This is a genomic window from Serratia sp. Ser99, from assembly GCF_024519545.1.
Classification (GTDB): domain Bacteria; phylum Pseudomonadota; class Gammaproteobacteria; order Enterobacterales; family Enterobacteriaceae; genus Serratia; species Serratia liquefaciens.
Genome location: NZ_JALJRT010000018.1, coordinates 1 through 54246, shown reverse-complemented (window position 1 = coordinate 54246; position 54246 = coordinate 1). Strand labels below are relative to the sequence as shown.

The window sequence follows — 54246 nt, the reverse complement described above, 5'->3', positions numbered from 1 at the left end:
GAGGAGCCATATTAAAGACGCCCGCTTAAGGAAACTTAAGCGGGCGTTTTGCTTTTGTTTTTCTATTTAATTTAAAGCTTCAGCTCAGAATAGCTTCCAGCCTGCCCAGCACCTCGTTCATGATACTGTCACCTATACGTTCCAGTCGTTTTCCGCTGCGAGCCCCCAGGTCAATAGTTCTGGGCTGTGCGCGATTTTCAGTCAGACTCCTATGGCATTTTCCTTAACGTGACGAGGCGTACGATAGAAAATTATTCTCATGATTCAAATGATTATGACAAATCAGATAAACAAAATGCGGCGCAGATTCCAGATCAGGCTGCGCCGGAAATATCTCAGCGATAACGCGAAGGCCTGATTTGCTCTGGTGCGATACCGAGCGCTTCGGCAATCAGCCCCCCACCTCGTCTTTATCCCCTTCCCATTGGCCTGTTCTGTTGCCCGTTTCTGCCCGCAGGATGCCGCTGCGGATCGTTAAGCCCAAGGGGTTGGCAACTCTGCCGATACCCGCCGCTGTCAGATCATGAAGATAGCTCATGTGGTAATGAAATTTAGTCGCTTTCACTCATCCGATGGCTCTGGCATAAAATATGCAACATTAACTTATTGACAACATGAAGACTGATGAGTGAACAAACCAGTAACTTCTACGAAATCAAGAAGCCAATTCAGTTTTCATCTCAGAACTTAGGGTGCAACATCGCGATGAGCAGAGACTTTACATTTACGATTAAGCGCAGCCTTTTCGATGAGGATTATAACCCCTCTGAGAATACGCGTATTACTACCAATTTTGCCAATTTGGCCAGAGGGAAAAATCGCCGGGAGAATCTGCGCAACACATTGGTAATGATTGATAATCGTTTCAATACGTTAGCGCATTGGGACAACCCAAAAGGCGATCGTTACTCTGTCGAGCTTGAAATTATTTCTGTCGAGATGAGTGTTGAAGGCAATGGCAATACCTTCCCAGTGATTGAAATATTAAAAACCAACATTATTGATAAAAAAACTCACCAGCGGATTGAAGGCATTGTCGGGAATAATTTCTCTTCTTATGTGCGAGATTATGACTTCAGTGTATTGCTGCTGGAACACAACAAAAACCAACCTGGGTTTAGCATACCAGATGATTTTGGCGACCTGCACGGCAACATATTTAAGTATTTCGTCAACTCAACGGAGTACAAACAGAATTTTAAAAAGTCACCGGTAATCTGCTTAAGCGTCTCAAGTAAAGACTCTTATCAGCGGACGGGTAACCAACACCCTGTATTGGGCATAGAATATCAGCAAAACGACTCCTCTTTGACTGAGAAGTATTTCGAAAAAATGGGATTACAGGTTCGCTACTTTATGCCGAAAAATAGCGTTGCGCCTTTGGCCTTTTATTTCTCCGGTGATTTGCTGAGTGATTACACTGATATTGAGCTTATCAGTACCATCAGCACGATGGAGACTTTCCAAAAAATTTATCGGCCTGAGATTTACAATGCGAACTCTGCCGCAGGGCAATATTATCAGCCAAGCCTGAATCAGCAGGATCATTCATTGACGAAAATTGTTTATGACCGAGAAGAACGCAGCCAGTTGGCTATTGAGCAGGGGAAATTTACTGAAGAGCATTTCATCAAACCCTACAAGAATATTCTTGAGCAATGGTCTGCTCACTACGCTCTTTGATTAATCGAAAATAAAAGGTCATTTATTATGAAAATTTTGCTCCCAACTTCTACTGCCGGCAGTTTGCCGAAACCTTCCTGGCTTGCACAACCTGAGACACTTTGGTCACCGTGGAAACTGCAAGATGAGGAATTAATTGAGGGAAAACAAGATGCCCTGCGCTTGTCCCTGGATGATCAACTGCGTGCAGGCATTGATATTGTCAGCGATGGCGAGCAAACGCGCCAACACTTTGTCACTACGTTTATCGAACACCTGAGCGGCGTTGATTTCGAGAAGCGTGAGGTGGTTAAAATCCGTAATCGCTACGATGCGAGCGTACCGACCGTGGTTGGCGCTGTGGCGCGTCAAAAACCCGTTTTTGTGGAAGATGCCAAGTTTTTACGTCAGCTGACCAAGCAACCTATCAAATGGGCCCTGCCAGGCCCGATGACCATGATCGATACGCTCTATGATAACCACTATAAGAGCCGCGAAAAACTGGCCTGGGAATTTGCCAAGATCCTCAATCAGGAAGCCAAAGAATTAGAAGCTGCGGGCGTCGATATTATCCAGTTTGATGAACCCGCCTTTAACGTTTTTTTTGATGAGGTGAACGATTGGGGGATCGCCGCCCTGGAAAGAGCCATTGAAGGGCTTAAATGTGAAACGGCGGTACATATCTGCTACGGCTATGGCATCAAGGCCAATACGGATTGGAAGAAGACGCTGGGATCAGAGTGGAGACAATACGAAGAAGCGTTCCCCAAACTGCAAACGTCGAATATCGATATCATCTCGCTGGAATGTCATAACTCGCATGTTCCTATGGATCTGCTTGAACTGATCCGCGGTAAAAAAGTGATGGTCGGGGCCATTGACGTGGCGACCAACAGCATAGAAACCCCGGAGGAAGTGGCCAATACATTGCGCAAAGCCCTTCAGTTTGTCGATGCCGACAAACTCTACCCTTCGACCAACTGCGGCATGGCGCCTTTATCGCGTCGGGTAGCCACAGGCAAACTCAATGCCTTAAGCGCAGGTGCAGAGATCATCCGTAGAGAGCTATCAGTAAAGTAACTTCGCCCAATATCCTGCTTTCGGCGGATAAATGTGCGAAGTGGTAAACCCTATTTGAGCCCGCTCAGGGAAACTTGAGCGGGCTTCTCGCATTTTTATCCGCCAACGTTGCTACGCGTTGCATCAGTTTGCGCAGTGCTGCGCCTTTTAGTCTTTTCTCCACGCGACTCACATTCATCACTTAACTTCACCCTCACTATCGCCAGTAGAGTAAGCGCTATGAAATTTTTCAGACACCTTGTGCGTACGCCAAATTTCGTACAATATACGGGGATAAGATGGGATTCAGGGACGTAAAAAAGCTCGCTATACGCTGTCTTCAGCAAGGCGCGTATGACCATGAGGTACGTGGCAACATCGATGTCAAGAATCTGTTCGCCACTGGTCAGGTTGATAAAAACGAGGTAATCGAACTTATCAGGAAAACTTACGGAGACGCATATCAGTGCCGTCCACATCATCAGGATGCCGCTACTGACGTTCACATTCTTCAACCCTGGAAGTCCGGTTGCTGCTGGTACGTAAAATTTTATTTTATGGAACCCGACGTCATCTTTATCAGCGTGCACCAATAAATCGACAAGGAGTTCAAAGTGAAAATTGTTAAAGAAGGCGATACGCGTGCCGTTCTGTGTCACCACTGCGGGAAATCTATCGCGACTTATCGTTTACGCGATGTGGACTTCAGCGATCGGCGTGGCACGGTGAAGAATATTCTGGCCGCGGTCTGTAACCAGTGCGACGCCGTGGTCAGTGTCCCTGCTCAATCCACACCGCAAATTAAAAGCGAGTTTGAGCAAAGCAAGTCGGCGCTGGAAGTCCGGGTTCCGGCGCACTATCTCGATATTCTTAACGTCGCCACGCAGAAAATAGATGCTTCACTGGGCGAAGATTTTCATAAGACGCTGATCCTGTATTACCTTCATGCGCTGACCACCGGCTACTATCATCAGGAAGGACTGAAAGCGCTGTTAGGCAGCGAGCTGGCAAATGCCAAGGCATCCAAACGGCTGTCAATGAAAGTCACTAAAAAACAGCTGGCTGAAGTCAATAGTCTAATGGAACAACAGAACCTGATGCGAAGCTCCGACGTGGTCAAAGCGGTGATCCTGAAAGTTTGTCAGGATATCGTGCAGGAGAAAAACCTGGGCGTGTTGCCTGAATTGCGCAACCTCGCCGCCGCCATTTCCTGAGAATTTTTCTGTCGCTGAAGTGCCTAACGAACCTCAGGTGCGCTCTGTCATGCTGCCATCGGGCCCCAGATTGTCAGTCAGGATCTTCAATAACGCGCGAACTTTCGGCAGCGCCTGCCGGCTCTTGAGCCAGGCCAGATTAATCGGTAATCCATCGGTTGCCAGATGAGGCAATACCTCCACCAGCGAACCCTCTGCAAGTTGCCGTTTCACCAACCAGGTAGGCAACTGCGCTATGCCGTGCCCGGCCAAAACGGCGGTAAGCTGCCCTTCTGCATCGCCGATAGCCACCCGCGCCGGTAACACCCTTTTCTCGCTGTTATTCGCCTGCCCGCCGGCAAAATGCCAGGGAGTGAGCATACCGTTGCCTTCGCCGTAAACCACGCAGCTGTGATTATCCAAATCCTGTTCGTTGTTCGGCACGCCGCGCTTTTTCACATAGGCCGGTGAAGCGCAAAAAATATGCCGCTGCGCCCCCAGATAACAGTGTCCTAAAGTATTCGGCCAAATATCCGCGCCACCGATACGCACAATAATATCGATCCCCTCTATCACAGGATCGACAAAGCGGTCGGAAAACGAAATATGCGGCATTAACAGCGGATGATCCTCAATTAGCTTAAGGATCACCGGTAAAGCATGCAGACGACCATAGGCGGCAGGAAGATCGATACGCACCCTTCCCTGCGGCTCGGCATTTTCGGCCTGCATGGCAAGCTCCGCCTCTTCCAGCTCGCCCAATACGCTGGTGCAGGTGCGGTAAAAGGTTTCCCCCGCGTCGGTCAGTGAGAGACGCCGCGTGGTCCGGTTAAACAAGCGAACCTGCAGCCGGCTTTCAAGACGGGCAATGCCTTTGCTGATGGCGGAACCGGTCAAATTCAGGCGTTCTGCGGCGGCCGTAAAGCTGCCCAGATCGGCTACGCAGACAAACAGATCGATACCTTTGAGTCGTTCGGAAGAAAACATAGTCCGTCACCATTAATGAATTTAATTCCATAAACTCGGTAATTTATAGCCTAAATAGGAAATTTATTCCCCGTAAACTCGATCTGGTAATACATCCTCAGGGCCAGGCCCGATTCAACCACAGACCATGACAAGAGTTTATTGATGAGCATAAACAAACCAAGGGTGCTGATTACCGGCGCCACCGGCCAGATAGGCGGCGATACTTTGCGTAACCTGCAGGCAGACACCACCATTGCCCTGGTGGCGGCGGTACGCTCCCCGAAAAAAGCCGAGCCTTTTATCGCTCAGGGCATCAGCACCGTCATTATGGATTTTGATCAAGAAGAAACGCTGGCGCCGGCGCTGCAGGGTATTGACCGCGCCTTTCTGGCGACCGGCTATACCGTCGACATGCTGCGCCAGAGCAAGGTGTTTCTCGATAAGGCGAAACAGGCCGGGGTACAGCATATTGTGCACCTCGGTGCTTGTGGCCGCGACGACACCACCATTGCTCACTGGGCCTGGCATCAATTGATCGAACGTTATATTGAGGCATCAGGTTTCAGCTTTACGCATTTGCGGCCGGAGTGCTTTATGCAAAATCTGATCGGCTACGGTGGCATTCCCGCGGTGGTCAACGGCGTCATTCAGCAATACACCGGTGATGCTCCCTTCAGTTGGGTTGACGGCGAAGACGTCGCGCTGGCGGCAGCCTGTTCACTGCTGCACCCTGAACAGCATGCGGGCAAAACCTATCGACTGGGTTATGACGCAAAATCCTATGGCGAGATTGCGGCCATGTTGACGGAAATACTGGGCCAGCCATTTCGCTATGAAGCGCTCGATTACCGGATTTTCCTGGAGAACATGCGGCAATCTGGCGCCGAAATGGCTTATATGAACTGCGTTGGCGACAACCTACGCCGCATTGCCGAACGCGATATTCCCGGCGTTGAAGAAACCTTTGACAACTTCCCGACAATTGCCGGCAAAGAGCCGGTTCGTTGGCCAGAGTTTATCCGCAAACACCGGGCCGCTTTCGCCTATTAATTCCTTTTTTATCTGGCCCGTTTGGGCAAAACCAGGCGGGCTTTAGCTTTACATCTGCCCTGCGCCACTTAGGCTCATCATCAAAAAAATTTTTTAAATATAAATTTATCAATCAGATAAAAACACACTCCGCCCGAAACGACATTGTGGAGATATTGTGAATTTGCACTTTCCTTACAATAAATGAGAATAGTTATCGTTATCATAATTATTCAATAATATTTGCACATACTTTCAGGGATAAGATGCATGATTTACACACACTCTTTCAAATTGAAACCAGGCGCGATTTTGCTGGCGGGATTAATTAGCGGGAGCGGCTATGCTGCCGATGATTTGGCAGCGGAAAGTGAGGAAATGGTAGTTTTGGCGCCGGCGGAAGAACAATTAAAACAGCAGCCTGGCGTTTCCATTATTACCGCCGAGGACATCGCCAAGGATCCGCCGGTCAACGATTTATCCGACATCATCCGCAAAATGCCCGGCGTGAACCTGACCGGCAACAGCGCCAGCGGCAGCCGTGGCAATAACCGCCAGATCGATATACGCGGCATGGGGCCGGAAAATACGCTGATTTTAATCGACGGCGTCCCCACCACGTCGCGCAATTCAGTTCGCTATAGCTGGCGCGGCGAAAGGGACACCCGCGGCGATACCAACTGGGTGCCGGCGGAAATGGTTGAGCGCATCGAAGTGCTGCGTGGGCCTGCGGCGGCGCGTTACGGTTCCGGTGCCGCCGGCGGTGTGATTAATATCATCACCAAACGCCCCACCAATGACTGGCATGGCAGCCTGTCGCTGTTTACCAATCAGCCTGAAAACGACAAGGAAGGCGCAACGAAACGCACCAACTTTAGCCTCAGCGGCCCGTTGGCCGGCGACGCGCTCACCATGCGCCTGTACGGCAACTTTAACAAGACCGACGCCGATGCGGCGGATATCAACACCGCGCAAAACGGATCCTATGCTGCCGGTAGCGAAGGCGTACGCAACAAAGACGTCAACGCCCTGTTCTCGTGGAAAATGACCCCGACGCAGATCCTCGATTTTGAGCTGGGCTACAGCCGCCAAGGCAATATCTATGCCGGTGATACCCAGTACAGCAACGGTAATCTCAGCCCGAACGATCTGGTTTCGTCGCTGTACGGACAAGAAACCAACCGCCTGTATCGCCAGACTTACGGCATCACCCATAACGGCATCTGGGATTGGGGCCAGTCACGCGTCGGTGTTTACTACGAAAAAACCAACAATACCCGTCTTCAGGAAGGCTCTACCGGGCGTGTCGAAGGGATGATCAACAGCGACCAATTCAACACCAGTCGGCTAAAAAATGTCAGAACCACCGGTGAAGTGACGCTGCCGCTCAACCTGTGGTTCGAACAAACCATGACCCTGGGGGCCGAGTGGAACCGTGAGCAGCTCGACGATCCGGCCTCTATGCAGGTCACCGATGCCAGCGGCGTCACCATCGGCGATATCTCCGGCGATCCTTCCGGACGCAGCGCCAAAAACAGCGCAGAACTCAGCGCCTTGTACTTCGAAGATAATATCGAAGTCCTGCCCGGCACCCTGCTGATCCCCGGCATGCGTTTTGATTATCACAGCAAATTCGGCAGCAACTGGAGCCCAAGCCTGAATGCCTCGCAGGAACTTGGCGACCATTTCAAACTGAAAGCCGGGATCGCCCGCGTCTTCAAAGCCCCAAACCTGTATCAGTCCAGCGAAGGCTACCTGCTGGCCACCCGCGGCAACGGCTGCCCGGACAACATTGCGACGGGGAGCTGCTACCTGATGGGCAATGCCGACTTGGATCCGGAAGTCAGCATCAACAAAGAAGTCGGCCTGGAGTTCACCTATGAAGGGTTCAACGCCGGTATTACCTATTTCCGTAACGATTATAAAAACAAAATCGTTTCCGGGACCGATCTGGTGGGCTACGCCTCTAACGGCTACAACATTCTGCGTTGGGAAAATGGCGGCAAGGCGGTGGTGGAAGGGCTTGAAGGCAACCTGGTGATCCCGGTAGTGAAAGATCGGCTGAACTGGCGTACCAACGCCACCTATATGATCACATCGGAAAATAAGGATACCGGGAACCCGCTTTCCGTGATCCCGAAATACACCGTTAACACCATGCTGGATTATCAGGTAACCGACAAACTCTCGACCAACCTCACCTGGACATTCTATGGCCGTCAGAAACCCCGCGAATATGCCGAGATCCGTAATGAAGTCGGTTCGCTGGCGACCAATGAAGTGGGAGCTTACACCGTGGCCGCGGTTGGCGTGAATTACGATCTGACCAAGGATCTGCGCCTGAATGCCGGTATCAGTAACCTGTTTGATAAACAGCTGTACCGCGAGAATCAAGGGGCATCAACTTACAACGAGTCTGGGCGCGCGTATTACGCCGGTATGACCCTGTCATTCTGATCGAATAAATAAGCAGGCCCGTTCGGGGAAAACCGGGCGGGCTCTTTAGGCTTTAAAAACTTCTTCTGGCCACCAGAAAAGCACCAACTACCAGCAACACGGCCCCCAGCAGCGCGGGCAAATTTTCACGCATTGCCGCCGGCCCGGCCTTATAAATATCGGCCATCAATCCCGCCACCAACTGGCTGGCAACCAGTACGGCAATGGTGGTTGCCGCCCCCAGCTTCTGGTAACCCAAAATGCCGGAAAACACAAAAAACGATCCCAACAAGCCAGGCAACAACATCCACAACCGCAGGGAACCCGTGACTTCGGCCAGAGCCGTGACACCGTTTTTGGCAAACAGCAGGCCCATCAACAACACCAGGCCAACACTGGAGTTGATCACCAGCGTAATCAGCACCGTCGACACGCTCTCTGTAATGCGCACCATCAACAGGTTCTGAATGACCAGGCTGACCCCGGCCGCAACCAGCAGCAATAGCATGATATTCATAGAGATCTCGGTTTTCAATGTGCCATTAACGCTTCGGTGGGGCGCTAGCGTCGTCGAGCTTCAGCTGCAGGAAGGTCAAATCCAGCCATTTGCCAAACTTGGCACCCACTTCGCTCATGCGGCCGACCATCTCGAAGCCCAGATTAATGTGCAACTGCACAGACGCGTGGTTGCCGGACTCAATGCCCGCCACCATCACGTGTTTGCCGATCGCCAGCGCCTGCTCAATCAGCGCAATCAACAGCGTTTTACCTACCCCGCCGCCGCGGCTGTCTCGCCGAACATACACCGAATGCTCGACGGTGTGTCGATAGCCGTCCCACGCCCGCCAATCGCCAAATGAGGCATAGCCCATCACCTCACCCGCTGCGTCAATCGCCACCAGCACCGGGTAGCCCATCCCCTGCCGTTCTGTTATCCACGCGGCGCGGTTTGCCTCGTCGACGCTAAGTTCATTCCAGATTGCCGTGGTGTTCAGCACGGCGTCGTTATAGATAGCGGCGATGCCTGCACTATCGGTTATAGTCGCGTTACGGATAAGCATGTTGACCTCTTGGTTGACCGTCTACTATCATACTACGATATGGATAATAAATTAGACAACCTAAATCAGCGCATCGGCGCGAGGATCCGCATCGAACGTGAGGCACGCCATTGGTCGCTGTCCGATCTGGCGGAACGAGCCGGCGTTTCACGCGCGATGGTGCATAAAATTGAACGCGGCGACAGTAGCCCAACGGCGATGTTGCTGGGGCGGCTTTCCGGCGCATTCGGTCTGAGCATGTCCAAACTGATCGCCCGGGCGGAAACGCAGGAAGGTCGGCTGATGCGTAAGCAGGACCAACCGCTATGGGTCGATCCCGACAGCGGCTACGTGCGTCGCCATGTGTCGCCGCAGTCGGATATGCCGCTCGATCTGGTACGCATTGAACTGCCCGCCGGGGCCGCGATCCCCATGCCGGCTTCGGCCTATGCCTTTATGCGGCAATTGATCTGGGTTTTGTCCGGCTCGCTGGTGTTTCAGGAAGGCGAAACCCGCCATGAAATGGACCAGGGCGATTGCCTGGAACTTGGCCCACCGACCGACTGCGTGTTCAAGAATGAAAGCGCTGAACTCTGCATCTATTTGGTGGTGGTGATGAACAAGGCCTGAGTCACTCAGGCCAAAGCGTGGCGGCGCTTAAGGTTATCCTTCCCGATTGTACCCCGCGCAGAAAAACTTTTCGGCCAGGCGGTTGCTGCCGCCGGTGAAGAACTCACTCATCATCTCGCCGTTAAGATCGTAAGCCCGGCAGAGCAAGCCGGCCTCGAACGCAGCCTGATTTTCGTCACCCAGGCTTTCCGCCAGGTGGTGCGCATAGCCCAATACAAAGCCACGTTTGTAGTCACAACAGAAACGGGACAGTTGCGCAGCAGGCTTGGCGTCCCGCGCGGCTAACCCGGCCATCAGCCCCTTACCGAAGTGATTGTCCATGTACCCTCCCCTAATTTTCAACAATCGCTATATAAAATATTATATAGCGATCATCGCACTCATGGACATACTCACAAAGTTTTACCTCATCTACGCAAGGCAATAAAAAAGCCCGCAGAGGGAATCCTGCGGGCCGATCAGTCTCAGAAAAAGCGATTACAGGGTAAAGTTCAGCCCTTCCACCACCGTCTGCTCCAGCGGCAAACGCCCTGAAGGGATCTCTTTTTGCTGCAGGAATTCAGGCAGCAGGGATTTGTCGCCCGCCTTGCCGATCGCCACCATGCCATGCACCTGATAGTTATCCGGCAGGTTGAGCGCAGCCTTGATTTTATCGTGGTGAACGCCGCCCATGCAGTGGGTCAGCCAGCCTTTCAGATGCGCCTGCAGCGCCAGATTGGCCCAGGCAGCACCGGTATCAAAGGAATGGCTTGGGTTATCCACTTCCTTCTCGCCGTTCAGGCTGGTCGTTTTCGAAATGATCACTACCAACGCCGAAGCGTGCTGCGCCCAGCCGCGGTTGAATTCAATCAGGAAGTCCAGGTAGCTGTCCCAACTGGCCGAACCGTGCTTGCTATAAGCGAAGCGCCACGGCTGGATGTTATACGCCGAAGGCGACCAGCGTGCCGCTTCGAAGAAGCTCAACAGGGTCGTATCGTCGATAGGATCATTCGCCAGCGCGCGCGGCGACCAGCGTTCAATAAACTGCGCATCAATCGGGTGATCGGAAACTCTTGGCTGGCTCATGGACATCTCTCTCATGGGAATGGAATACCAAATTTATCCAATATTCCCATGCCGCACGCCAGAAAAACTTTTATTTTGTGCTGTTCATCAGCCGCCAAGTTCCTGCTGTAGCCAGTCGAGGAATGCCCGTACCGGCGGGTGCCGTTCACGCCCGGGTACACACAACGCGGTGTAGGCCGATCCCGGCACGCGAATATCCGGCCGATAGGGTACCAGCAAACCATTACGCACCTGATCGGACACCATTACCGAGCTCGCCAGCACCAACCCCTGGCCGGCTACCGCCGCTTGCAGCGCATAATGCTCTTCATCATAGGCCCGCAGCGTCGTGTGGCGCTGCCACCAATCGACCCCGGCAGCCAGGCACCAATCGCGCCAGCGGGTTTCGTAGAGGGTGGAATCCCGCCAGCGCACGGTGATCAAGGTTGGTGCAGGTTGCTCCGCCGCACAAAACCCCGGGGCGCCGTAAACGCCAAAACTCTCTTCCAGCCGCGCCGCCTGGTACAACTGCGGGTAGTTTGCACTGCTGTAACGAATAGCGATGTCTACGCTGGCGTCCTGCTGCAGATCAATCACCTCAGCGCAGGCCTCCAGGCGTACCAAATAGTGCGGATAGGCCTGATAAAAACGCCCCAGGCGCGGTACCAACCACAGCGCCGCGAAGGAATGGGTAACGGAAACGCACAGCGATCCCGAGCTCGGCGTTGGTCGCAGAGCATCCAGCACCGTTGCCACGTCGAGCAATGCGCCGTGCACTCCGGCGAACAAACGCTCGCCCTTTGGCGTCAACCGCACGCCCCGCGGTATCCGATCGAATAATGCAAAACCCAGCTGCTGCTCAAGCGCTTTTATCTGATGCGATACCGCCGTCGGCGTCACCGCCAACTCCAAAGCCGCCTGTTTAAAACTACGCAACCGGGCGGCGGATTCAAAGGTGCGCAATGCGGTAACCGGCAGCGAGGCAAACATGGTCAGGGCTCCCTACAGATGAATTGAACTCATCCTGAAAGAATAGCCGTCATTTGTCACTACAGCTTTACTCACCCTAAATTGATTCTCGTGTTCTACACCACCATCAATGGAGAACGACATGAATTCATCTCATCAGTCAAAACGACTTATCGTCCTGGTTGGCAGCCCACGTCGCGACGGCAACAGTGCAACCCTGGCGCAGGCCATCATGGCAGGTGCCGCGGAGGCCGGCACCGACGCCAGCCTGTTTTTTTTAGACGATTACATCAACGGTTTTTTGGTGGATGAGCGCCACGCAACCCCGCCTGCCGACCGTTATGGCGAACTGTTCCTTGAGCATTTTCTGCCGGCGGACGCTGCGGTGTTCTGCACCCCGCTTTACTGGTACGGCATGTCGGCGCAAACCAAAGCCTTTTTCGACCGCTCTTTCAGCTACTACTCCAGCGCCTACCCCGATGCGGAACAGGTGCATCAGCGTATGAGCGGCAAACGCATCGGGCTGGCGGTAGCCTCGGAGGAAACCTATCCCGGTGCCGCGATGGGGATTGTGCATCAAATTCAGGAGTTCAGCCGCTATTCGCATTCCGAATTCGTCGGGCTGGTTCATGGCGCGGGCAACAGCCGGGGCGAAATCAGCCGCGATCCGCGTAACCCGCTGCAAGCCGCCCGCGAGCTGGGGCGCGAGATATTCACTCGTCCCTATTCAGACTACCGGATGGATACGCCGCGCAGCCCGCAGGTTTGGCAAAACTGACGCCGCCCAGGGGTAGCCTTATGCTGAAAATAAGGCGTTTGAAAAATTGGCGAACTCACTAAAACTTAACGTAATTGTGGATGAACAAGCGAAAGCTGGGCGTATACCATGACCAGGAGTGGGAATATACGGCACACCTGCTTTAAAAACTGCCCATAGTGCTCCTGCCTTGTAAAAGGCATCATTGCCGCACAAGACTTGCCTGCTATGAAATAGATATATTGCTGGGCTGAGTCTCTACGCTTCCTCAAGCTAACAACCTGTAGGGAAAATTAATAATTACGTTGGGGCGAAAACTTTCGCCTCAACGTATCTGCGTGCATTGTGAAAAACCTAGCGATCGTCGAAAGGCTCGCCGAGCGTCAGCATCAGCCGATTGGCCCAGGCGAAGAACGCGGTCGATTGCACCAGATCCAGCAACGCCAGTTCGTCCAACCCTTGCTCGCGCAACGCCGCCAGTTGCCCGGCATTGACCTGCGGCGGCGTGGCGGACAGCGCAGCGGTGAAGTCTATCTGCGTCCGCCACGGCTCCCCTTGTCCCTCGCTCAAAATGCCGCCCGGGAGCACATCCAGCAGCCGCTGTACCTCATCCGTATGCTTGGACAACTGCGCCGCCTTGCGGGCATGCACCGAAGCGCAATAGATGCAGCCATTCACCTTACTGGCCACCGTTGCCGCCAGCTCGCGATCCTTACGTTCCAACCCACCCGGCGTGTAGAAAATGGCGCGATCCGCCAACGTTCTCTGCTCCAGCACCGGATGGTTACTCGCCAGCAGGCGGAAGTAATCCGAGTCGCTGTGCCCGAAGCGCGTCAAAAGCGCCTGACCTTGCTCATCAAACTCTGCCAGCGGCTTGGCGGCAATCCAGGGCTCCCAACCCAGTTCCTGGCGGGTAAACACCGGTGGTGCGTGGCGGCCGCCAAGAGTCACGGATTCGGTACGCCAACCGCCAGCCCTGACGGGAGCTCCACCGGAGCTTTCGAGTGGTTTTCCTTCAAGCAGCCGATAACCCGTCAGCAAGCGGCTCTGAAAACTAACAAAGGCGATCAGCTGCGACAGGGTGACGATAGCGTCCAGCGTCCAGCCGGCCTGTTGCAATGCCTGCAAATGCTGCGCGTCGGCGCTGGCGGGTTTGAACGCCAGCCTTTCGGCGTGATCGAACGCTGCCTGCAAATGCGGGCCAGGCTGAACGCCCCCCTCCTGCTGCAACAAGGTGCCGTAGTGTGCAGCAAGCAGCTTGTCCGCATGCCATTCGCTGATGCGCTGCGCGAGCTGCAACCGTTGCACTACGGGGAAATCGCCGGCATCAGCGGGTGAGAACAGCGCCAGATAGCTGGCCTGAATCGCATCTGTCGCCGCTTGTCGGGTAGCTCTGGCCTGAGCCAATGCAGAATTGGGGGCGATCTCTGCCAGCTCAGCCAGCAAATCTTTAGGGAGCAATGTTGCAGTCATACCTTTTCCTCAGCGTGATGTTCGTAGGAGACGGATGCGGGATTGCGGCGTTGCCAGCCCAGCTCCGGGGCAACGTGGCGGGCGATCAACTCAATAGAACGCAGGATGGTGGCGTGCGGCGGATCGATAGAGTGCACCTGGAATGCCAAATCGGTCACTCGCGCCAGCGCGCTGTCTTTTTGCAATGAAGCAATCACCTGCTCCGGGGTGCCAAGGTGCACGTCAAAAGCGCGGATCAGCCCATCAAGCGACTCGTCGGACGGCCGGTGGCCACTGGCGCGCAGGCGCTCAAGCCCTCGGCTCAACCCTTTGGCGGCAAAGTCCCGCGCCTGTTGGCCATGGTCGGTTACCAATGCGGTGCGCGATCCCATGATGCGCGGCGCAATGCCGGGCGGCAGCGCCGCCAGATAAGCGTCGATAATCGGGTTCTGCAATTCGTCCAGCGGCAAATCCGGCGCATCTGCCGGGCGCGGCTGAGTACGCGACAGCATCAGGCCGTCACCGGCCCGCCCGGCGCGCTCGCCGCCTTCCACCGAAAAGGTCGCCTGCCAGACCCGTTCGGCCAACTGCGGTGCCGCCGGATACAGGCGGTTATCTTCACCACCCAGGGCCTCACCGCGCCAGGCTCGCAGCAGGGTGCTGAAATTGTCGGCAAACACCGCGTGACGCTGTGTGGCGTCGAAACCGAAGGCGCTGAACGAAGAAGGCGTGCCGCCTGCAGCGATACCGACTTCCAACCTGCCGTCGGACAGCAGATCCAGCACCGCAGTGTCTTCGGCCACCCGAATCGCAGACTCCATCGGCAGCGTGATCACCCCGGTGCCGAGCCGGATATGGCGGGTTCGCGCCGCCACCTGCGCCAGAAACACCAGCGGTGAAGGCAGGCCGCCCTCGTCTTCATGAAAATGGTGCTGCGCCACCCAGGCGCTGTCAAAGCCGGCCCGTTCGGCATGCACGATCTGTTCGGTCGCCAGCCGATAACGCTGCTGCGCACTGCCCTGATCCAGCAGCCGGGTGAAAAAACCGAGTCTTTTACTGCTCATAGAATGCATCCTCAATCTGGGGCTGTTCGGCATAAAGCTGACGGCCGGGAATGGCTTCAATCAGCTGACGTGTGTAATCGCTGCCCGGCATGGCGAACAGCTCACCGGTCGCCCCGCTGTCCACCTGCACGCCGCGGTGCAACACCGAAACGCTGTGGGAAATCCGCCTGACCGTGGCCAGGTCGTGTGAGATAAACAAATAGGTCAGCCCCAATTCCTGCTGCAAATCCTGCAGCAACCGCAGGATCTGCGCCTGAACCGTGACATCCAATGCCGAAGTGGCTTCATCCAGCACCAGTACCCGCGGCTGCAGCACCAGCGCCCGGGCGATCGCCACCCGCTGTCGCTGGCCGCCGGAAAGTTCGCGTGGTTTACGGCTCAGCAATTCGTTTGGCAGCGCCACGCGTTCAAACAAATCTCGCACCCGGCGATAGCGCTCAGCCTGGGTCAGCGGCTCGAAATTCAGCAGCGGCTCTTCAATCACCTGATACAACGTCTGGGACGGATCGAGCGAACCGAATGGGTTCTGATACACCAGCTGAATGCGGCGGCGGAACTGGCGCAGCGCTTCGCCCTTCAAGCGCGTAAAGTCGACGCCGTCGATAATGATTTGCCCGGCGTCCGGCCGTTGGAAACCGAGCAGGCAGCGCGCCAATGTGGTTTTACCGGAGCCGGACTCCCCCACCAGCGCATGGGTAGTGCCGCCAGGCACGCTGAACGACACCTGGTCCAGCGCCCGATAAGTTTTGCCACCGCTACCGGCCAGGGGGAAATCTTTCACCAGTCCATTGACCTGGATCGCCAGCTCCTGCGTGCGGTGACCGGGTTGCGGCACCACTGCACGGCTCAATGAGGGCACGTCAGCAAACAGCCGGCGGGTATAGTCGCTGGCAGGGACGCGCAGCACCTCGGCAGTCACTCCCTGCTCCTGTACCCGGCCATGGCGAAATACCAGCAGCCGATCGGCGCGTTCCGCCGCCACCGCCAGATCGTGGGTCACCAGCAGCACCGCAGTGCCAAACTCCTGCCGCAGTTCGTCGATCAGATCGAGAATGCGTTTTTGCACCGTGACATCCAGCGCACTGGTCGGCTCATCGGCGATAATCAACGCCGGTTGCAGCGCAATGGCAATGGCGATCAACACCCGCTGTTTCATGCCGCCGGAAAGCTCGTGCGGATACTGACGCGCCCGCAGCTCCGGATGCGTCAAACCGACGCGGGTCAACAATGCCACCACCCGCTGCTGCAGCTGCTTGCGCGGCAGCCGACGGTGAATGTTGATGATCTCTGCCACCTGATCGCCAATGGTTTTCACCGGATTGAGTGAGCTGGAAGGATCTTGTGGGATCAAACTGATTTGCGCCCCGCGTACCGCATCCAGACGCTTTGATGACCAGTGGCTGATGTCGGTGCCGTTCAGCCGTATTGCCCCCTGCTCCAGGCGACCGTTTTCCGTCAGCAAACCAATGATTGCCTGCGCGGTGGTGGTTTTGCCGGAACCGGACTCGCCGACCAGCGCCACCACTTCCCCAGGCTGAATGGCAAACGACACCTGATGCACCACCCGCTGATTGCCAGCCGCGCCCTGATAGGCGATCGAAACCTGTTCCAGCTCCAGTACCGGTGGTGTGGCGCTCGCCCGTTGTAATGCGCTCTGAATACTCATACTGGCGTTCTCCCCAATGCGCGGCTGATGCGGTTGGCCGCCAGAACCACCGCCACGACCGCCAGCCCCGGGAAGGTGGTTAGCCACCAGGCGGTGGAAATATAGTTGCGCCCTTCGGCGATCAGCAGCCCCCACTCTGGCGTCGGCGGTGGCCTGCCGTAACCCAGGAAGCTCAAGGTGGCAATCGCCAGAATCGCGCTGCCGAACTGCAATGCCGAGAAGGCAATTACCGAGGTTAACGAGTTCGGCAAAATGTGCCGCCACAGCACCGCCCAGAAGGTACCGCCGCTGCCATAGGCCGCCTCGACGTAATCGCTGTGGCGTACCCGTACCACCTCGGCGCGCGCCAGGCGGGCAAAGTTCGCCACCGAGGTAATCCCCACGGCGATGGCGGCGTTAACCGTGCCGAAGCCCAGCAAAATAATGATGCTCAACGACAGCAGCAGACCGGGAATCGACAGCAACACGTCGACAAGGCGCATCACCGCGTCATCCGCGATGCCGCCCACCGCACCGGCAATCAGCCCCAGCGCGGTGCCCAACAGCAGGCCTAAAGCGACCGCCACCAGCGCGGCGGACAGCGTCTGCGAAGCGCCATAAACAATGCGCGCATAGAGGTCGCGCCCCAGTTGATCGGTGCCCAACCAATGTTCGCCCCCCGGTGCCAAACGCTGCGCCCCGGCAATGCCTTCGGTGCCGCTGTAGGCCGTGAACAGCTGCGGTGCCAGCGCCCACAGCACCGCGATGGCAATCACCGCCCAGGCCAGCAACAGCGTCAGCGGTACACGACGGCGGCGCGGACGGTGCGTTGGCAAAGTGCCTTCGCTTTCCACCGCGCCCAGATCGCGCTCCGGCACGCTGGATTTCTCAAAGGAGATACTGCTCATACGGCGGCTCCTGTATGGGTTTTCAATCGCGGATCCAGCAGCGGGAACAGCAGATCCACCAGCAGATTGAGGGTGACGAAAGCGGCGGCGGAAATCACCACGATCGCTTGCAGCACCGCGACGTCCTGATTCAGCACCGCCTGCAAGGTGAGTTGCCCCAGCCCGCTGCGGCCAAACACGGTTTCGGTAATCAACGCACCGGCGATCAGTTCGCCAAGTAAAATACCGGCGATGGTCAGCACCGGCAGCATGGCGTTACGCGCCACGTGCCGCCACAGCACCCGGCTGCGGCTGGCGCCTTTGGCACGGGCCACGGCGACAAAGGGTTGGGTTTGTACCTGGTCGATACTGCGGAGCAGGATCTGCGCCAGCGGAGCGGAAATCGGTATTGCCAGCGTCACAATCGGCAGGATCAACCCTTCCCACTCCCCCGGATTGATCACCGGGATCAGCTTGAGCCGAAAAGAAAACAGCTGGATCAGCACAATGCCCAACCAGAAAGTCGGCACCGAGACAAACAGCGATGGCAGCGACTGCAGCAATGACCTCAGCCAGCCAAAACGGGTCAAATTGGAGATAAAGGCCAGCGCCAACGCCAGGATCAGCGCCAGCGAAAACCCCAATAGCGCCAGTTGCAACGTAGCGGGCAGGTTGGTGGCCAACAGCTCCGTCACCGGCACGCCGGCCTGAATGGAATAGCCGAGGTCCCCGCGCAGCACGTTGCCCAGCGCATGCAGATACTGCTGCCACAGCGACACATCGGCGCCATAGGCCGCGCGCATATCGGCGATCTGCGCCGGGCTGAGGCCCATGTCCGGGTTCTGAAACTTAATCAGAATGGCATCACCCGGCAGCACCTGCAGCAAGATAAACGACAGGCTAAAGGTCGCCCACAGCACCAGCAGCGCCTGCCCGATACGCCGTGCCAGATATCGGCTCATCATGGTCTCCTCAGCGTTTTTCCAGCCATGCGCCGTAGAAACTCGGGCGGCCGACCGCTTCAAAACTTACGCCCTTGAGATAAGGCGCTCCGGCAAACACCTGCGGCTCTTCGAAGAACGGGATCACGTAGGCCTGATCGAGCAGGTAGTTTTGCGCCTCGCCGGCAATCTGCAGGCGTTTTTGGGCATCCACCTCTGAGGCGATGCCCAGCAGCAGCGCGTTCAGCTTGTCATCTTTAAATGCGCTGTTTTTGCCCGTCCCGCCTTGCTGTAACAGCGCATCGCGGTTGGTCGGGTAAAACTGACTTTTAATCACATCCGGATCGGCCCGTCCTACTTCCACCACCGCCGCCGGGGTTTTCTGCGGATCCAGGTTATCCGCCACCTTGCTGCCGGCGTCGCCCGCCAGAATGTTCAAGCGCGCGCCAACTTTGCCCCACTGCTGCGAAACCAGCTGCAGCACCGCCTTGTTCTGCGGTTGCGGCAGCGATTCATAAACGTTCAGCAACAGTTTTTTGCCGTCCTTCTCACGCAGGCCGTCGCCGCCCTTTTTCCAGCCCGCTTCATCCAGCAGGCGGTTAGCCAGCGCCGGGTCGAATTTCAGTTTGGCGGAAAGGTCGACAAAACCGGCGGCGGAAGAAGCAATCACCGATTTGGCCTGCGGATAGTTAACGGAGAACAGCGTCTCGACGATCTGCTTGCTGTCGGTGGCGTGCAGCAATGCCTGACGCACGCGCAGGTCGCTCACCAACGGGTTGTCCGGCCGGAAGGCCACGCTGTCATTGACGCCGCGCGTTGGGGCGGCGTAGATAGTGAAACCCTGATCCTGGGTTTGTTTCTCGTCATAGGCCTGGATCTGCCGAATAAAGTCCGCCTGCCCGGCCTGCAATGCGCCAATACGTACGCTGTCTTCGCCGGTCACGATCACCTTGATACCGTCCAGATTGGCGCGCCCCTGCTGCGTCAGCCTGGCCGGGCCCCAGCGGTAATCTTTGCGCACGCTGAGATCCACTTCGCGCCCCAGCGTTTCGGCACTGACCACGAACGGGCCGGAGCCGATGATATGGCGCGCGTCACCCAATTCGTCATAATTACGGTTTAAGGTGCTGAGAGAAACCAGCCCTGACCCTATGGTGGCGGTACCCTGCAGGAAACCCGGCGAAGAGCGCTTGAAGTAGAACTTCACGGTCAAGGGATCGATCACTTCACTGTGGTCATAGTTATTGATCACCTCGGAGACCGGCAGACGTTTCTCTTTGTTGCCCAGGCCATAGGTATCGAAGTTCTTCGCCACCGCGTTGGCGTCCAGCGGCGTACCGTCCGAGAAGGTCACGCCCGGCCGGAGCTTGAAGGTGTATTCGGTTTTGTCGGCGTTACTGCTCCAGGATTCGGCGATCCACGGCTCAATCTCCAGCGTTTTTGGGTTCTGGTAGGTCAGCTTGTCGGTGATCTGGTTGAGGATGCCGCCGTTGGGGTAGAAGCCGCCGGAAGGCGGATAAAGGTTCGTGTGCGCCTGCTGTTCCAGGTAGATCAGCGTGCCGCCCTGCACCGACGCCAGCGCCGGAGTAGCCGCCACCGTCAAGCCCAATGCCACTGTTATTCCGCTGGTTAATCTATTGAAAGAGAACTTAAACATAGTGTGCCACGCCTTCTTTATTTCGGAATGTTATGGATTAGATAACAAACCAAATCGGCGGGGAGTTGAACGAACTAATTTCGCTAACCTATGGCGGAAAATGCACAAGGCAGCGACGGTTGGCAGAATGGGCGTTTTGTTATAACGTATCAGAAATCACATCGGGGAGACGAAAATGAAAATTCAGCTTTCGCTGTTGTTCCTTGGCCTGTTGGCCGGTCGGGCCGCCGCGTTTCAGTCCAAGGTGCCCGAGCCACGGCCTGAACAGGCGCGCGCAGCGGAAAACAGCCTGGAGAATATGTTTTACGGTTTTCACGCGATGGACGCGCAGGCGGTCAATATCGGTACCTGCGCGGCGCTGCCGCAGGCGGGATGCCAGTGCGCGTTCTGCACCATGCTGCGGCAGGCCGGGCCGGCGAAATAGCCACCCGGACGACGTTTTAATCTAGCGCGTACTGAACAATCAACTGGCCTTTTTTCACTTTGAGCGCCGTGATGTTTACCGCGCCCAGCTCCGCCAGCGAGGGCACATGGGTGCCACCGCAGCCATAGGTCGGCAGTTCGCCAAATCCCACCTGCCGCAGGCCGTCAACCGCCACCTGTCTGCGCGGAAGGTCTGCCGCAATCAGCCTTGCCAGCTCCGCCTGAAGAAAATCCTGATCCAGCGTTTGTGGCTCAGCGCCCGGTGTGAAAGTGATCCGCCCTTCGCCCGGCCAGTGGTGCGCCTTCACCGGTTGCCAGCCGCGGGTTTCCCCCAGCCAGCCGATCAGATGCCCGGCGGAGTGCCAACGGGTATGCAACCGACGCTGTTCACCATCAACCTGCACGCTCACCGGCCCTGCGGCCAACGGCTCGGCGGTGAAATGCAGCACCTTGTCGCCCTGCTGCGCCACGCGTAGCACCGGGATGCCGCCAAGCTTACCGCCGTCGGCCGGTTGTCCGCCGCCCTGCGGGTGAAACAATGTGGCGTCCAGCTCTATCGCGTATCCACCCTCTTCCATCGGGGTACAGGCCAGCACCTGCGCTGCGCCCTGTAATTCGTCGCTGTAATAATAAAGCCGTTCGGTCATGGTTTTTCTCCTGATTAGAGAGCCCATTATATTCATGCCATAATCAAAGGATAATCCGTCAATAACACAATGGACCTTTGCGCTGTGAGCACAAATCTCTCTCATTCGCTGCTGGCCGAAATGGCCGTGTTTGTCCAGGTGGTGGAGAGCGGCAGTTTTTCCGCCGCCGCCCGTCGACTGGGCACATCCCCCTCTGCCGCCAGCCGCAGCGTGGCTAAACTGGAACAGGCATTAGCATTGCAACTGCTACACCGCACCACGCGCAAATTGCGGCTAAGCGAACAGGGCGAAGAAGTATTTCAACGCTGCCGCAGCATGCTGGACGCCGCGCACTCGGTGATGGAGTTCAGCGGGCGCGGTGCAGTAGAGCCTGAAGGCTTGGTCAGCGTCAGCGTGCCCAAGGCGGTGGGGCGTTATGTGCTGCACCCGCACATACCGGCGTTTTTACGCCGCTATCCCAAAGTCGACGTTCGCCTGCGGCTGGAAGACCGCTATATGGATTTGATTGATGATCGGGTCGATCTGGCGCTGCGCATTACCGAACGCCCTTCCCCTGGGCTGATTGGCCGCCAACTGATGACCATCGACCACCTGCTGTGCGCCACACCGGCTTATCTGGCACAGCAGGGAACGCCGCGGCATCCGCAGGATTTGGCGCAGCACAGCTGCATTTATCTGGGTGAAACGCCGAACGACGCCCGTTGGAAATTCCGCCAGGCCGGGAAAACGGTGACGGTCAACGTACGTGGGCGCTACGCCGCCAACCATACCGGCGTGCGGCTGGATGCGGTGAAACAGCACATTGGCATTGGCAGCCTGCCGTACTTTACCGCCCGTCAGGCGCTGGACGACGGCGAAGTGGTGCAGGTGCTGCCGCAATGGGATTTCCTCAGCAGTTACCACGGCGGGCTGTGGTTGCTGTATGCCCCCAATCAGTACCTGCCGCCCAAGCTGCGGGTGTTTATCGACTATCTGGTGGCCTGCCTGGCGAAAGAGCCGCAGCTAAAGCGCCTTGCGTAAGGTGATATTGATACGGTGCGGCCCCACCAGCGAATGGTAGCCTTCCTTGATCGGCATAATGCCGTGAAAACACAGCCGCGACGGGCCGCCCCACACCACCACGTCGCCGTGCGCCAAAGGAATGCGCTGGGCCCGATCGCTACGTTGCATGCCGCCGAACTGGAATACCGCCGGCAGCCCGAGGGAAACGGAAACGATCGGCGAGCCGAAATCATGCTCGTCTTTGTCCTGATGCAATGACAGCTTGCTGCCCGGATCGTAGCGGTTCATCAGGCAGGAATCCGGTACAAACGGGGCAAAGCCCGCCTGCTGTGCCGCTTCATCCGCCAGCGCCATCAGGATATCCGGGATCGGCGGCCAACGTTTGCCGCTGCGCGAATCGCGCTCCGAATAGCGATAACCGCGGCTGTCGCTGCTCCAGCCGTTGCCGCACCAGCTCATCGCCACCGACATCACATGACCGCCCGGCGTAGTCATGTGCCGCCAGGGCACCTGAGCAATCACCCCATGCACCGCCGCCAGCAGTTCTGGGCCGTGATCGCGCACAAAACCGTGCATCACCACCGCGCCTGGCGCAATCTGTTCCCGCCACGGCGGCGGCACGGAGTCTTCAAAAAGATCGAGGGTCATGACAGAAAACCTGTATTAATACACAGTATTTATTTTAACTTGCCGTTGGCGATTGTCCAGCCTGATGCGCCGCATTGTTGTTAGCGCTAAACTTCTCTAGAGTACCGACAATAAAATCAATAACTTTTCAGGATCGCATGTGATTAAAGGGATCGTTCTTTCCGTCATCGCCTCGGTATTGTTCGGCGTGATGTATTACTACACCTCTACCCTGACGCCGCTTGACGGTGAGCAAGTCTTTGGCTGGCGTACCCTGCTGACGGTGCCGTTTTTGACGCTGTTCATGGTGCTTTCCGCCGACTGGCGCAAGGTCAGCGAGACCTTGAGTTGGATAAAACAGCGGCCGCGCCGCCTGCTGTTTCTGCCGCTGAGTTCGGCGCTGCTGGGGGTTCAGCTCTGGCTGTTTCTCTGGGCACCGCTGCACGGCAAGGCCTTGGAGGTATCGCTCGGCTATTTCCTGCTGCCGCTGACCATGGTGCTGGCAGGACGCCTGATCTTCCGCGATCGCCTTTCGCTGCTGCAAAAACTGGCGGTCAGCTGCGCCATTATCGGCGTCGGCAACGAGTTGTATCAGGTCGGCGGCGTGTCCTGGACCACCTTGCTGGTGGCGCTGGGCTACCCGGTGTACTTTATCCTGCGCCGCCGTTTCGGCACCGACAACCTGGGTGGCTTGTGGTGTGAACTGACGCTGATGCTGCCGGTCGCCGCCTGGTTCGCCTTCGGGGGCAACGGGCCACTGGCGGCGCTGAGCATCAGCCCGGCACTGTATTGGCAAATCCCGCTGTTGGGGGTGATCAGCGCCGCTGCGCTGGTGTGCTATATCCTGGCCAGCCGTCTGCTGCCGTTCAGCCTGTTCGGCCTGCTGAGCTATGTGGAGCCGGTGCTGTTGGTAGTGGTAGCCTTGCTGCTTGGCGAGAGCATCGGCCGGGATGAATGGCTGACCTATATTCCTATCTGGCTGGCGGTGCTGCTGTTGGTGTCGGAAGGGGCCAGCCACCTGCTGCGTCGCAGGCGAATCCACCGGCAAATGTGACAGTGCAACGTCGAATTTTTAGCTTTATTTGATTGATTTATAAATAAATAAAAGTTGTGACATCGTCACCTTGTTGCCAGTAACGGCCGCAGAAACGGCGACCTGCATGGCACTGCGGCGTAAGGGTTTTGAGCAGTTCCAATTCGAACGTCTGTCGTTGCGTATCCAGCGTGACCAGGCGTGCGTCTAGAAAGTCAAAATAGCAGCGCACCTGCGGATATAGCGCTTTGAACAGGCTCTCTTTGGCGGAAAAGGCCAAGGTCAGCAGGTGGTTAAATGGCTGTGAATGAGTGCGCAGTTGGGCAGATTCCGCCTCGCTGACGATAGCTCGCTGCAGCTCCTCCGCACGCCCGGCGGGAATGAACGTTTCAACGTCCAGCCCCACGCCGCCCAACCCGGTTTCCGGATGCACCGCGCAAAGCGCAGTGTCCGCATTATGACTGAGCGCACCGGCGATACCCGGCGGCCACTGCGGTGCCCGGTCTTCGCCGCGCAACAGCGTGAAATCCGCAAACCCCAGCGGTGCCAACAAGGTCCGCGCCAGATAACGCCCGGCCAGATATTCCGCCCGCCGCTTTGGCACCGCACGCGCCAGATGTTCGGGGAGCGCCATGCCAATGGAAGCGAAACAGTCATCCTGGTAGTGCGCCACAGAAAAGCGGCAACGGGCAACCTGCCCCGGGTAATCGTCCAGGTTCAACCGTTCAAAGGTGGGGATAAAAGAAGAGAACACGGGTTGTCCATATTGGGTGTGCAGAACGCTAATTTTAGACGCCGAGCTCCTGAGCAACAATGATTATTCCTCTCCCCCGTTACCGAAGGAGAGGCACAACAGAATTACAGAATCCCTTTCATGGTTTTTTCGAAGTCGCTCCAGGCGCAGTAGCCCTGCTTATCGATTGGGCAGCCTTTTAACGCCATCGTCACGCGCTGTGGCGGGGGTTTCAGCGTCAGCGGAGTGGCATTGCGCAACTGGTCGGTGGATTGATACACGTACTCGATTTTCAGCAAATCGCGATCGTTTTTCTTATCGTGCCAGCGCTGGAACACCAGCTTGCCGCCAATCGGCGTTTTCTCATATTGATGCGGCAGTTGGTACGGCTTGAACTCCATCGCCGACAGCAGGGAGGCAATGTTGGAGTCGTGCCCCACCAGCACCGTTACCTTCGGTGAATCCGGGTTGCGTTCGCCAATCAGTGCGCCGTTGATATATGTCAGCAGCGGTTTGGCCACGTTTTGCGCCACCACCGGCGAGGTAAAAAGCGAATCCTGATAGCCGTCCTTCAGCTGCGCCAACTGTTTCCACTGCTGTGGCGTGGTGATTTTGCCCCAGGCCACGTCCTTCATCGGGAAGCCTTCGTAATATTGCAGCATAAAGGCGTCCACCAGCGAGTTCCCTACCCGCAGCGGCCCAGCGACACCCGGCTCTTTGCCCGGCACTGCGCTCATTTTGCTGGCTTCTTTGGTCAAATCGCAGTGCTTGTCGGTTTTACAGGCGCTGGAATCTTTGTAATCGATGATTTTTTCTAATTGCTTGTAGGAGGCGTCCAGCTTCAACGAGGCCAGTTCGGCGTTCATTGCCCCCAGAGCCTGCTGATTGAAAGCTTCGCTGTTGTCAGTGATGATCGGGTTGAAGGTGGGATCCATCTCCCCCATTTTGTCCTGATGATGCACGCTGACGTCACAACCGGGGAAAGCACCGTTGGTAAAGAACTGCGCGGTCGCCACCGTGCGTTGCAAACTGTTGGCATAGACGTAAACGCTGCCGGCGGTCGGGCAGCCTTCCTGCGGCAATACTCCGGTTTGCTTGAGCCACGCATTGAAGTAGTGGCCCATATACACTTCCAGCACCCCGCCCTTGGTGGTCAGCAGGCCACCCGGCGTGTCCCAGGCCGGCCAGGCTTTGGGGGTGGACTGCGCCAATACGCTGCCGTTGTTGGCCAGCGGCGCACGCAGGTTATGGCGGCTCATCACCAGCACCTGATCCAATTGATAGTCGTTGGTTTCCGCCAAGGCAGTCCCGGTCATAAATAACGGCAAGCACAGCAATAAAGTTTTTCTTTTCATCCGCAGAGGCTCCAGGATTGTGATTATTTTTAATGTGTTAGCTATTGCTTCGCTATCATGGAGAGGTTAACGCCGAAAGTGTGTGATGAACATCACAGGGAAAGGTCTGCTCAGCGGCCCTTCGCCGAGGGCCGCTGATAATTTAGAAAATCACATCCACAAACGCATGATCGGCCAGCCGATCAACAACAGCGCGGCGATGTACACCACGCCCAAAATACCGCCCATCCGCCAGTAGTCTTTCGACTTCACGTAGCCACAGCCGTAGATGATAACCCCAGGACCGGTAGCGTACGGCGTCAGCACGCCCATGATGCCGATCGACAGCACCAGCAGCATCGACAGCTGCTCCATAGGCACGCCCGGCAGGCCTTTACCGACGGCAAGGATCACCGGCAGCAGGGTTGCCGTGTGCGCCGACAGGCTGGCGAACAGGTAGTGAGCGAAGTAGAACACCAGGACCAGCGCCACGACCGTCATATCCGGCGAGAATCCGTCCAGATGGGTGCTCATGGTCAGCGCGAACCAGTCGATAAAACCGGAGCGCGTCAGGCCGTTGGCCATCACCACCAGCGTCGCCAGGTTCACCAAGGTGTTCCAGGCGCTGGAGTATTTGGTGATGTCCTTCCACGACACTACGTGCAAGGCCAGCATCAGCGATACCGCCAACAAACAGACCGTGGTGGCATCCAATATCTTGCCGCCAAACACCCACAGACACAGGCTGAGCAGCACCAGGCCAATCAGCGTGTACTCCTTGCGCGTCAGCTTGCCCATTTCCCCCAGCGCGCTATTGGCCCAGGAAGCGACTTCGCTGCTGTGCGTAACGCCCGGTTTGTACAGGTAATAGGAAATCAACGGCGCAATCACCAGCAGCAGCAGACCGACCGGCAGGAAGGCCAGGAACCACTGCATCCAGCTGATATGCACGCCGGCGATTTTGCTGACGAACTCGATGCCCAGCACGTTAGGTGCGGCGCCGGTGACGAACATCGAGGAGCTGATGCTGGTCCCGACCACCATCATCCACATCAGGTAACCGCCGATGCGCCGTGAGGAGGGATCGTTGGGGAAGGAATCAAACAGCGGCGGCAGGTTTTTCACCACCGGGAACACGGTGCCACCGGTACGGGCGGTGTTGGACGGGGTAAAAGGTGCCAGCAGGATATCGATGATCACCACCGCATAACCGAGCGTCAGGGTACGCTTGCCCATAAACTTCACCAAAAACAGGGCAATGCGTCGCCCCAGCCCGGTGGCTTCGTAGCCGAGCGCAAAGATAAATGCGCCGAACACCAGCCAGACGGTGGTGCTGGAAAATCCGGCCAGCCCCCATTTCAGCGCCTCTTTACCGGCCTTGAAGCCCGGCTCCGCTAATTCCTGCGCCCCGAACAACACCCAGTTGGCGCTCAGCACGCTGAGGGTCACGGCGATAAAGCTGATCGCCGTCGCCGGGATCGGCTCCAGGATCATGCCGACAATCATCGCCACAAAAATGGCGAAGTAGCGCCAGGCCTGCGGCGGCATGCCTTCGGGCGTGGGTATCCAGAGCAGGATCGCCAGCACCAACAGTGGCGCCAGCGCTTTCCAGATTTTTTCCTTGGTTTCGGACATAAGTTTCTCCTGAAGACGGGTTATTTTTTTAGCTATGCCCTAGGGATTCCAAGTTGTGGCTTGAAAGGCAGCGGGCTTAGTGGAATTCGGTAATTGCGCCAGCAGCCAGGTGACGATCAACAGATCGGCACTGCCGCCTGGGCTGAGATTGCGGTGAATGCACTCGGCGTCGAACTGCCGCAGGCGTGCTATGCCCTGCTGACCCTGGGCTCCCCCCTGCGCCAGCAGTTCGCCGGCACGCCGCTGCAACCAACGCAGGCCTTCGAGACCGCCGCGTGAGGCGACATTGGTGTCATCGTTGTTGGCCATTAGCCACAGCAGGCTGTCCATCAGCGCCGTTTGCTCATCGCACCCGGCGTTCAGCCGTTGCAGGTACAGCGGCAGCGCACCGTTAATCACCCGCTCGAAGCCGGACTCCGCCTCGCCGCGCGCGCCGCTCAGGCCGTGTTGGGCAAACAGCCTTTGGCCGGCGGTCTGCAACGCATTGCGCTGTTGCAGCTCGCGCGCCACCAGTCCACGACACATCGACGCCACTTCGGCGCACAGCGTGGCGGCGTCAATAGACTGCGGCCTCTGGGACAGGCGACCGAAAGCGGTGCACAGCAGGCCGAGGGAAAATACGCTGCCTTTATGGGTGTTGACGCCACCGGTGGCCTGAAACATGTGGTTTTCGCAGGCCAGCCCCAGCGGACGCAGCCTGACCAACTGCTCGGCAGCCGGGCAACGGGCGTCTTCCTGCCCCTGACGGACAAAGCGCGGCAGCCAGATGCCGATAGCGCGGGCGCTGCGGTAAAAATGGCCGATGTTCATGTCCCGGTGGGCACCGTTGTTGTGGCGATCCACCAGCCCCGGTTTGGGCGTCAGATTCACTTCGACCAACAGGGCGCGGTAGGCGGCATGGGCAAAGCCACTGACCGGCGCCGGTGGGCTACACCGGGCGAGTTCAACGGGTTGAGAGCGCATCATTGAGCATCCTTTCCATTTCCTGCAGCAGCTGTTCGCTGCTGTGTCGCCGCTGACGGGCGCAGATTTTGGCCGGCTGGCTGCACAGCAGGCAGCGGCGCTCCGCCAGCCCCAGATCGCGGCGCGATAAAATACGGCCCTCGGGATCCAGCACGTCGATATCCCACAGCCGACCTATCGGCTGCTGAACCTCCAACTGCATGGCGCAGTCTTTCACCCGTTGGGCATCGGCCTGCAGCGCCATAAACCCCTCGCAACCGGTGGAAAGCGCCAGCGCTTCCGCCTGCAGGCAATGCCAGTTTTGCTCACGCCCCATTTGCTGCAGCGCCTGCCAGCCGAGGTTGAAGATGTTGCGGGTCAGGGCACTGTCTTTTACCGCACCGGGCACCACCAGCGTCAGCACCAGCAGCGTGGAAGCGTGCTGAGCCTGCCACGCCTGCTGCCGTGCCTGGCGGCACTCGCGGCTGGTCAGCAGTTCCGGCAGGCTGACGGCGCGGTTGGCGGCCAGTTCAGGAGGGACGCAGGTCATCACGTTACTCCGCCACCTGATGCACCACGTCGATCACCGAACCGTCGCGATAACGCACGACCGCCACCACTTTGTCGGTGAAAGCGATCGGCTGCGGTTCGCCGGTCAGCAACAGCGCACGCTGGCGCAGCCAGTCGATGCCAACCACCGGCAGCCCTGCCTCTTGCAGCCGCTGCGCCAACTCCGGCCGCGCCGGGTTAACGGCAATACCGTGATCGGTAACCAAAATGTCGATGCTGGAGCCCGGCGTGACGCAGGTGGTAACCTGCTCGACCAGCGTTGGAATGCGCCCGCGCACCAGCGGTGCGACGATGATCGCCAACCGTGCCGCCGCGGCGGTGTCACAGTGACCGCCAGAAGCCCCGCGCAGCACGCCGTCGGAACCAGTCAGCACGTTGACGTTGAAGCCGGTATCGATTTCCAGCGCGCTTAGCACCACCACGTCAAGCCGGTCGACCGAAGCGCCCTTCGAACTGAAGTTGGCGTACTGATTGGCGCTGATTTCAATGTGGTTGGGATTGCGCGCCAACGACATCGCCGCCGCACGGTCAAAACTCTGCACGTCCAGCAGGCGAGCAATCAGCCCTTTTTCATGCAGATCCACCATGGTTGAGGTAATACCGCCGAGGGCGTAACCGGCGCGAACGCCACGCGCGCGCATTTTGTCTTCCAGAAAACGCGTCACCGCTAACGAAGCCCCACCGGTGCCGGTTTGCAGCGAGAAACCTTCGGTAAAGAAGCCGGAACCGGCAATCACTTCGGCAGCGCGGCGGGCAATCAGTAATTCACGCGGGTTAGAAGTCATGCGGGTGGCATCGGCACCGATCTTGTCGGCGTCCCCCACTCGCTCGAGTTGAACAATCAGATCGACCCGATCCTGCGCCAGGCTGGCCGGATGATGCGGATAAGGCAGGATCGCTTCGGTCAGCAACACCACGGTGCCTGCGGTATCGGCATCCACTTTGGCGTAGCCCAACGAACCGCAGCAGGCTTCGCCGCTGTAGCCGTTGGCATTGCCAAATTCGTCGCAGGCCGGAACCCCGAGGAAGGCGACGTCTATCGCCAGTTCACCGGACTCGATCAGGTTGACGCGGCCACCGTGGGAGTGAATTTGTACCGGTTCGGCCAGCAGGCCGCGTGAGATGGCATCCGCCAGCGGGCCACGCAGGCCGGAGGTGTAAATGCGGCTCACCACCCCGTTGCGGATATGGCCGACCAGCGGCGCATGGCATTCGCTCAGCGAGCTGGAGGCCAGCGTCAGGTTGCGGAACCCCATCGCCGCCAGCGTTTCCATCACCTGATTCAGCGCCAGATCGCCGCCGCGAAATGCATGGTGGAAAGAGATGGTCATTCCGTCCTGCAAACCGCTGCGGCGTACCGCCTGTTCCAGCGTGTCGCAGCGTTTGATATCGCGCGGCTTGCGCGCCTGCAGGTTGGCCTTGGAGGCATCCTGATAGCAGCGCAGGTCCGCCAGGTTGTTCAGGGTCATCAGTCGTTGTTGGCGTTTCATTATGCTTCCTCTCCGTGCTGAACCGACGTTTCGCGGATGCCGGAAAGCGCTGCGCGTTGCAATACCAGCCGCGCGCGTTCAATCACCGGGCTGTCGACCATCTTGCCGTTGAGCGACACTACCCCGCGCCCTTCCTGCTCCGCCGCCGCCGCGGCATCCACCACCCGCTGGGCGTGAGCCACTTCCTTGGCGGTTGGCGCATACAGGTTGTGCAGCAGTTCAATTTGCCGTGGGTTAATCAGGGATTTGCCGTCGAAACCGAGCTGTTTGATCAGCGCCGCTTCCTGCAGGAAGCCGGTTTCGTTATTGGCATCGGAATACACGGTGTCGAACGCCTGAATGCCCGCGGCCCGCGCCGCCTGTAATATTGAGCAACGCGCAAACAGCAGCTCAATACCCTCCGGCGAACGTTCGGTACGCAGGTTGCGCACGTAGTCTTCCGCGCCGAGCGCGATGCCAATCAACCGCGGTGAGGCATGGGCGATGGCGACCGCCTGGGTGATCCCCGCCGCCGACTCAATCGCCGCAAGCAGGCCGGTACTGCCCACCGGACGCCCGCAGTCGGCTTCGATGGCGGCAATTTCGCGATCCATATCCACCACGTCCTGCGCGCTGTCGGTTTTCGGCAGCCGCACGATGTCCGCCCCGCCGCGCACTACCGCCTGCAGATCCGCCAGCCCGTAGGCGGAATCCAGCGCGTTGACGCGCACAATGGTTTCCACTTCCTGATACAGCGGGTGTTGCAACGCGTGATACACCAGCCGCCGCGCGGCGTCTTTTTCGCGCAGGATCACCGAGTCTTCCAGATCGAACATCAGCGCATCGGCCTGATAGATAAAGGCGTTGCTCACCATGGCCGCATTGGCACCGGGCACGAACAGCATGCTGCGGCGCAGACGGTGTTTATTCAGCGTTTTCATGATGCGCCCCCCATGGCAGTAGGCCGTTGTCGCTGGCGCGCATCAGCGCGGTTTCCAGCCGGGCACGCAGCACGCAGTCGAGCGCGCCTTTGTCGTCCACCATCACCTGCACCGGCTCCACCTGATAACGTTGCAGCACCTCCAGCAACGTTTGGCGGATGGCTTCGCCGAACTGTTTCTCTACGCTGCTGGCGATCAGCAGATCGTGTTCCGGCCCCTCGGCGGGGGCGATGCGCACCATGACATCGCTGGATTCCAGCGTGCCGGCCATTGCTTCTCGGATAATTTTCATCTTTCACCTGATTGTGCGGATTCAAAGGGGTGTGCCGCCGGCTTGGCCCGGCGCTGCGTTTGCAAATCTTGCAGGTAATACAGGGTGTCTGGCGGCACCAGCGGCGCGGCGGCGTGAAAGTCCCCGGCGGCCAGCAGCTTGCGCACCCAGGAGGCGGAGATCGCCGTGCCCTGATATTGCAAACGTTCGATTTCTACCAGCGCGATCGGCGGGCTGGGTAGCGCCGGGGTTTCCAGCCAATAACGCATATCGCGGTTGTACTTGGCGGTGACCGCGCAGAAAGGCTCGTTGCCGACGAAGCGGTGGGTAATGCCCAACGCGGGCGCCAGATACTGACGGAAGATCTTCAGATCGATTTCGGTGTAGCAGTCGTCGGCAATACCTTGATCTTTAATGAAGTAACAGGGGAAGGTGGCGCGTGAAATGACGTATTGCGACCCTTCGTGCACCGTCAGGTTAGGAATGTCTGCGGTGCCCGCCAGCACCAGCCGCCGCCGATCTTCATAGCTGAAGCGCGAGGTATTTTCCTTGACCAAAAACAGGTGCAGCCAGTCGCATTGCGCAGCGGCCTGGCGCACCAGGTATTGGTGGCCGCGGGTAAAGGGGTTAGCGTTCATCACGATACTGCCGATGGTGGTGCCCGGCCGGCGCTGGCCCGCTAACTGAGCGGCATAGCGTTTCAGCCGGCACGGGCTGTTTTCCATCAACACCACGATGCCCGGCACCCGGGCGATGGGGTAGAAACCGCATTGCTGGAACAACGGCTCATTTTGGATTTTGGTGTAGATAAACAGCTGGGTGTGATGGCGTTCATAAGCCAGATTCACCAGCTCCGTTGCCAACGTCAGCCCCAAACCTTCGCCGCGCATTTGCGGGCTGATGGCGACGCATTTGATAATATTGTCGGCAATGCCGCCGCAGGCGACCAACTTATCGTTTTGCGTCACGGTAATAAATATTTCAACCGTGGTGTCAATATTCAGATCGTTACTGCGCAGGAAAGCATTAATCTGCGCGATACTTTTATGATCGGACCTTTTGACTCGATTAAATAGGGTGTCGCCCAACATAACACGCCCTCTGGGTTAACTATTAAATAACAAAATAAATACAAAAAAGAGTGTCAATTAACATTTATCACAGGAATTAAAACCTTAGAAACCATGGAGATAAATCCAACAAGGACACTTAATGAAACAATGGTAAACAGAAAAAAATAGCGAATTATTGACCTATTTCACAAACCCCTTTCGGTTAATAAGTTATTTAATGTTCTTTATTTACTTAATTATTTTTATGGTGTTTATTATTGAGATAATCTTTATTTTACGCGGCAATTAACTTACATTTTCGTAGCATATTAATCGCAATCTGCAAGACGACGGGGAGACGGGATTCACTATGGAATGGCTGAATATACTGATCGTCGAAGACGAAACGCCGCTGGCAGAAATGCACGCGGAATTTATCCGGCAAAACGGCGGCTGCCGACAAATCTGGTTGGCGGGTACCCTGGCGCAGGCCCGTACCATGGTCGAGCGCTTCAAGCCGGATCTGATCCTGCTGGATAACTTCCTGCCCGACGGCCAGGGCATTGAGCTGCTGCGCGAACTGACACTGAGCGGTTATGCCGGCGGTATCGTCTTTATCACCGCCGCCAGCGACATGGACACCGTGGCCGAAGCCCTGCGCTACGGGGTGTTCGATTACCTGATCAAACCGCTGGCCTATGATCGGCTGGCCCACACGCTATTGCGCTTCAGCCAGCGGCACCAGGCGCTGAAGGATAAGGCACACCTTAACCAGCGCCGCATTGATCAGATGTTCAATACCTACGCCCGCGGCGAGCCTATGGCGACATTGCCGGCAGGCATCGATGAGCTGACGCTGGTTAAAATACGCGGCCTGTTCGAACAGCCCTCGGTCAGCCACACCGCTGAAAGCGTTGCGCAACAGATGGGGTTAAGCCGTACCACGGCACGCCGTTATCTGGAGTTTTGTACCGCCGCCCAGCAGCTGCGCGCCGAAATCATTTACGGCAAGGTAGGCCGTCCGCAGCGGATTTACCGGCCTGCTCAGCCAGAATAAGCGGTTATTTGATCGCCCCTGCAAGCTTGAATGTAACCGCTTTACTTTTTGGGTTCTCCTCAGCATCTTATTCGGCATGATGCCCCTCTACTCTGCCGACAGGACGATCGCCGATGAGTGCTCTGCCCTCTCCTTCCCTGAAAGACCTTATTGCCCGCCGGGACTGGCAAAATCCGGCCTGCACCCATTATCAGCGGCTGGCTGCGCATCCGCCTTTTGCGAGCTGGCGCGATCTGAATGCGGCGCGTGACGACAGCCCCAGCAGCAGCCAGAAAACGTTAAACGGCGACTGGCAGTTCAGCTATTACCGCAGCCCGCAGGCGGTGCCCGAAGCCTGGCTGCGGCAGGACCTGCCCGATGCCGACCGGCTGGCGGGGCCGTCCAACTGGCAACTTGCCGGTTATGACGCGCCGATCTACACCAACGTCCGCTACCCGATCCCGGTTAACCCGCCGCTGGTCCCGGAAGAAAACCCGACCGGTTGCTATTCCCGCCAGTTTACCGTCGATCCCGCCTGGCTGGCCGAGGGGCAGACGCGCATTATCTTTGACGGCGTCAACTCGGCGTTTTACCTGTGGTGCAACGGCCATTGGGTCGGCTATTCGCAAGACAGCCGCCTGCCCGCCGAATTTGACCTCAGCCCCTGGCTGCAGGCCGGTGAAAACCGACTGGCGGTGATGGTGCTGCGCTGGTGCGATGGCAGCTATCTGGAAGATCAGGATATGTGGCGCATGAGCGGGATTTTCCGCGACGTCAGCCTGCTGCATAAACCCGCCATCCACCTGAGCGATATTCGCATCACAACCCCGCTTTACGACGGCTTCCGCCGTGGCGAACTGGTGGTGGAAGCGCACGTCAATCGACCGACACAGCACCGGGTACAACTGCAGCTGTGGCGCGATGGCCAGCTGATTGGCGAAAAAATCCAGGCGCTCGGCAGCGAAATTATCGACGAGCGCGGTGCCTATGATGACCGCACAACGCTGCGTCTGCCGGTGGAACAGCCTGCGCTTTGGAGCGCTGAAACCCCAACGCTGTACCGGGCCACGCTGGCACTGTTGGCGCCAGACGGGGAAATTATTGAGGTGGAAGCCTATGACGTTGGCTTCCGTCAGATCGACATCAGCAACGGGTTGCTGAAGCTGAACGGCCAGCCGCTGCTGATCCGCGGCACCAACCGGCATGAACATCATCCGCAGCACGGTCAGGTGATGGATGAAGCCACGATGCGCCACGACATTCTGTTGATGAAACAGCACAACTTCAATGCGGTGCGCTGCTCGCACTACCCCAATCACCCGCTGTGGTACCGGTTGTGCGACCGCTATGGGCTGTACGTGGTCGACGAAGCCAATATTGAAACCCACGGCATGCAGCCAATGAACCGGCTTTCCGACGATCCACTGTGGCTACCGGCGATGAGCGAGCGCGTGACGCGCATGGTGCAGCGGGATCGCAACCACCCCTGCATTATTATCTGGTCGCTGGGCAACGAATCCGGCCACGGCTGCAACCACGACGCGCTTTATCGCTGGGTGAAAAGCCAGGACCCTACTCGCCCGGTGCAGTATGAAGGCGGCGGCGCCAATAGCGCCGCGACCGACATTATCTGCCCGATGTACGCCCGGGTGGATCAGGATCAGCCGTTCCCTGCCGTGCCCAAGTGGTCGATCAAGAAGTGGATCGGCCTGCCGGATGAACAGCGGCCGCTGATCCTGTGCGAATACGCTCACGCGATGGGCAACAGCTTCGGCGGTTTTGACCGCTATTGGCAGGCCTTCCGCCAGTATCCGCGACTGCAAGGTGGCTTCGTCTGGGACTGGGTCGATCAGGCACTCACCCGCCGCGATGACAACGGAGATGAGTTCTGGGCGTACGGCGGCGACTTCGGCGACACGCCTAACGATCGGCAATTCTGCCTTAACGGCCTGGTGTTCCCCGATCGCACGCCACATCCGGCGCTGTTCGAGGCGCAACGCGCCCAGCAATTTTTCCAGTTTGCCTTCGATGCCACAACGCTGACGTTGACCGTCAGCAGCGAGTACCTGTTCCGCCATAGCGATAACGAACGGCTGGACTGGCGACTGGAGCTGGACGGCGTAGAACGCGCCAGCGGCAGCTTTGACCTCGCGCTACCACCGCAGGGCTGCGCCAGCTTCCACCTGCTCGACCGCTTGCCGATACTTCATCAGCCCGGCGAGCTGTGGCTGAATGTGGCGGTGGTGCAGCCCAAGGCCACCGACTGGTCCGAAGCCAACCATCGCTGCGCCTGGGATCAATGGCCGATACCGCGCACGCTGCATTTGGCGCCGCCGGCAACGAAAGGCCTTGCCCCACAGCTGAACCAGAATGAGCGGACGATTGAGATCAGCCATGGCGAGCAACGCTGGCAGTTTACCCGCGAAAATGGCCTCCTGAGCCAATGGTGGCAAGATGGCGAAGCGCTGCTGCTGACGCCGCTGCAAGATAACTTTATCCGTGCGCCGTTGGATAACGACATTGGCATCAGCGAAGTGGAACGTATCGATCCCAATGCCTGGGTCGAACGCTGGAAGCTGGCCGGCATGTACCGGCTGGAAGAGCACTGCGTGCTGCTGCAGGCCGATCTGCTGAGCGACGGCGTAAGGGTGGTGAGCGAGCACCGGTTCGGGGTAGATGGGGAAACGCTGTTATGCAGCCGCAAACAGTGGTTGTTCGACAGCCAGGGCGCGGTCAGCGTCAGCGTTGACGTCGCAATCGCCGCCAGCTTGCCGCCACCGGCGCGTATCGGCCTGACCTGCCAACTGGCGGACACCCATCCGCAGGCACAATGGCTGGGCCTGGGGCCGCATGAAAACTATCCGGACCGTCGCCTTGCCGCGCAATTCGGGCGCTGGCAACGACCGCTGGAAGAACTGCACACGCCGTACATCTTCCCCGGCGAAAACGGCCTGCGCTGCGACACCCGCCAGTTGCAGTACGGCGACTGGCACGTCGACGGGCAGTTCCACTTTTCACTCAGCCGCTACGGCCTGCGTCAGTTGATGGACTGTAGCCACCAACATCTGTTGCAGCCGGAAGCCGGTACCTGGCTCAACCTCGACGGCTTCCATATGGGGGTCGGCGGCGACGATTCCTGGAGCCCGAGCGTCAATGCGAACTCCCTGCTCAGCCGCAGCCATTACCACTATCAGCTGCGGTTAAAACGCGCGGAACTGGGCTAAATCTGCCAAAACCTCAACGGGTTGCGCATTCTGTAAGCAAACAGTCACAGAATGCGTAATCCGCCTTTGACATGCTGCCAACACCCCGTTATGATTCCGGCCGTTCACACGATTCCTCTGTAGTTCAGTCGGTAGAACGGCGGACTGTTAATCCGTATGTCACTGGTTCGAGTCCAGTCAGAGGAGCCATATTAGAGAAGCCCGCTCAGGGAAACCTGAGCGGGCTTTTTGCTTTTTGCTTTGAGCGAGGAGTGGACGTTGAGTGCTCTGTTCAACATCGCCAAACTCAGCCTCAAACATTCAGTTTTTCGCGAGTTGGACCTTCAAAGTAGATGCTACTGATATGGCAACTACGCGGTTGAGCCAGCACAAAACGAATTGTTTCCCAGATCGAGCGCCCATTCATTAGACGTTCCCCCATTCTGGGCTGGCTATCGACAAATGTATCTAATCCGGTTAGTTCAAAATCCGGGGGATACAGCCCGGTCACACGTATATTCTCTTCGGACAACTGGTTAGAAAGTTTAGTTGTAAAACCGCTAAGCCCGTGTTTGCTAGCAAAAAAAGCGGGGTGCGCAATTGAATCTGTAAAATGCGGGATCCCACATGAAGATATAATTGAGACGATATCCGCGCTTTCAGAACGTCTTAATCCGGATAGCAAAGCCTGAGTCAGTAGAATTGAACCTGTCAGGCCTGAACTGACGGTATTGATGATTTCTGTATCGGGTTGATCGTCTAACGTGCCTGACAGCCACTGAGCGGCATTGAGAATTAAAATGTCTATGGGCTTGTCGGAAAATAACAGCTGTGAAGAAAACTGAGAAATGGATTCAGGCTGGGTTAAATCACAGATATACCCTTTTGCACTCCCACCTTCAGCCGTGATGATGCTGCAAGTTTTTTGAATATCATCAGCACGCCTCGCGGAAAAATGCACCTCGACGCCTTCTTGCGTCAACCACACGCACAGCGCTTGCCCAAATCCCGCGCCTCCACCAGTAATCACAGCTCTTTTACCTCTCAGCATCTCCATCCATCCTTTCATAATGACTATGTGTGGATGTAGATATACATGAGAAGATGGACTGGCATCTTTCAGTTAGTGCCCTTTTTCATGAGAGGCAGGAATAAGCCGCACCGCAATTTGTTTAATCGCGTTCTAGGGGACATGCAACATCCGCTCCTGGCACAAAACAGACCTATCATCTTACCAACCACTACCTCATCGCCATAGTTTGGTTAGAAATTCCTCTATCAGCACACCAACAATTAATTAGCTTATTATTGGATAAGTTATTTTCCCTCATATAAATCATTTTACAAAAACCCACCAAAGAAGCATTAATCAAGAGCTCCCCTTTATTAACGCAATGAACGCAACGCTGCCCTCTTTCCCTTCCTCCTAATAACCCTATCAATAAAATAAAATTCAATAGCCAAAAACTATCACAACATTCAACTATTCCTATTTTATCTATCTGCATCTACTGACTACGCTTAATGCTGAGTATCGGTAGGCTCCCCGCTGCGAGCCTGACGAAGAGAGCTCATTTTTTATTTTTGTAAATCAGTTGATTAGATAACCCCTTAGCGCAACACCCGATGTGGGCTTTTGCCCGCGATAGCAAGCTAACGGCTCCCTCAGGCATCAGACATTTCGGGCCTGGCGAGCAACCTACGAAGCAGAGAGCGCAACATGACAACTGAAAGCAAATGCCCCTTTTCGGGCGGCGGTAAACTGAATGCACCGCGCCGCGGCCCTTCGAATCAAGACTGGTGGCCCAACCAACTTAGCCTGAAGCCGCTGCACCAACACTCCCCCCTCTCCAACCCGATGGACCCGGACTTCGACTACCCCAAAGCCTTCAACAGCCTTGATCTGGCGGCGGTGAAACAAGACCTGCATGCCCTGATGACCGACTCGCAGGAGTGGTGGCCGGCAGACTTTGGCCACTATGGCGGCCTGTTCATCCGCATGGCCTGGCACAGCGCCGGGACCTACCGCATCGGCGACGGTCGCGGCGGTGCGGGTGAAGGCCAGCAGCGTTTTGCGCCGCTCAACAGTTGGCCCGACAACGTCAGCCTCGATAAGGCCCGTCGCCTGCTGTGGCCGATTAAGCAAAAATACGGCCGTAAAATTTCCTGGGCCGATCTGATTATCCTGACCGGCAACGTGGCGCTTGAATCCATGGGCTTTAAAACCTTTGGCTACGCGGGCGGCCGCGCCGACACCTGGGAACCGGATGATGTTTACTGGGGCTCGGAAAAGATCTGGCTGGAACTGAGCGGCGGTCAGAACAGCCGCTACTCGGGCGATCGCAACCTTGAGGACCCATTGGCCGCAGTGCAAATGGGCCTGATCTACGTCAACCCGGAAGGCCCGGACGGCAACCCCGATCCGGTCGCTGCGGCGCGCGACATCCGCGAAACCTTCGCCCGCATGGCGATGAACGACGAAGAAACCGTGGCGCTGATTGCCGGCGGCCACACCTTCGGCAAGACCCACGGCGCGGGCCCGGCGTCGCACGTCGGTGACGATCCGGAAAGCGCAGGCCTTGAACTGCAGGGTCTCGGCTGGCATAGCAGCTTCGGTACCGGCAAGGGTAAAGACGCCATCACCAGCGGTTTGGAAGTCACCTGGACCACCACCCCAACCCAGTGGAACCACGACTTCTTCCGGCACCTGTTCGAATACGAGTGGGAGCTGACGCAAAGCCCGGCCGGTGCACACCAGTGGGTGGCCAAAGACGTCGGCGAAACCATTCCTGATGCCTTCGATCCCAACAAAAAGCAGCGCCCGACCATGCTGACGACTGACCTGTCGCTGCGTTTCGATCCGGCCTATGAAAAGATCTCACGCCGTTTCTATGAACATCCCGATCAGCTTGCCGACGCCTTCGCTCGTGCCTGGTACAAACTGACCCACCGCGATATGGGGCCGCGCGCTCGCTATCTCGGCCCGGAAGTGCCGGCCGAAGAGCTGATTTGGCAGGATCCGATCCCGGCGGTCGATCATGGGTTGATTAACGATCAGGATATTGCCGATCTTAAAACCCGGATCCTGGCCTCGGGCCTGCCGGTATCGGTGCTGGTTTCCACCGCCTGGGCATCCGCCTCCAGCTTCCGCGGTTCCGACAAACGCGGCGGCGCCAACGGGGCGCGTATTCGTCTGGCGCCACAAAAGGATTGGGCGGTGAACGAGCCTGCTCAGCTGGCACAAACCCTGGCCACGTTGGAAGGTATTCAGCAGGCCTTTAACCAGGCACAGTCAGGTAATAAACGCGTCTCGCTGGCGGATGTGATCGTGCTGGCCGGTGCGGCCGGCATCGAAAAGGCGGCGATCAGCGCCGGGCACCCGGTGAGCGTTCCCTTCACGCCGGGCCGCATGGACGCAACGCAGGAGCAGACCGACGTCGAATCCTTCGAAGCGATGGAACCGGTGGCCGATGGCTTCCGCAACTACCTGAAGCAGCAATTCAGCGTGCCGGCCGAGGCGCTGTTGGTCGATAAAGCGCAGCTGTTGACGCTGACCGCACCGGAAATGACGGTATTGGTGGGCGGGTTACGGGTGCTGAACGCCAACGTCGGTCAAAGCCAGCACGGCGTGTTGACCCAACGCCCACAGGCGCTGACCAACGACTTCTTCGTCAATTTGCTGGATATGGGCACCACCTGGAAAGCGGCCAACGAAGACGGCGTGTTTGAAGGGCGCGACAGCCAAACGGGTGCGCTCAAATGGACGGCGACGCGTGCCGATCTGATCTTCGGTTCGCACTCTCAGCTGCGGGCTTTGTCGGAAGTCTACGCCAGCTCAGACGCCCAGGGCAGCTTCGTACGCGACTTTGTCGCCGCCTGGACTAAGGTGATGAACCTCGATCGTTTTGATCTCGCCTAAGAGATGTAACGGGCGCAGCATGCAGCGCCCCTATGCCAAACACCAGTGAAGGCTTTGTCAGTAGCCTGAAAGCCCGCTTAGGTCAGTTTAAGCGGGCTTTTTATTTCACAGGATCTCACGCGAGTAGTACTCAAATATTTTCCAGATCGATACCGCGCGTTTTCGGGCCAAACACGCCGATCACCACCATCACAATCAGCATGCTGGCCACGATAAACGTGATAACCCCCACCGAGCCGCCGTATTGCAGAATGATGCCGATGATCAGGCTGCTGAATACCGTCGACAGTCGGCTGAACGAATAGCAGAAGCCGACAGCGCGGGCACGTATATAAGTCGGGAACACTTCCGATTGATAAGAATGGTAGCTATAGGTCAACCAGGCATTGGACCAGGTGATGAAGAAACCGCAAAGGATCAGCCAGACGGGGTTGTTTTGCAGGGCAAACAGCGAGCCGAAGATCACCGTCACCAGGCAGGAAAGTACAATCTGCCACTTGTTTTCCATCTTGTCGGCATAGCGGCTGCACAGCAGCGAACCCAACGGGTAAGCCAGAGTAATAAAGAAGGCATACAGCAAGCTGTGGGTGATGGAGGCTCCCTTTCCGGCCAGCAAAGCGGGCAGCCAGTTGCCAAAGCCAAAGAATCCGATGGCCTGGAAGAAATTCATCACCACCAGCATCAGGGTACGACTGCGGTAACGCGGCGACCAGATATCCTTAAAACTCCCCTGCGCCGGCATTTCGCTGTGTGCTTGCGCGTCATGCGCGGGGAAATCCGCCGTATGGGTGACGCCGCAGCGTCGTTCCATCGCCTGCATCACCTGCCGGACCTCCGGGTAGCGCCGCTGCTGTGCCAGCCAGCGCGGCGATTCCGGCAGGCCTTTACGCACCAGCCAGATCACCAACGAAGCCACCGCACCGGCGATCACCACGTAACGCCAGCCGCTCAGGCCCAGGATGGTTTGCGGCACCAGCCACCACGACATTAACGCCACCGTCGGCACCGAGAGAAACTGAATGAAGAAGGAAAAGGCAAACGCCCGGGTGCGCAGATGTGCGGGCACCCATTCGGTCAGGTAAGTATCGATCGTCACCAGCTCAATGCCCAAGCCGACGCCGACCAAAAAGCGAAGGAAGATCACCCATTCGGCCTGATGCTGAAAAGCCAGACACAGCGAAAAGATGCCATACCAGGCCAGGGCAAACATAAAGGTGGTGCGGCGGCCAAAGCGGTCGGCATAGGGGCTGAGCAGGCTGGCGCCGATAAACAGGCCAAGGAATGTGGCGGAGGCGAATGCCGCCTGGTCGGAGACACCGAACACGCCCTGCGCTCCGGTATGGAAGATGCCTTCGGCGATTAAGCCGGTGCTGATGTATCCGGTCTGGAACAGGTCGTAGAGTTCAAAAAAGCCGCCTAACGCCAGCAAAGCAATAAACCGCCACAGCCCGGCGGAGGTGGGCAATGCATCTATTCTTGCCGACAGATCCCGTTCATGGATCGGCGACTGGGCCGCCCCCACGCTTCCCGCAACCAAAGACTCACTCACCATTAACCTCGCCATAACATAATCGATAGTTTTCTATGCTATCGGCTCGGCGTCGGAGTTAAATATTTAATTAGCAGACTATGAAAAAATTTTAAGCATAAAAAACTGCAGCAATCTGTTTTGCTGAGAGAAAATTCAACCGGAGTAGCAATGCACGACAGCGAACTGATGGCCCGCTGTCGTGCGGTGGGGCTTAGCGGATGTGGTGGTGTTGCAGGCGTTCGCCGCGGTAAAAGTTCAGCACACACCAGCCGAGGGCAATCAGCGCCAGCGGTGCAGCGACAAAACCGATGTTGCCCATGCCCAGATGCTGGCTGACCTGGTTACCCAGCAGCGCGCCGCCGCCGATACCAAAGTTGTACAGCCCGGAGTAGATCGACATCGCCACGTCGGTGGCGTCCGGCGCCAGGTTTAACACCTTGGCCTGCATCGACAGGCCAATCGCCATAATGGCCATGCCCCACACCGCAAACAGCAGCGTCAGGTGATTTTCATTGCCGGAGGCCGGCAGCAGCAGCAGCAGGCTCAGCATCAACAGCGCGATGGCGCCGATGAAAAAGCCCGACGGAAAACGTTCGCTGAAGCGGCTAAACAGCAGGCTGCCAATGATACCGGCGGCGCCGAACAGCAACAGCATCAGGGTGGTGAAGTTTTCCGACAGCCCGGCCACGGTCTGAATAAAGGGTTCGATATAGCTGTAGGCGGTGAAATTCGCCGTCACCACGATGATGGTCAGCATATACAGGCTGACCAGCGCCGGACGCTTAAACAGCATCGGTACGCTGGACAGTGAACCGGAATGCTCGCTTTTCAGCACCGGCAGCAGACGCCACAGCAGCACCAGCGCCAGGGTGGCGCAAACCGCGATGCCGATAAAGGTCATGCGCCAACCGAGGATCTGACCAATCACGCGGCCCAGCGGCAGGCCGAGCACCATGGCCAGCGCGGTACCGCCGGCCAGCAGGCTCAGCGCCTGCGCCTTTTTGCCCGCCGGGGCGACCCGGATCGCCAGCGAGGCGGTGATCGACCAGAATACCGCGTGAGCCAGCGCCACACCGGCACGGGAAATCACCAGCGTGGTGAAGTTCCAGGCCACGGCGGTCAGCACATGGCTGGCGATAAACAGTATGAACACCCCGATCAGCAGCTTGCGCCGTTCAATTTTGCTGGTGAGCAGCATGCACACCAGAGAGGCGGAGGCGACAATCCAGGCGTAAATGGTGATGATCAAACCCACTTGCTCGGTTTGCATTGAAAAACTTTTGGCGATGTCGCTCAGCAACCCCACCGGAATAAATTCGGTGGTATTGAAGATAAAGGCCGAGACGGCAAGGATAACCACGCGCAACCAGGCGGTTGAGCGAGATACCTGGGTTTGTTCCATGTTAAACGGGATCCGGACAGGTGCGGGAAGTAGCGATATTTTAACCAACTGGCGGGGTAAATGCGATATAGATCACACTTTTATTGGCCTGTTTTTTTCGACAGTCTTTTGCCGCGCACAGGCCTGCAAACCTGCAGGCCTTTGGCAGAAATAAACAGGCGTTATTGGCTGATGCAGCGTTGTAACGCCTCAACCGAGGTATTAATACCGGCATCGACCGACATGGTCAGATCCTCCATCTCCAGCGAGACCCAGTCGTTGTAACCCATCATGCGTACCACCGAGAAGAATTCCTTCCACCACTGCAAATCCTGCCCACACCCGACGGCCACATAGTTCCAGGCACGTTGTGCAACCTGTTCCACCGGCCGGGTTTCCAGCAGCCCGTTGACCGCCACTATCCCCCTTTCCAGCCGCACATCTTTGCCGTGCACGTGGTGGATTGCGTCCCCCAGGCGCCGTGCGACGGCAATCGGATCGGCCCCCATCCAGATCAGATGGCTGGGATCGAGGTTCAAGCCCACCATCGGCCCCACCGCGTCGCGCAGCCTGAACAACGTGTCCGGGTTCCACACCAGCATCGAGCTGAAATTTTCCAGCGCGAACTTCTCTATGCCGAACGCCTGCGCCTTATCCACCAGCTTCTGCCAATACGGGATCGCCACCTCGTTCCACTGGTAGTCCAGGCAGTTTTTCAGCGTCGGCGGCCAACTGACGGTATAGGTGATCCAGTTAGGGATGCTGTCGCCGGGCGCCGCAGGTGGCAATCCGCTCATCATAACAATTTTTTTCACCCCCAGGCCGGCGGCCAGCGCCAGCGTGTTGTCGGTCTCATGGCGGTGTTTTTCGCCCAGCACGCCGGGCTCCAGCGGATTACCGGAAACGTTCAGCGCCGCAATTTTCATGCCGCGGCTTTCCAGCGCCGCCATCAGCCGCCGCCGCTTGCCCGCGTCCTGTAACAGCGCCACGGTGTCCAGATGCGGTGCCGAAGACCAGCCGCCGGTGGTCATTTCCACGCCAAACACCCCCAGTTCGCCCAGGCGATCCAGCATGGCTTCAAACGGCAGGTGGCCCAGGCTATCGGTACAAAAAGAAAGTTTCATGCTCTTGCTCCGGGTAAATAGGTTTATTCAAAGGCCACCCACCGGGCGCCCTGGTTGGCGGAACGCACGCAGTTTTCAATCCAGCGCACGCCCTCGATCCCGGCGTCGATATCCGGATACACCAGTTGCGCCAGCGCCTGCCGATCGCCGCGGCGGGTAGCGTCGATAGCCAGAGCAAATTTCAGGTAGATGTTGGCCCAGGATTCGGTCAGGCCTTCGGTATGCAAAGCCCCCAGCCGTTCCCAGGCGTTGCAGGTATCGTCCAGATACGCCATGCCGCGATACAGCATCTGGTTTGGCTGCCCCTGCACCTCGTAGCGCAGCTCGCTGGGGTTGATGTCGCTCCACTCCAGGCTGGCCTTCGACCCCACGATGCGAATGCGCTGGCTGCTCATCGCGCCAGCATTCACCGATGAAGCCCACATCCGCCCAACCGCGCCGCTTTCATAGCGCATCATCACCAGCGCGTTGTCTTCCAGCGGCGCACGCGAGGGAATAAAACTTTGCCGATCGCAGAGCAGCTCGCGGATCTGCATCTGCGGCATGACCAATTGGGAGAGGTAGTAGGTGTGGGTGGAAATATCCCCCAGCACAAAGCTCGGGCCGGAGATCTTGGGGTCAATGCGCCATTTCTGCGCTTCGCTGAGGCGATCCACTTCGTCCGTGGCATTAAAACCGTGGGTATATTGCAGGTCCACCATCCGTACTTCGCCAATCTGGCCGTTGGCGATCATCGCGCGCATTTGCAGCAGCAGCGGGTGGCCGGAGAAACCGTAAGTCACGCCGACGATCAGATTTTTTTCCGCCGCCAGCGCTTTAATTTCATAGGCTTCCTGGCTGGTGAAAAACAGCGGTTTCTCGCAGATGACGTGCAACCCGGCCTGCAGCGCCGCACGGGTAATTTCGTAATGCGTGCCGTTCGGCGTCGCTACCGACACCACTTCAATGCCGTCCTCACGCAGCGCCTCTTGAGCGAACAACGTGCGGTAATCTTCATAGCAGCGTTCGGCCGCTACCCCCAGGTTCACGCCAAACTCGCGGCCGCGATCCGGCACGATATCAAACGCGCCGGCCACCAGCTCAAAAGCGGTATTATCCCGTAGCGCCCCGCAGCGATGCTTGTATCCCACCTGCCCCAACCGCCCGCCGCCGACCATTGCCCAGCGCAGAGGGCGCGCCGTTTTTCTTTCGCCATTTAGCATAGTTGCTCCCGAAACCTTGGATTTCACTGTTTTCGTCGCATTGCACCCGGGTGCAAACTTTAACTGCAACCGGGTGCAAAATTAGGTAGCAACTTGACCGCTCAACAAATGCCACTTGCGATGGACTATTGGAGAGGGTTAAAAATAAGTCAAATGCGCCATAATAAATCTGCCAATCAGGATCACAAAATACCGCTAAAAAGATCCGCTGCGTTGTGCCGATGGCCCGCAGGATCCTCGCGCCGACGTCGGCAATTCCCGCATTCGACCACGCTGTGCTAATCTGTTGAACCCATACCGTTTTTTCATCACGAGCGAAAGATGATGGCGAAGAAACCCGGCTCTACCCCGGCGCCCGCAGCACGCAAGGCGACGGCCAGCGATGTGGCCGCCCGCGCCGGCGTGTCTAAATGGACGGTATCGCGTGCCTTTACCGACGGCGCGTCGATCTCACCGCAGGCCATGCAACGGGTTCAAACCGCAGCGCGTGAATTGGGTTATCGCCCTAACCTGCTGGCGCGCAGCCTGTCGAAAAAGAGTACCCGCATCATCGGGCTGGTGGCGGACGAACTGAAAAACCCGCATATCTTTACGCTGCTGGATGAAGTGACCCGGCAGTTGCAAAGCCGCGGTTATATGGCGTTGCTGCTCAATATCACCTCTGAGCACGATTACGAGTCGGTGCTGACGCTGGCGGACCAAATGCAGGTGGACGGGCTGCTGTTCCTCGGCACGCTGCTCAATGACCGGCTGATCAGCCTGGCGCAAGACATTCACCGTATTCCGCTGGTAGTGCTGTATCGCTACAGTGAAAGCCCCTATATCCAGGTGCTGGCGACCCACGGTTATCAGGCTGGGTTCGACATTGGCGAGTTGCTGCTCCAGCAAGATTACCCGCGTATGGGCTATCTGGCGGGGCCAATCAGCGAATCTACCCAGTTGCGCCGCCTGGACGGTTTCCGTGCCGCGCTGGCGCAACAGCAGCGTGAGGTCAACCTGGTGCTGCAGGCTCCGCACTACCAGCGTCTTTGCGGGATGGAGGCCTTTTCGGCCTACCTGGCCGCCACCCCGGCAGAGCAACGGATAGACGCCATTTTTTGCGAGAACGACATTCTGGCAGTCGGCGTTATCGATGCCATACGTGCCACGCCGGGCTGTGCGCCGATTGCCGTGGTGGGCTTTGACGACATTGAGCTGGCGGCCTCCCCCAGCTACCAGCTAACCACTTACCGCCAGCCGATGCAGCAGCTGATAGCCGATGGCATTCACTGCCTGACGCAGGCCTTCGAACCCGGCGGACAACGGCTGTACACCGGCGAATTGATCGTCCGGCAATCACATCTAAAACAACCCTAAGACGGCGAGAAATCGGCTCACTGCTATTGAGGTCACTATGTCAGCTATCTACGATTGGTCTGTGCTTGCTCTTCGCCGTATTTACGATCGCCGCATCAGCAGTTCACCGGTCCTCGACAGCAACCGGCTGTTTCCCGACGCCCAACGCTTTACCGCTCACTGGCAGCAGATACGCGAGGAAGCGCTGACCGTAGCGCAAGATCTGCGTAATATCCCACGTTTTCACGAGATCATGAGCGAACAGGCGTCGATCTCCGCCAACGACGCTCGCGACTGGCGGATGTTTATCATGCAGGCCTATGGGCAGCCAATAGCGCGTAACCTCGCCCGTTGCCCGCAGCTTGCACAATTGATCGCCTCTTCCCCGGATGTGCTTTCAGCCTCATTGTCATTTCTGGCGCCCGGCAAACAGGTGCCCGCGCACCGTGGCCCATTCCGCGGCATTCTGCGCGGCTATCTGGTGTTGTCGATGCCCAAACGCGCCGACGGTGAACCCGCTGCGGTGTTGAAAGTCGACGGACGGGAGTACCGGCTGAACGAGGGGGAATTTATGCTGTGGGACGACACCTTCGAACACGAAGTGTGGAACGACAGCGACCAGGTGCGCACCGTGTTGTTGCTGGATATCCGCCGCCGCGATTTGCCCCGCGGCCTGCGGATCTTGTCCAGTGGCATCATCGCTCTGGTACGGCTGAACGTGCGCGTGATCCAGCGTCAGTTTTAAGCGCCGCCCAGATAAGCCTTCCTCACCTCCTGATTGCTTAACAGCTCCGCGCCGCTGCCGGTCAGCCGGATTTGGCCGTTGACCATCACATAACCGCGATCGGACAGCTTGAGCGCATGGTTGGCGTTCTGCTCCACCAGGAACAGCGTCATGCCGCCACGGGTCAATTCACGCAGAATGCTGAAGATCTGTTTGACGATAATCGGTGCCAGCCCCAGGCTCGGCTCATCCAGCAACAGCAGCTTCGGGCGGCTCATCAAGGCTCGGGCAATCGCCAGCATCTGCTGTTCGCCGCCGGACATGGTCATCGCCCGCTGGTTGCGCCGCTCCTTCAGGCGTGGAAACAGCTCGAACATGCGCTGCAGGTCTTCATCCACATAGCGATTGCCGACAGTGATGGTGCCCATCAGCAGGTTTTCCTCCACGCTCATGTCCGGAAAGATCCGTCGCCCCTCCGGCGCCTGGGCGATACCGCTGCTGGCAACATAATGGGTAGAACGCTGGCTGATATCCTCTCCGCGAAACAGGATCTGCCCGCCGCTGATGCGCGGTTGGCCGAAGATCGACATCAGCAGCGTGGACTTGCCCGCGCCGTTGGCGCCAATCAGCGCCACCGTTTCCCCTTCATTGACCTGTAACGAGACCTGCTGCAACGCCTGGATCGGGCCGTAAAACACGTCCACATTGCGAAATTCCAACATCACATTGCTCATCCCGCCAGCTCCTCTTCATCCGCGCCAAGGTAAGCGGCGATCACCGTGTCGTTATGCTGTATTTCTTTCGGCGTGCCTTCGGCGATCACATCGCCATGGTCGAGCACAATCACCCGATCGGAAATTTCCATCACCATGCCCATATCGTGCTCGATCAGCAGCACCGTGATGCCGTGGTGCTGACGCAGGAAACGGATAATGCGGCTCAGGGTCGCCGTCTCCACCGGGTTCAGCCCGGCGGCGGGTTCGTCAAGGCAGATCATCTCCGGCGTAGTGCACATCGCCCGGGCGATCTCCAGCCGCCGCTGCTGGCCGTAGGACATCTCCCCCGCCAGCCGGTTGGCGCAGTCCACCAGCTCCACCACTTCCAGCCAGTAAAAAGCGCGATCCAGCGCCTGGCTTTCCGCCCGGCGATAGCCCGGCGTATTGAGCACCCCGGCGACCAGATTACGGTTGCTGAGCATGTGCTGCGCCACCAGCAGATTCTCCACCACCGACATTTCGCGAAACAAACGGATATTCTGGAAGGTGCGTGCCAGCCCGGCGCGATTGACCAGATGGGTCCCGCCGAACATTTTGTAGTACAGGCGCGATCCCAACCGCTTCGGGTTTACCCAGTCGCCGGCGCGAAACTTCTGCCCCAGCACCTGGATCACGTCGGTTGGCCGTTTGTGGGTGTTAAGCAAGATGGCGCCGCCGGTGGCGCGGTAAAAGCCGGTCAGGCAGTTGAACACCGTGGTTTTGCCGGCGCCATTAGGGCCGATCAACGCGGTGATCGAGCCACGTTCGACCGCCAGATTCACGTCGTTGAGCGCCTTGATGCCGCCAAAATGCATCATCAGATGCTCAACCTGCAAGATTGCGTCGCTCATGGCGCCACCCCCTTACGCGGCGCAAAGCTGGTTCGGCTGATCCGCACCAGCCCACGCGGTCGCCAAATCATCATCGCCACCATCAGCACGCCAAACAACAGCACGCGGTACTCGGCGAAGCTGCGCAACAGTTCCGGCGCCACCGTGAGCACGAACGCCGCCAGCACCACGCCAATGGTCGATCCCATCCCGCCCAGCACCACGATCGCCAGGATCAACGCCGATTCGAAGAAGGTAAACGAGGTGGGGTTGACGAACCCCTGATAGGTGGCGAAAAACACCCCGGCCAGCCCGGCGGTGGACGCGCCCATCATAAAGGCCGACAGCTTGACCAACACGTGGTTTAAGCCGAGCGAACGACAGGCGATTTCATCCTCGCGCAGGGCTTCCCAGGCGCGGCCGATCGGCATGCGCGTCAACCGGTGCTTGATATACAGCACCAGCAGCACCACCAGGAACAGCACCGCATAGATAAAGATAAATTTCAGGTTAGGGTTATAAGTGATGCCGAGGAATTCATGAATCGGCACGCCGCCGTCCTTCGCGCGTCGGCCAAACTCCAGGCCAAAAATCGTCGGCGCCGGGACCGAGACGCCGTTCGGCCCGCCGGTCAGCGACATCCAGTTGTTCAGCACCAGCCGGATGATCTCGCCAAACCCCAGCGTGACGATCGCCAGATAGTCACCGTGCATACGCAACACCGGGAACCCCAGCAGCGCGCCGGCCAGCGCCGCCATCAGCGCCCCCAATGGCAACATCGCCCAGAACCCGAGGCCGAGATACTGGTAGCCCAGCGCCAACCCATAGGCGCCAATGGCGTAGAACGCCACGTAGCCCAGATCGAGCAGCCCGGCGAGCCCGACAACGATGTTCAAGCCCAGCCCGAGCAGCACGTAAATCAGCCCCAGTATCGCCACCGTCAGCAGGTATTTGGTGGCGACAAACGGAAACAGCAGCGCGATGACCGCCATTAACGGAATAATCCAGCGCAGGCTGGTCTTGGCGCCGATCGGCCGGACATACACCCCGTCGTTACCGCCGTCAAAGCGCGTCAGCAATTTACGGCCCGGTGTGGTTTGCAGAAACAGGCTCAGTAACAGCCGCCCGGCCATCACCACCGCGATAATCCACACCAGACGGTGCGGCTCGAAGTTAAAGCTGTAACCGTTCAGAACGATGCCGACGATCGGCCCAAACACGATCAGGGCAATCAGCCCGGCCAATACGGCGTCCAGCAGGCTGCGCTTAACGTTCAGCCCTGGGTGAACCTCAGAGTGCGACATAAGTTTTCCCCTCAAACCTTAGCGACCATTGGCCGTCCGAGCAGGCCCTGAGGGCGGAAAATCAGGATCACCACCAGCAAACCGAAGGAGAACACGTCTTTGTAATCCGAGTTCACCATGCCGGCGAACTGCGCCTCCGCCACGCCCAGCAGCAGGCCGCCCAGCATCGCGCCGGGTAACGACCCTATTCCGCCCAATACCGCGGCGGTAAAGGCTTTGATGCCGATGATAAAGCCGACGTAGAAATCGAAGGTGCCGTAGTTCATGGTGATCAACACCCCCGCCAGGCCGGCCATGGCGGCGCCGATCACGAACACCAGGGAAATGACCCTATCGGTGTTGATGCCGAGAATTGACGCCATTTTGCGGTCTTGCTGAGTGGCGCGACAAATGCGCCCCAGCCGGGTGTGTTGAATGATGTAAGTGAGGATCGCCATGCCCAGCAGCGACGCGAACAGGATAAACACCTTGGTGTAGGTGATTTGAATCACCCCGCCGTCAAAGTTGAGGCGGAACACTCCATCCAGCAGGGTTGGGATCCCTTGCTGGCGTGGTCCCTGGCTGATTTGCGCGTAGTTTTGCAGGATCAGCGACATGCCGATTGCGGAGATCAAGGGGGCTAAACGGGTAGAGTTGCGCAAGGGTTTGTAGGCGATACGTTCGATCACCCAGCCATACACGCCGGTGATCACGATGGTAAACACCAGCGTACCGAGGATCAGCAGCGGGAACGACTGCAGGCCGAAGAACGACAGCAGCGCCAGCCCGATGGCGCACAGGTAGGCGGAGATCATATACACCTCGCCGTGGGCGAAGTTGATCATGCCGATAATGCCGTAAACCATGGTGTAGCCGATGGCGATCAGGCCATAAACTGCGCCGAGCGTCAGGCCGTTGATCAATTGTTGCAGAAAGAAAACGTCCATAATGAGCAGTCTCGCCTGGTGGGACCGCAAGCGAAAGCAGGCGCGGCCCAAGGGAAGAATCGGCGCGGATCCGCAGCACATGCGGATCCGCTTGCAGGTTAATCCTCAATGGATTTCAAACTGCAGCCAGGCGGCAAGTACGTGAATCCCCAGGAGCTTAGGTCCACTAAGTGACTGGGGCGAACGTAGGCAGCCAACAACGCTGCGGCTTGAAAGACGCCGAGGATTGTTTAGAGTTGGTGATATTTGCCCTTGTCGTCCCACTGATAGACCACGTAATCCGATACCTTCAGGTCACCTTTCTTATCCCAGGCCTTTTTGCCCATCACGGTATCCACATCATGAGATTTCAGCCATTCGCTGGCCTTGGCGCTGTCTTTGCCGCCGGTGGCGTTAAAGGCCGCGGCGATCGCCTGAATAGAGGCGTAGGAGTAGAGGGTGTAACCTTCCGGCTCGAAACCGCTGGCGCGGAATTTGGCGATCACCGCCTTGCCTTCCGGGATTTGGCGCGGGTCGTTACCGAAGGTCATCAGCACGCCGTTGGTGTACTGCGGCCCGCCGGCAGCGGTCACCAGCTCTTCGGTCACGATACAGTCGCCGGAGAAGAACTTGGCGGTGACGCCCTGCTCACGCATCTGGCGCACCAATGGTCCGGCTTCTGGGTGGCAGCCGCCGAAATAGACCACGTCGGGTTTGACCGAGGCAATTTTGGTCACCAGCGCGTTAAAGTCTTTTTCACCGCGCGACAACCCTTCATACAGCACCTCTTTCACGCCGCGCTTGTTCATTTCCGCCCTGGCGGCATCCGCTAGCCCCTGGCCGTAGGTGTCCTTGTCGTGGATCACCGCGATACGCTTGGCCTTCAGGGTATTCAGCATGTAATTGGTGGCGATCACCCCTTGCTGATCGTCACGGCCGCACATGCGGAACATGTTGGTCATGCCGCGCTCGGTGATTTGCGGGTTGGTAGAGCCAGGGGTGATGGCGATAATACCGGCTTCGTCATACACCTCGGAGGCCGGCATGGTGGAGGATGAGCAGAAGTGTCCCACCACCGCAGCGACCTTGTCCTGATCGACCAGGCGGTTGGCGACCGAAACCGCCTGTTTGGGTTCACAGGCGTCATCCCCCTGCACCAGCTTAATTTTTTCCCCTTTAATCCCGCCGGCGGCGTTGATATCCGCAGCCGCCTGCGAGGCACCACGCCAGTACTGATCGCCATAGGTCGCATTCGGCCCGGAGAACGGCCCGGCGACGCCGATAACGATATCGGCCTGAGCATAAAAAGCAGAACCTAAACAACCGATAAGCAGAGCAGCGAGCGGACTTTTAATCAATTTCGATGACATTGTTGTATTCCTCAGCACTGTTTTAGCGAAACGCCCAGAGGCGTGGAGCAGTCACTTTATGTGTAGACGGGGAAAATAATTTGCGCGAGAGCGCAGTCGCATTACCCGAATTTAAGCAAGCAAAAATCCAGCCATTGTGACGGCCAATACATATTTTCTGTTTATTCATCCTACATATCAGAGGGAAAACACGGGGCAATCACTGCCGTCAGGTGGCTCTGTGGGGGGCTCTGGCGGCAATTGTGCGAAAAAACTTCTCGGCGATGTTGGCCACATGCAAATCAACCGCGAGATCCTTCGCACCGTAAATGTGCAAAGGCCGGTGCAACATCACGCCAGGGGTTTTACAGTGATAATCAGAGCTGACAGGGGGGGATAAATGCCGAAAAACAACGCAACATGTTCATTCTGACAGCAAACGCACTTTTTTCGCAGTTTAGTGCTTTGACAAAGCCGCACCACCCCGCTATTATTCGCCCCGTTCACACGATTCCTCTGTAGTTCAGTCGGTAGA

The 54246-nt window shown here is 57.7% G+C and carries 48 protein-coding genes and 1 tRNA gene; 16 read left to right on the top strand and 33 right to left on the bottom strand.

Features of this window, described 5'->3' with window-relative positions:
• The first annotated feature begins 705 nt into the window (after nt 1-705).
• From NR114_RS23305 to NR114_RS23295, 3 genes are all read left to right on the top strand, one after another.
• Nucleotides 706-1683 carry a DUF1852 domain-containing protein gene (locus tag NR114_RS23305; protein ID WP_256813831.1) on the top strand — a complete coding sequence of 326 codons (978 nt, stop codon included), beginning with the start codon at nt 706-708 and terminating at the stop codon, nt 1681-1683.
• Nucleotides 1684-1710: 27 nt separating this feature from the next.
• On the top strand, nt 1711-2742 hold the full coding sequence (locus tag NR114_RS23300) for a methionine synthase (protein WP_116928013.1): 1032 nt from the start codon (nt 1711-1713) through the stop codon (nt 2740-2742).
• Between the two features lie 593 nt (nt 2743-3335).
• Nucleotides 3336-3935, top strand: coding sequence for a hypothetical protein (locus NR114_RS23295; RefSeq protein WP_046373148.1), 600 nt, complete (start codon nt 3336-3338; stop codon nt 3933-3935).
• A 33-nt stretch (nt 3936-3968) separates the two neighbouring features.
• Here NR114_RS23295 and NR114_RS23290 read toward each other — a convergent pair whose 3' ends face one another.
• Nucleotides 3969-4901, bottom strand: a complete 933-nt coding sequence (locus tag NR114_RS23290; RefSeq protein ID WP_234530706.1) for a LysR family transcriptional regulator — start codon at nt 4899-4901, stop codon at nt 3969-3971.
• Between the two features lie 144 nt (nt 4902-5045).
• Between NR114_RS23290 and NR114_RS23285 the strand changes: the two genes are divergently transcribed.
• Both NR114_RS23285 and NR114_RS23280 read left to right on the top strand, forming a co-directional pair.
• Nucleotides 5046-5933, top strand: coding sequence for an SDR family oxidoreductase (locus NR114_RS23285; RefSeq protein ID WP_234530708.1), 888 nt, complete (start codon nt 5046-5048; stop codon nt 5931-5933).
• Between the two features lie 249 nt (nt 5934-6182).
• A complete protein-coding gene (locus NR114_RS23280; RefSeq protein WP_234530710.1) occupies nt 6183-8369 on the top strand; it encodes a TonB-dependent siderophore receptor in 2187 nt (728 codons plus the stop codon).
• A gap of 52 nt (nt 8370-8421) precedes the next feature.
• Here NR114_RS23280 and NR114_RS23275 read toward each other — a convergent pair whose 3' ends face one another.
• Together NR114_RS23275 and NR114_RS23270 are read right to left on the bottom strand one after the other, a co-directional pair.
• Complete coding sequence (locus NR114_RS23275; RefSeq protein WP_371078261.1) at nt 8422-8871, bottom strand: DMT family transporter; 450 nt, start codon at nt 8869-8871, stop codon at nt 8422-8424.
• A 19-nt stretch (nt 8872-8890) separates the two neighbouring features.
• Nucleotides 8891-9409: a GNAT family N-acetyltransferase gene (locus tag NR114_RS23270; protein WP_256813502.1), complete on the bottom strand. Its 519-nt coding sequence runs from the start codon at nt 9407-9409 to the stop codon at nt 8891-8893.
• Between the two features lie 39 nt (nt 9410-9448).
• Between NR114_RS23270 and NR114_RS23265 the strand changes: the two genes are divergently transcribed.
• On the top strand, nt 9449-10018 hold the full coding sequence (locus tag NR114_RS23265) for an XRE family transcriptional regulator (protein ID WP_116690177.1): 570 nt from the start codon (nt 9449-9451) through the stop codon (nt 10016-10018).
• Between the two features lie 33 nt (nt 10019-10051).
• On the opposite strand, the gene NR114_RS23260 is transcribed toward NR114_RS23265, so the two are convergent.
• The 3 genes from NR114_RS23260 to NR114_RS23250 form a co-directional block, all read right to left on the bottom strand.
• Nucleotides 10052-10339: a DUF2623 family protein gene (locus tag NR114_RS23260; protein WP_020827688.1), complete on the bottom strand. Its 288-nt coding sequence runs from the start codon at nt 10337-10339 to the stop codon at nt 10052-10054.
• A gap of 156 nt (nt 10340-10495) precedes the next feature.
• Nucleotides 10496-11083: a nitroreductase family protein gene (locus NR114_RS23255; RefSeq protein ID WP_020827689.1), complete on the bottom strand. Its 588-nt coding sequence runs from the start codon at nt 11081-11083 to the stop codon at nt 10496-10498.
• Between the two features lie 87 nt (nt 11084-11170).
• Entirely contained in the window at nt 11171-12052 is an 882-nt protein-coding gene (locus NR114_RS23250) for a LysR substrate-binding domain-containing protein (RefSeq protein ID WP_234530712.1), read from the bottom strand.
• 121 nt (nt 12053-12173) lie between these two features.
• Between NR114_RS23250 and NR114_RS23245 the strand changes: the two genes are divergently transcribed.
• On the top strand, nt 12174-12809 hold the full coding sequence (locus tag NR114_RS23245; protein ID WP_020827691.1) for a flavodoxin family protein: 636 nt from the start codon (nt 12174-12176) through the stop codon (nt 12807-12809).
• Nucleotides 12810-13142: 333 nt separating this feature from the next.
• On the opposite strand, the gene NR114_RS23240 is transcribed toward NR114_RS23245, so the two are convergent.
• From NR114_RS23240 to NR114_RS23215, 6 genes are read right to left on the bottom strand one after another with little or no spacing between them, the layout of a single operon-like run.
• Complete coding sequence (locus NR114_RS23240; protein WP_256813500.1) at nt 13143-14261, bottom strand: alkylhydroperoxidase domain protein; 1119 nt, start codon at nt 14259-14261, stop codon at nt 13143-13145.
• A complete protein-coding gene (locus tag NR114_RS23235; RefSeq protein WP_149572675.1) occupies nt 14258-15304 on the bottom strand; it encodes a putative FMN-dependent luciferase-like monooxygenase in 1047 nt (348 codons plus the stop codon). Before NR114_RS23235 ends, NR114_RS23240 begins: the two co-directional genes overlap by 4 nt.
• Nucleotides 15294-16970, bottom strand: coding sequence for an ABC transporter ATP-binding protein (locus NR114_RS23230; protein ID WP_234530715.1), 1677 nt, complete (start codon nt 16968-16970; stop codon nt 15294-15296). The genes NR114_RS23235 and NR114_RS23230 overlap by 11 nt, the downstream gene beginning before the upstream one ends.
• A complete protein-coding gene (locus tag NR114_RS23225) occupies nt 16967-17857 on the bottom strand; it encodes an ABC transporter permease (RefSeq protein ID WP_234530716.1) in 891 nt (296 codons plus the stop codon). The genes NR114_RS23230 and NR114_RS23225 overlap by 4 nt, the downstream gene beginning before the upstream one ends.
• Complete coding sequence (locus NR114_RS23220; protein WP_256813499.1) at nt 17854-18798, bottom strand: ABC transporter permease; 945 nt, start codon at nt 18796-18798, stop codon at nt 17854-17856. Before NR114_RS23220 ends, NR114_RS23225 begins: the two co-directional genes overlap by 4 nt.
• Before the next feature lie 10 nt (nt 18799-18808).
• Nucleotides 18809-20434, bottom strand: coding sequence for a TIGR04028 family ABC transporter substrate-binding protein (locus NR114_RS23215; RefSeq protein WP_041414747.1), 1626 nt, complete (start codon nt 20432-20434; stop codon nt 18809-18811).
• A gap of 175 nt (nt 20435-20609) precedes the next feature.
• Between NR114_RS23215 and NR114_RS23210 the strand changes: the two genes are divergently transcribed.
• Nucleotides 20610-20858: a hypothetical protein gene (locus NR114_RS23210; RefSeq protein WP_020827701.1), complete on the top strand. Its 249-nt coding sequence runs from the start codon at nt 20610-20612 to the stop codon at nt 20856-20858.
• A gap of 16 nt (nt 20859-20874) precedes the next feature.
• On the opposite strand, the gene NR114_RS23205 is transcribed toward NR114_RS23210, so the two are convergent.
• A complete protein-coding gene (locus NR114_RS23205; protein ID WP_048762548.1) occupies nt 20875-21504 on the bottom strand; it encodes a serine-tRNA(Ala) deacylase AlaX in 630 nt (209 codons plus the stop codon).
• An 84-nt stretch (nt 21505-21588) separates the two neighbouring features.
• On the opposite strand from NR114_RS23205, the gene NR114_RS23200 reads away from it, so the two are divergent.
• Nucleotides 21589-22524 carry a LysR family transcriptional regulator gene (locus NR114_RS23200; protein WP_020827703.1) on the top strand — a complete coding sequence of 312 codons (936 nt, stop codon included), beginning with the start codon at nt 21589-21591 and terminating at the stop codon, nt 22522-22524.
• Here the strand turns inward: NR114_RS23200 and alkB are convergent.
• Complete coding sequence (gene alkB / locus NR114_RS23195; RefSeq protein ID WP_020827704.1) at nt 22507-23154, bottom strand: DNA oxidative demethylase AlkB; 648 nt, start codon at nt 23152-23154, stop codon at nt 22507-22509. The two genes, NR114_RS23200 and alkB, sit on opposite strands and share 18 nt — an antisense overlap.
• 139 nt (nt 23155-23293) lie before the next feature.
• Here alkB and rarD point away from each other — a divergent pair, with 139 nt between their 5' ends.
• The gene (gene rarD / locus NR114_RS23190; RefSeq protein ID WP_020827705.1) at nt 23294-24187 is read left to right on the top strand and encodes an EamA family transporter RarD; all 894 of its coding nucleotides are present in this window, start codon (nt 23294-23296) and stop codon (nt 24185-24187) included.
• A 37-nt stretch (nt 24188-24224) separates the two neighbouring features.
• Here rarD and NR114_RS23185 read toward each other — a convergent pair whose 3' ends face one another.
• From NR114_RS23185 to citC, 9 genes are all read right to left on the bottom strand, one after another.
• Nucleotides 24225-24920 (bottom strand): 4'-phosphopantetheinyl transferase superfamily protein, encoded by a 696-nt coding sequence (locus NR114_RS23185; RefSeq protein ID WP_234530717.1) that lies wholly within the window; start codon nt 24918-24920, stop codon nt 24225-24227.
• A 104-nt stretch (nt 24921-25024) separates the two neighbouring features.
• Nucleotides 25025-26254 (bottom strand): bifunctional glucose-1-phosphatase/inositol phosphatase, encoded by a 1230-nt coding sequence (agp, locus tag NR114_RS23180; RefSeq protein ID WP_256824856.1) that lies wholly within the window; start codon nt 26252-26254, stop codon nt 25025-25027.
• A 150-nt stretch (nt 26255-26404) separates the two neighbouring features.
• Nucleotides 26405-27868, bottom strand: coding sequence for an anion permease (locus NR114_RS23175; RefSeq protein ID WP_234530719.1), 1464 nt, complete (start codon nt 27866-27868; stop codon nt 26405-26407).
• A gap of 39 nt (nt 27869-27907) precedes the next feature.
• Nucleotides 27908-28831, bottom strand: coding sequence for a triphosphoribosyl-dephospho-CoA synthase CitG (gene citG, locus NR114_RS23170; RefSeq protein ID WP_051150531.1), 924 nt, complete (start codon nt 28829-28831; stop codon nt 27908-27910).
• Entirely contained in the window at nt 28812-29360 is a 549-nt protein-coding gene (gene citX / locus NR114_RS23165; RefSeq protein WP_020827710.1) for a citrate lyase holo-[acyl-carrier protein] synthase, read from the bottom strand. The genes citG and citX overlap by 20 nt, the downstream gene beginning before the upstream one ends.
• 4 nt (nt 29361-29364) lie before the next feature.
• Nucleotides 29365-30870 (bottom strand): citrate lyase subunit alpha, encoded by a 1506-nt coding sequence (gene citF / locus NR114_RS23160; RefSeq protein ID WP_234530720.1) that lies wholly within the window; start codon nt 30868-30870, stop codon nt 29365-29367.
• Nucleotides 30870-31790: a citrate (pro-3S)-lyase subunit beta gene (citE, locus tag NR114_RS23155; protein WP_256813496.1), complete on the bottom strand. Its 921-nt coding sequence runs from the start codon at nt 31788-31790 to the stop codon at nt 30870-30872. The genes citF and citE overlap by 1 nt, the downstream gene beginning before the upstream one ends.
• A complete protein-coding gene (gene citD / locus NR114_RS23150; RefSeq protein ID WP_048762543.1) occupies nt 31774-32082 on the bottom strand; it encodes a citrate lyase acyl carrier protein in 309 nt (102 codons plus the stop codon). Before citD ends, citE begins: the two co-directional genes overlap by 17 nt.
• Nucleotides 32079-33152 (bottom strand): [citrate (pro-3S)-lyase] ligase, encoded by a 1074-nt coding sequence (citC, locus tag NR114_RS23145; RefSeq protein ID WP_020827714.1) that lies wholly within the window; start codon nt 33150-33152, stop codon nt 32079-32081. Before citC ends, citD begins: the two co-directional genes overlap by 4 nt.
• 331 nt (nt 33153-33483) lie before the next feature.
• Here citC and dpiA point away from each other — a divergent pair, with 331 nt between their 5' ends.
• The 3 genes from dpiA to NR114_RS23130 all read left to right on the top strand — a co-directional run bounded on the left by dpiA (nt 33484) and on the right by NR114_RS23130 (nt 37562).
• A complete protein-coding gene (gene dpiA / locus NR114_RS23140; protein WP_020827715.1) occupies nt 33484-34170 on the top strand; it encodes a two-component response regulator DpiA in 687 nt (228 codons plus the stop codon).
• 113 nt (nt 34171-34283) lie between these two features.
• On the top strand, nt 34284-37373 hold the full coding sequence (locus NR114_RS23135; protein WP_256824855.1) for a beta-galactosidase: 3090 nt from the start codon (nt 34284-34286) through the stop codon (nt 37371-37373).
• A 113-nt stretch (nt 37374-37486) separates the two neighbouring features.
• Nucleotides 37487-37562: transfer RNA gene (locus NR114_RS23130), tRNA-Asn, on the top strand.
• A 103-nt stretch (nt 37563-37665) separates the two neighbouring features.
• On the opposite strand, the gene NR114_RS23125 is transcribed toward NR114_RS23130, so the two are convergent.
• Nucleotides 37666-38403, bottom strand: a complete 738-nt coding sequence (locus NR114_RS23125; protein WP_256813494.1) for an SDR family oxidoreductase — start codon at nt 38401-38403, stop codon at nt 37666-37668.
• Nucleotides 38404-39072: 669 nt separating this feature from the next.
• Between NR114_RS23125 and katG the strand changes: the two genes are divergently transcribed.
• Complete coding sequence (katG, locus tag NR114_RS23120; protein ID WP_256813493.1) at nt 39073-41271, top strand: catalase/peroxidase HPI; 2199 nt, start codon at nt 39073-39075, stop codon at nt 41269-41271.
• Nucleotides 41272-41401: 130 nt separating this feature from the next.
• Here the strand turns inward: katG and NR114_RS23115 are convergent, their stop codons facing one another.
• From NR114_RS23115 to NR114_RS23100, 4 genes are all read right to left on the bottom strand, one after another.
• Nucleotides 41402-42823 carry an MFS transporter gene (locus NR114_RS23115; RefSeq protein WP_256813492.1) on the bottom strand — a complete coding sequence of 474 codons (1422 nt, stop codon included), beginning with the start codon at nt 42821-42823 and terminating at the stop codon, nt 41402-41404.
• A 190-nt stretch (nt 42824-43013) separates the two neighbouring features.
• On the bottom strand, nt 43014-44204 hold the full coding sequence (locus tag NR114_RS23110) for a sugar transporter (protein WP_115058468.1): 1191 nt from the start codon (nt 44202-44204) through the stop codon (nt 43014-43016).
• Nucleotides 44205-44365: 161 nt separating this feature from the next.
• Nucleotides 44366-45307: a sugar phosphate isomerase/epimerase gene (locus NR114_RS23105; protein ID WP_128865655.1), complete on the bottom strand. Its 942-nt coding sequence runs from the start codon at nt 45305-45307 to the stop codon at nt 44366-44368.
• A 23-nt stretch (nt 45308-45330) separates the two neighbouring features.
• The gene (locus NR114_RS23100; protein ID WP_256813491.1) at nt 45331-46509 is read right to left on the bottom strand and encodes a Gfo/Idh/MocA family protein; all 1179 of its coding nucleotides are present in this window, start codon (nt 46507-46509) and stop codon (nt 45331-45333) included.
• Between the two features lie 321 nt (nt 46510-46830).
• On the opposite strand from NR114_RS23100, the gene NR114_RS23095 reads away from it, so the two are divergent.
• Together NR114_RS23095 and NR114_RS23090 are read left to right on the top strand one after the other, a co-directional pair.
• Nucleotides 46831-47865 carry a LacI family DNA-binding transcriptional regulator gene (locus NR114_RS23095; protein WP_130016923.1) on the top strand — a complete coding sequence of 345 codons (1035 nt, stop codon included), beginning with the start codon at nt 46831-46833 and terminating at the stop codon, nt 47863-47865.
• Between the two features lie 37 nt (nt 47866-47902).
• Entirely contained in the window at nt 47903-48589 is a 687-nt protein-coding gene (locus tag NR114_RS23090) for an aspartyl/asparaginyl beta-hydroxylase domain-containing protein (RefSeq protein WP_020827724.1), read from the top strand.
• On the opposite strand, the gene NR114_RS23085 is transcribed toward NR114_RS23090, so the two are convergent.
• The 5 genes from NR114_RS23085 to NR114_RS23065 form a co-directional block, all read right to left on the bottom strand.
• Nucleotides 48586-49302, bottom strand: coding sequence for an ABC transporter ATP-binding protein (locus NR114_RS23085; protein ID WP_020827725.1), 717 nt, complete (start codon nt 49300-49302; stop codon nt 48586-48588). The two genes, NR114_RS23090 and NR114_RS23085, sit on opposite strands and share 4 nt — an antisense overlap.
• Nucleotides 49299-50174: an ABC transporter ATP-binding protein gene (locus tag NR114_RS23080; RefSeq protein ID WP_044552471.1), complete on the bottom strand. Its 876-nt coding sequence runs from the start codon at nt 50172-50174 to the stop codon at nt 49299-49301. The genes NR114_RS23085 and NR114_RS23080 overlap by 4 nt, the downstream gene beginning before the upstream one ends.
• The gene (gene livM / locus NR114_RS23075) at nt 50171-51457 is read right to left on the bottom strand and encodes a high-affinity branched-chain amino acid ABC transporter permease LivM (RefSeq protein ID WP_115058463.1); all 1287 of its coding nucleotides are present in this window, start codon (nt 51455-51457) and stop codon (nt 50171-50173) included. Before livM ends, NR114_RS23080 begins: the two co-directional genes overlap by 4 nt.
• Before the next feature lie 11 nt (nt 51458-51468).
• Entirely contained in the window at nt 51469-52383 is a 915-nt protein-coding gene (locus NR114_RS23070; protein ID WP_020827728.1) for a branched-chain amino acid ABC transporter permease, read from the bottom strand.
• 230 nt (nt 52384-52613) lie between these two features.
• The gene (locus tag NR114_RS23065; protein ID WP_020827729.1) at nt 52614-53732 is read right to left on the bottom strand and encodes a branched-chain amino acid ABC transporter substrate-binding protein; all 1119 of its coding nucleotides are present in this window, start codon (nt 53730-53732) and stop codon (nt 52614-52616) included.
• Nucleotides 53733-54246 lie beyond the last annotated feature (514 nt).

Coding starts and splice junctions, on each gene's coding strand:
- NR114_RS23215 (WP_041414747.1), bottom strand. CDS start 20,434: ATGTTTAAGTTCTCTTTCAATAGATTAACCAGCGGAATAACAGTGGCA.
- NR114_RS23230 (WP_234530715.1), bottom strand. CDS start 16,970: ATGAGTATTCAGAGCGCATTACAACGGGCGAGCGCCACACCACCGGTA.
- NR114_RS23100 (WP_256813491.1), bottom strand. CDS start 46,509: ATGCTAAATGGCGAAAGAAAAACGGCGCGCCCTCTGCGCTGGGCAATG.
- NR114_RS23270 (WP_256813502.1), bottom strand. CDS start 9,409: ATGCTTATCCGTAACGCGACTATAACCGATAGTGCAGGCATCGCCGCT.
- citD (WP_048762543.1), bottom strand. CDS start 32,082: ATGAAAATTATCCGAGAAGCAATGGCCGGCACGCTGGAATCCAGCGAT.
- NR114_RS23080 (WP_044552471.1), bottom strand. CDS start 50,174: ATGAGCGACGCAATCTTGCAGGTTGAGCATCTGATGATGCATTTTGGC.
- NR114_RS23070 (WP_020827728.1), bottom strand. CDS start 52,383: ATGGACGTTTTCTTTCTGCAACAATTGATCAACGGCCTGACGCTCGGC.
- NR114_RS23205 (WP_048762548.1), bottom strand. CDS start 21,504: ATGACCGAACGGCTTTATTATTACAGCGACGAATTACAGGGCGCAGCG.
- NR114_RS23090 (WP_020827724.1), top strand. CDS start 47,903: ATGTCAGCTATCTACGATTGGTCTGTGCTTGCTCTTCGCCGTATTTAC.
- citE (WP_256813496.1), bottom strand. CDS start 31,790: ATGAAAACGCTGAATAAACACCGTCTGCGCCGCAGCATGCTGTTCGTG.
- NR114_RS23250 (WP_234530712.1), bottom strand. CDS start 12,052: ATGTTTGCCTCGCTGCCGGTTACCGCATTGCGCACCTTTGAATCCGCC.
- NR114_RS23210 (WP_020827701.1), top strand. CDS start 20,610: ATGAAAATTCAGCTTTCGCTGTTGTTCCTTGGCCTGTTGGCCGGTCGG.
- NR114_RS23235 (WP_149572675.1), bottom strand. CDS start 15,304: ATGAGCAGTAAAAGACTCGGTTTTTTCACCCGGCTGCTGGATCAGGGC.
- NR114_RS23065 (WP_020827729.1), bottom strand. CDS start 53,732: ATGTCATCGAAATTGATTAAAAGTCCGCTCGCTGCTCTGCTTATCGGT.
- NR114_RS23095 (WP_130016923.1), top strand. CDS start 46,831: ATGATGGCGAAGAAACCCGGCTCTACCCCGGCGCCCGCAGCACGCAAG.
- katG (WP_256813493.1), top strand. CDS start 39,073: ATGACAACTGAAAGCAAATGCCCCTTTTCGGGCGGCGGTAAACTGAAT.
- alkB (WP_020827704.1), bottom strand. CDS start 23,154: ATGACCCTCGATCTTTTTGAAGACTCCGTGCCGCCGCCGTGGCGGGAA.
- NR114_RS23290 (WP_234530706.1), bottom strand. CDS start 4,901: ATGTTTTCTTCCGAACGACTCAAAGGTATCGATCTGTTTGTCTGCGTA.
- NR114_RS23255 (WP_020827689.1), bottom strand. CDS start 11,083: ATGAGCCAGCCAAGAGTTTCCGATCACCCGATTGATGCGCAGTTTATT.
- NR114_RS23265 (WP_116690177.1), top strand. CDS start 9,449: ATGGATAATAAATTAGACAACCTAAATCAGCGCATCGGCGCGAGGATC.
- NR114_RS23135 (WP_256824855.1), top strand. CDS start 34,284: ATGAGTGCTCTGCCCTCTCCTTCCCTGAAAGACCTTATTGCCCGCCGG.
- NR114_RS23260 (WP_020827688.1), bottom strand. CDS start 10,339: ATGGACAATCACTTCGGTAAGGGGCTGATGGCCGGGTTAGCCGCGCGG.
- citG (WP_051150531.1), bottom strand. CDS start 28,831: ATGCGCTCTCAACCCGTTGAACTCGCCCGGTGTAGCCCACCGGCGCCG.
- NR114_RS23240 (WP_256813500.1), bottom strand. CDS start 14,261: ATGACTGCAACATTGCTCCCTAAAGATTTGCTGGCTGAGCTGGCAGAG.
- livM (WP_115058463.1), bottom strand. CDS start 51,457: ATGTCGCACTCTGAGGTTCACCCAGGGCTGAACGTTAAGCGCAGCCTG.
- NR114_RS23085 (WP_020827725.1), bottom strand. CDS start 49,302: ATGAGCAATGTGATGTTGGAATTTCGCAATGTGGACGTGTTTTACGGC.
- NR114_RS23300 (WP_116928013.1), top strand. CDS start 1,711: ATGAAAATTTTGCTCCCAACTTCTACTGCCGGCAGTTTGCCGAAACCT.
- dpiA (WP_020827715.1), top strand. CDS start 33,484: ATGGAATGGCTGAATATACTGATCGTCGAAGACGAAACGCCGCTGGCA.
- NR114_RS23225 (WP_234530716.1), bottom strand. CDS start 17,857: ATGAGCAGTATCTCCTTTGAGAAATCCAGCGTGCCGGAGCGCGATCTG.
- NR114_RS23305 (WP_256813831.1), top strand. CDS start 706: ATGAGCAGAGACTTTACATTTACGATTAAGCGCAGCCTTTTCGATGAG.
- citX (WP_020827710.1), bottom strand. CDS start 29,360: ATGACCTGCGTCCCTCCTGAACTGGCCGCCAACCGCGCCGTCAGCCTG.
- citF (WP_234530720.1), bottom strand. CDS start 30,870: ATGAAACGCCAACAACGACTGATGACCCTGAACAACCTGGCGGACCTG.
- citC (WP_020827714.1), bottom strand. CDS start 33,152: ATGTTGGGCGACACCCTATTTAATCGAGTCAAAAGGTCCGATCATAAA.
- NR114_RS23110 (WP_115058468.1), bottom strand. CDS start 44,204: ATGGAACAAACCCAGGTATCTCGCTCAACCGCCTGGTTGCGCGTGGTT.
- NR114_RS23285 (WP_234530708.1), top strand. CDS start 5,046: ATGAGCATAAACAAACCAAGGGTGCTGATTACCGGCGCCACCGGCCAG.
- NR114_RS23175 (WP_234530719.1), bottom strand. CDS start 27,868: ATGTCCGAAACCAAGGAAAAAATCTGGAAAGCGCTGGCGCCACTGTTG.
- NR114_RS23220 (WP_256813499.1), bottom strand. CDS start 18,798: ATGAGCCGATATCTGGCACGGCGTATCGGGCAGGCGCTGCTGGTGCTG.
- NR114_RS23105 (WP_128865655.1), bottom strand. CDS start 45,307: ATGAAACTTTCTTTTTGTACCGATAGCCTGGGCCACCTGCCGTTTGAA.
- NR114_RS23125 (WP_256813494.1), bottom strand. CDS start 38,403: ATGCTGAGAGGTAAAAGAGCTGTGATTACTGGTGGAGGCGCGGGATTT.
- NR114_RS23115 (WP_256813492.1), bottom strand. CDS start 42,823: ATGGTGAGTGAGTCTTTGGTTGCGGGAAGCGTGGGGGCGGCCCAGTCG.
- NR114_RS23280 (WP_234530710.1), top strand. CDS start 6,183: ATGATTTACACACACTCTTTCAAATTGAAACCAGGCGCGATTTTGCTG.
- NR114_RS23245 (WP_020827691.1), top strand. CDS start 12,174: ATGAATTCATCTCATCAGTCAAAACGACTTATCGTCCTGGTTGGCAGC.
- agp (WP_256824856.1), bottom strand. CDS start 26,254: ATGAAAAGAAAAACTTTATTGCTGTGCTTGCCGTTATTTATGACCGGG.